The following is a 43,531-nucleotide window of genomic DNA, read 5'->3' on the forward strand; positions in this document are numbered from 1 at the left end:
GGTCCGAAAACCCTTGGAACAGAGCTCGTTCCATAACTACATTTACTTCTCAACGCTTTCGCATTCAGAGATAACGCATTTCGGAACCAGATCCGGTTTCGGATCGGCGCCGCCTGCGCATCCCTTCCTTATTCCGTCTTCACTTGTCAAAGAGCGTGGAGACTTTCGCCTCCGTCAGACCCCGCCGCGTCACCGCCGCTAAAGCCCGTCCCCGTCAGGGGAGGCCGGCTTATATCTCGGTGCCGACCACACCGTCAACCCCTTTTTTTTCGAACCACCAGAACTTTCCGTCCCAGCAATTCCGCGGAGTTCGTTGAACTCTCCGCGTTTCCCAATCGAACCATCCGGTTCTTTCGGGGAGGCAGGCTTTTACCTTTCGGCGGCCGGCCAGTCAATCTCTTTTTTTCGAAGTAACCGGAAAGTTTTTCCTGTCACCACTGCGAAGTTGACCAACTTTTTTCTTCGCATTCCCTTTCCGGACGCACTGTCCGTCGGGGAGGCCGCTTTCTACGCCTCTGCCCCGGGGCCGTCAACAGGGTTTTTCATTTATCCGTCATTTTTCTTTCGCGAGTGCGAAATCAGGCGGATGGCGGCGGATCATCGCGGCCCAGCTTGGCGCGGTATTCGGCCAACGGGCGCCGCCCATACCAATCCAGCGTGCCGGCTTTGTCCATCGCCTCCCACGTCGCGACCGCCTCGGCCCAGCAGGTGCGCGCCTGGGCCTGGTCACCGCCCCGCAGGTGCCCATCGCCCCAGGCGGCACGCAGCCAGGCGACGTCGCGCCGAATGAGGCAATCGTCCGGGTCCAGCGTTCGGGCGCGGCCCAGCAGTTCGCCGGCTTGGTCCAAAAGGCCCTGACCATCCGCCTGGGTCTTGGACAAACCGGCCCGCCGACGCAGCACGCCGGCCAAGCTTCGGACTGTCTGGGCTTGATCGGGGTCGCCGGAAATCTGCTGGTGCAGGATTGTTTCGGCTTGGAGGTAGGCATTCTCAGCGGCGCCCCGGTCCTGCAGACCTTCACCGACTCTAATCCAGGCAATCGCTAGATCTCGCCGGTAACCGGAAACGTCGGGATAGGCCTGGGCCAGCGCCTCCATGCCGGCCCGACTTTGGTCCCAGGCCTCGGCCGCCCCGGCGCGGTCGCCCACCGCCGCCAATGCGTCACCGCGCCAACCACTGGCGTCCGCCTTGCTCTGATCGTCCTTGGCTACGCTGTGGGCGCGGGCGGCCGCATCCAGCGCCTCGGCTGGCCGATGCTGCTCCAACCGCAACCGGGCCCGCAGCATCCAGCCGAGGGAGTCATCGGGACGACGGCGGGTCAGGGTGATCAGCGCCTGCTCGGCTTCGGCATGGCGGTGGGTATCAAGCGCCCGTACCGCCAGGGAGATCAACTCGACAGTGGAATGCGTGGTCATGGATGCCGGAGAGGGCGAGGCCAGGGCCTGGTCGGCCCGGTTCGCCTCGTCCGGGGTCAGTTGCGCGGTGCCCTGGGCCAGGGCGCGGACGCGCTCGGAATGGTCTTCCGCGTCGTGGCGGGCCTTCTCGGCGGCGGCATTATGCTCTTCCGCCTCGCAACGCGCCTGGGTGATCCGCGCCAGTTCGGCCATGGCGGCCTCCAGCTCCTGCCGGGCCTGATCAAGGGCGGCGGTGGCCTGGGCGCGAATCGTCTCCATCTCCTCCTTGGCCTGCTGGCGGGCCTCGCGCTTGGCCTTGCTGTAGGTGAACAGGCCGCCCAGACCGCCGGCCAGCGGCAGCAGGGTCGCCAACAGCAGCAACAGATCCCTCACCCCCTGCACCTGGGCGGTCAGGACCTTTTCCACCCCCTCGGCCTCGTCCTTGGCCGCCTTGGCGGCCTGTTCGCGTTGCTGGTCCAGCTGCTTTTCCAGGCGGGGAATCAGCGCCTCGACCACGCCCAGGCGGGCGGCGGGGTCATCCTTGGGCGCGGACAGGGCCGGGCCGGATAGAACCAACGACAACGCGAGAATAAGAAGAACGGCACGCATGAGGACATCCCGGCGGAAACGAAGGTCCGCCAGGATACACCATCACACAATCAACACAGTCTTAAATGGTGAGCCCCGCCTACTCCGCCGCCGGCTTCTCCACCTTGTAAAGCTCGGCGCCCTCTTTCAGGAACTTCTCGCTCATCTCGGCCATGCCCTGCTCGGCCGCCATGTCGCGGACCTCTTGGCTGATCTTGTAGGCGCAGAATTTCGGGCCGCACATCGAGCAGAAATGGGCCAGCTTGGCCCCTTCCGCCGGCAGGGTCTGGTCGTGGAAGTCCATGGCCTTTTCCGGGTCCAGGGACAGATTGAACTGATCCTTCCAGCGGAACTCGAAGCGGGCGCGGGACAGCGCGTCGTCGCGCAGGCGGGCGGCCGGCACGCCCTTGGCCAGGTCGGCGGCGTGGGCGGCCAGCTTGTAGGTCACCACCCCTTCGCGCACGTCCTGGCGGTCGGGCAGGCCCAGATGTTCCTTCGGCGTCACGTAGCACAGCATCGCCGTGCCGAACCAGCCGATCATCGCCGCCCCGATTGCCGAGGTGATGTGGTCGTAGCCGGGCGCGATATCGGTGACCAGCGGCCCCAGGGTGTAGAACGGCGCCTCGCCGCACAGCTTCAGCTGCTTTTCCACATTGGCCTTGATCTTGTGCATCGGCACATGGCCGGGGCCTTCGATGATGACCTGGCAATCATACTTCCAGGCGCGGTGGGTCAGCTCGCCCAGGGTCTCCAGCTCGGCGAACTGGGCGGAATCGTTGGCGTCGGCGATCGAGCCCGGCCGCAAGCCGTCGCCCAGGCTGAAGGCGACGTCATAGGCGCGCAGGATTTCGCAGATATCGTCGAAATGGGTGTAGAGGAAGTTTTCCTTGTGATGGGCCAGGCACCATTTGGCCATGATCGAGCCGCCGCGCGACACGATGCCGGTGACCCGCTTGGCGGTCAGCGGAATGGTGGCCAGCCGCACCCCGGCATGGATGGTGAAATAATCGACGCCCTGCTCGCATTGTTCGATCAGCGTGTCCTTGAACACCTCCCAGGTCAGGTCCTCGGCCTTGCCGTCGACCTTTTCCAGCGCCTGGTAGATCGGCACGGTGCCGATGGGAACCGGCGAGTTGCGCAAGATCCATTCGCGGGTGGCGTGGATATGGCGGCCGGTCGACAGGTCCATCACGGTGTCGGCGCCCCAGCGGATCGCCCACACCATCTTTTCCACCTCTTCCGTCACCGACGACGCCACGGCCGAATTGCCGATATTGGCGTTGATCTTGGTCAGGAAGTTGCGGCCGATGATCATCGGCTCGGCTTCCGGGTGGTTGACGTTGGCCGGAATGATGGCGCGGCCGCGCGCCACCTCGGACCGCACGAATTCCGGCGTCACCTGATCGGGGATGTCGGCGCCGAAATCCTCGCCATCGCGGAGCGATGTTTCGCCCGCGTCGCGGGCGGCGGCGTCGCGCATCTCGGCCAGGCGCATGTTCTCGCGGATCGCCACATATTCCATTTCCGGCGTGATGATGCCGCGCCGGGCATAGGCCAGCTGGGAAACGGCGGCACCCGCCTTGGCGCGCAGGGGCTTCAGGCCCTGGCGGTCGAACACCGGCACGCCGATCACCTCGCCCGGCTTCAGTCCGTCATCTTCCGGGCGATGGGCGCGGCCGGGATATTCCTCGACGTCGCCCCGTTCCAGCACCCACGAGCGGCGCAGCTGGGTCAGGCCCTTGGTGATGTCGATCTTGACCGCCGGATCGGTGAACGGACCCGAGGTGTCGTAGATGCGCACCGGCGGTTCATTGGCCGACGCTTCCAGGTCCACCTCGCGCATCGCCACCCGGATGTCGGGGCGACTGCCCACCACATGCACCTTGCGCGAACCGGGCAGGCAGCCGGTGGTGACCTTCAGTTCGTCGGGACGGTCGGACATGAAAAACGCTCCGCGTGGGGCGGGCGGGCCGGCTGGCAGGGATGGTCGGGATGGCCGCTCCGATCCCTCCGCCGGCATGACCCGGATCAGGTTCAAGGGTCGCCGGCACATCTTCCGGCCTCTCAGCCCCCGTGGCGGGGCTCCCCTTCGGTTTCTGGGGATGACCATGAAACCAAGCGGGCGCCTAAGTCAACCCCACAGAAAAGGGGGCTTTGACACATTAAGAGTCGATTCATCACACAGAGAGCATTGTCCAAACCAGGTGATCACCTGATAGTGTGAGCATCGACGCCCTGTCCCCGAGTTCCTGACCTTGGCCGAAATCGACCACAACCAAGCGGTACGCGAGATCACCCAGACCCTTCGGGGTCCGGTGGCGGCGGTATTTCGCAAGCTGGTCCCGGCCTTCCAGGACATCAAGGCCGAGGATTTCTACGACCAGGTCATCGCCAATGCCGAGCTGTTGCACGGCTGCCTGCTGATCTTCAGGAAGCGCCGCGACGCCTTTGCCGCCTTGCTGGTCGATGCCGACGGCCGCACCGTCAACGATGATTTCGTTCGGCTGCGCTGCGGCCGCACCGTGCACGACATCACCGCGATGATCGTGCGCACCCATGCCAAGCAGCATTTCCGGAAGACCCTGGGCGGCGATCCCAACGATCCCAAATCCAAATCCGGCAAGCTTTATTCGGCGATGAACGAATATCTGATCCACGAGTGGCAGGTGCCGCTGACCACCGCCTACGCCAAATTGTCGGCGGAGACGGTGGCGACGCTGGGTCCGGCCTTGATGGATCTGAAGACGGTGGCGGCGGTCGAGGCGGTGGCGACGGCGGTGGCCGGCGCGGTCGCCACCGCGCCCAGCGCCGGCAAGGTGCCGGTGACCCAGGTCACCAGCCAGGCCGCCGCCAACGACAGCGGCCCGAAGAAGGCGGCCGAGCCGGTCATGGTGGAAATCGACCAGCGTGAAGCCGATTTCTGGTGGGAGACGCTGAACGATCCCAACGTCCGCTCGGCCCTGGGCCGCATGACCGAAACCGAGATGCGCGAACTGACCGCCGCCTTCTGCGCGGTCGGCGACACCACCCGGTCGGAATTGCTGAAGCCTCTGGGCTTCTCGCTCTATCAGGCGGCGGTGGTGTTCACCACGCTTTACCGCGCCCAAGGCCGCGCCGCCTTCGGCATGATGTTCGGCAAGCCGGGCAACCCGGCGGCGGTGAAGGATTTCACCAAGCGCCTGCAGGTCAAGAATGTCGGCTCGCGGACCGACATGAAGACCCTGGTCACCGTCACCGAGGGCGCCCTGCAAGGGGCCGGTCGAACCGCGCGGACCGGCACCCGCTAATCCCCCCGCTTTTGATTTTGCTTTTACCCCCACGCCGATTGTGCTAACTCTGGACCTGTTAATGCAAGTCACTCGCATTTGCGCCAACCAGAGGAACCTGCCCCGATGCGTCTGCCCAGCCGTCTGTTCGGTCTTGCCGCTGCCCTGACTGTCGCCGCCCCCGCTTTGGTTCAGGCGGCCGAGGTCAACGTCTATTCCGCCCGCAAGGACCACCTGATCAAGCCGCTGCTGGACCAGTTCACCAAGGAAAGCGGCATCAAGGTCAACCTGCTGTCGGCCGGCGAGGACCAGTTGATCGAGCGCATGAAGGCCGAGGGACCGTCCAGCCCGGCCGACATCTTGCTGACCACCGACGTCGCCCGCCTGCACAAGGCCCGGGTCGATGGGCTGCTGCAGCCGGTGGCCTCGACGGCGCTGACCAAGGCGGTGCCGTCGCGGTTCAGGGACCCGCAGGGCTATTGGTTCGGCCTGTCGGCGCGCGCCCGCGTGCTGTTCTACGCCAAGGACCGGGTCAAGCCGGCCGATCTGTCGACCTACGAGGATCTGGCCGATCCGAAATGGAAGGGCCGCATCTGCGTGCGCTCGTCGTCGTCGGTCTATAACCAGTCGCTGCTGGCCGGAATGATCGCCGTCGATGGTGCCGACAAGGCCGAGGCCTGGGCCAAGGGCATCGTCGCCAACATGGCCAGGAAGCCGCAGGGCGGCGACCGCGACCAGATCGCCGCAATCGCCGCCGGCCAGTGCGACGTCGCCATCGCCAACACCTACTACTTCGCCGGCATGTTGACGTCCGACAAGGCCGACGAGAAGGCCGCCGCCGACAAGGTCGGTCTGTTCTGGCCGAACCAGCAGGGCCGCGGCGCCCATGTCAACATCTCGGGGGCCGGCATCACCGCTTCGGCCAAGCACAAGGTCGAGGCGGTCAAGCTGCTGGAGTTCCTGGCCAGCCCGGCGGCCCAGAAGATCTATGCCGAAACCAACCATGAATTCCCGGTGGCCGACGGCATCCAACCGTCGGCGCTGGTGGCGGGTTGGGGAAGCTTCAAACCCGAGACGATTCCGGTCGCCATGCTGGGCGAGAACAATCCGGTGGCGGTCAAGCTGTTCGACCGCGCCGGCTGGAGGTGAGATGGTCATCTGGAAGAACATGATGACGCGGGCGCTGGCCCGCGCCATGGCCGAGCGGGCGGCCGAGGCGCCGCCCGAGAAAGAGCCGGACGAAGCCTATCCCAAGAACCTGTCCAACACCCGGCCGATACCGTCCAAATAAGAGCCGCCGAACAGGCGGACATGGACCAGCAGGGGATAAAGCAGGTAGAGCTCGCGCCGTTCCTCCCAAAAGCCGGGCGCGATCGGCCGGATTTCGCCATAGCGGCGAAAGAAGGACTCGTCGAAGGTGCCGAACATGGTGCCGAAGGCCAACTCGATCTCGGGATGGCCGTAATAGATGGCCGGATCGATGAAGGCGGCGATCCGACCGTCCTTGACCAGGATGTTTCCGCTCCAGCAATCGCCATGCAGCAGGGCCGGCTGTGCCGGTTCCTCGACCCAACTGGGCAGGCGCGCGGCCAGGATCTCGATCCGGTGCATGGTTTCGGCCGGCAATCGACCTGAATCCAGCGCCATGCGAGCCATCGCCAGCAGGCGGTGATCGCGAAAGAAATCAAGCCAGCGATGGGTGGCCGTGTTGACCTGCGGCAAGCCGCCGATGACGGTGTCGCGTTCAAGCCCGAAGGAATGCCACGACGTCCCGTGCAGGTCGGCCAGCAATTCGGCGGCATGCATCTGGGCCGCGCCGGTCAGCGCATCGCCGCACGCCACATGCTCCATCAGCAGCAAGTCGTCGTCGGCATGGATGATGGTGGGCAAAGGCAGCCGCGACTTGCACGCCAGTTGGCGGACCATCCAGCCCTCGGGCTCCAGCCCCGGCCCCAGCTTGGCCACCACCCGGCCGTTGCCGGCCAATTGGATCAGCAGCACCCGGCCGACCGAGCCGCCCGACAACGGGGCCATGGCATCGACCTTGCGGCCGGTGAAGCGTTCGACCAGAGCCGGAACCCGGTCCTGCACCTAAAGCCGCTCCCGCAGATGGACCAGCACGCCGCGCGCACCGGCCTCGATCATGTCCAGCACCCGCTCGAACCCGTCGGCACCGCCATAATAGGGGTCGGGGACATCCTTGATTCCCCAGTCGGGGGCGAAATCCATGAACAGGGCCAGGCGCTCCTCGCGCCCCTTGGGGCACAGGCGGGCCAGGATGTCGTGGTGGCCCCGATCCATCGCCAGCACCAGATCGAATTCGTCGAAATCCGCCGCGGCGACCTTGCGGGCCCGCAAATCGGCCATGGCGACACCGCGCCGCGCCGCGGCAGCCGTCGAGCGCTGGTCGGGCGGCTCGCCGACATGGTAGCCGTGGGTGCCGGCGGAGTCCCACCCTATACGATCAGCCAGACCTTCCGCCGCCACCAGGGCGCGGAACACCCCCTCGGCGGTGGGCGAGCGGCAGATGTTTCCGGTGCAGACGAACAAGACCTTGATCATCGATCCCGGATACCCCTTTCGCCGCCGTCCCGCAAGGGGGGATGCGGTCGCCACTTGACCTAAGTCATTTCTTTTACCTTGGAATGACCCCAAGAAGGTCGGGGATATTGGCCGAGGAGTAGGGGCGGTCATGAACTTTACCAAACTGGCGAATTCCATACCTATTGGTAGGCGGCTCTCGATCGGCTTCCTGTCGCTGTGCGGCTTGATCCTGATCCTGGCCGGCACGGTTGCCCTGTCGTCGGGCCGGATCGTCGAGGTCAACCGCCGGATCGTCGATCTGCGGATGCCGGTGGCGGAAATCAGCGCCAGCATTCAGACCCAGCTGCAATCCTCGCTGGCGTCGTTGCGCGGCTTCCTGCTGACCGGCAAGGACGGCTTCAAGGTCGATCGCGCCGAGGCCTGGACCATCATCAACGGGCAGATCCCCGAGATGGACACGCTGGCGGCCCAGTTCACCAATCCCAAGAATATCGAGCTTTGGCGCGAGCTGAAGATCCTGCTGCCGGAAATCAATTCCTTCCAGGCCGAAGCCGAAAAGGCCGGAGCCGGCGAGGCCGGGTCGGCCATCCTGGTGCGCGATCTGCTGCCCCGGGTCACCCGCGCCATCACCATCCTGGCCGGCGAGCGCGGCGCCGACGGCAAGCGTCACGGCGGCATGGTCGATAGCCAGAAGGGCCTGCTGGCCACCGATACCGACGCCGTCGAAAGCCAACTGAATCAATTGCAACTGATGTCGTGGGGCGCCCTGGTGGTCGGCCTGGCGCTGGGCGCGCTGATCAGCTGGGGCACCACCCGCTCGATCGTGCCGCCATTGGCCGGCATCACCGGTGCCATGCGCGGACTGGCCGGCGGCGATTCCAGCGTCCATGTCCCCGGCGCCGACCGCGGCGACGAGATCGGCGAGATGGCGCACGCCCTCGAGATCTTCCGCCAAGGGCTGGCCCGCCAGCAAGAGTTGGAGGCGCGCGAGCGGGAAGCCGCCGAAGCCCGTCAGCGTCGTGCGGAACTGATCACCCGCCTGACTTCGGACTTCGATTCCGGGGCGACCGAGGTGGTCAAGCATGTCGCCGCCGCCTCGACCCAGTTGGAAGCCACCGCGGCGGCGATGTCGGGCGCGGCCGCGCAAACGGCCCAGCAGGCCACCGCCGCCTCGCACGCCTCGGACGAAGCCTCGGCCAACGTGCAGGCCGTCGCCTCGGCCGCCGAGGAACTGGCCGCCTCGATCGGCGAGATCAGCCGCCGGGTCGCCGAATCCTCGGCCATCGCCGACGGCGCCGTCGGCGAGGCCAACCGCGCGGCGTCCGACGTCGACGGCCTGGCCGAAGCGGTCCGCCATATCGGCGAGGTGGTCAGCCTGATCACTGCCATCGCCAGCCAGACCAACCTTTTGGCCTTGAACGCCACCATCGAAGCGGCGCGTGCCGGCGAGGCCGGCAAGGGCTTCGCGGTGGTCGCCAACGAGGTCAAGGGGCTGGCCAACCAGACCGCCAAGGCCACCGACGAAATCGGCGCCCAGATCGCCCTGGTCCAGGAAAAGACCGCCAAGGTGGTTGCCGCCATCCAATCCATCGTCAGCGTCATCCAGCATGTCGGCGAGAACGCCTCGTCGATCGCCGTCGCCGTCGAGGAGCAATCGGCTGCCACCACCGAGATCGCCCGCTCGGTCGATCAGGCCTCGAGCGGGAGCGCTGAGGTCCGCCACAACATCGCCGGCGTCCAGACGGCGGCCGGTGAAACCGGGGCGGCGGCCAAGCAGGTGCTGGCGGCGTCGGGGTCCTTGTCGCAACAGGCCCGCGATCTCAAGGTGATCATCGACGAATTCCTGGAGGGCGTGCGGATGGCATGACATCATCGGGCGATTGATCGCCGCGGAGGATTCATGCCCCACTTGCCCCGTCAGGGCCGGATCGTCGTGTTGACCGGCGCCGGCATCTCGAAGGAATCCGGCCTGGATACCTTTCGCTGCGAAGGCGGTTTGTGGTCGAAGGTCCGCCTCGAGGACGTCGCCACGCCCGAGGCGTTCGCGGCCAACCCGGCATTGGTCCAGGAATTCTATAACGCCCGGCGGCGCGGCCTGCAGGACCCGGCCATCGCCCCCAACCCGGCCCACATCGCCCTGGCCCGGCTGGAAGCGGCTTGGCCCGGCCAGGTCCTGGTGGTCACCCAGAACATCGACGACCTGCACGAGCGGGCCGGCAGCCGCAACCTGATCCACATGCATGGCGAGTTGCTGAAGGTCCGCTGCCAGGTCTGCGACGATCCGTTCGAATGGCGGGGCGACCTGACCCACGACGAACGCTGCCCCGATTGCCGCCGCCCCGGCCGCCTGCGCCCCCATGTGGTGTGGTTCGGCGAGATGCCGTTGGCGATGGATCGCATCGAGAGGGCGCTGATGGAATGCGACCTGTTCGTCTCGATCGGGACCTCGGGCAACGTCTATCCGGCGGCCGGCTTCGTGCTGGGCGTGCGCCGCGCCGGCCGCGCCCACACAGTGGAACTGAACCTCGAGCCCAGCGAGGGCGCCAGCCTGTTCGCCGAGACGGTGCTGGGACCGGCGTCCCAGGTGGTCCCGGCCTTCGTCGAGCGCCTGCTTGGGGCTGCTTGACTCTTCTGGCGGTTCCAGGCCATATGCGCACCGTCTATAGGGGGAATCACCCAGATGAGCGCACCCGACGGGGCCGAACACGGCCAATCGCGCAATGTCTTCGCCCTGATGTTCGGCGCCATCGGCGTCGTCTTCGGCGACATCGGCACCAGCCCGCTTTACGCCATGAAGGAAACCTTCGCCGGCCCGCATCAGTTGGCGCTGGACCGCCTGCATGTGTTCGGCGTGCTGTCCCTGGTGTTCTGGGCGGTGACCATCGTGGTCTCCATCAAATACGTCGTCTTCATCATGCGCGCCGACAACAAGGGCGAGGGCGGGTCGCTGGCCCTGCTGGCCCTGGTCGGACGGGTCGCGCAAGGACGGCCCGGCCTGTCGGCCCTGGTCGCCGCACTGGGCATTTTCGCCGCCGCCTTGTTCTATGGCGATTCGATGATCACCCCGGCCATCTCGATCCTGTCGGCGGTGGAAGGCCTGCAGGTGGTGGCCCCGGCGCTGGACCACTATGTCGTGCCGCTGACCATCGGCATCCTGGTGGTCTTGTTCGCCATCCAGAAGCACGGCACCGACGCGGTCGGCAAGGCGTTCGGGCCGATCATGACAGTGTGGTTCACCGTGCTGGCGGTCATGGGCGTGCGCAATATCGGCCTGGCTCCCGAGGTGCTGAAGGCGCTGTCGCCGCATTGGGCCATCTTGTTCCTTTATAACGACGGCTGGATCGGGTTCCTGGCGCTGGGCTCGGTGGTGCTGGCGGTGACCGGCGCCGAGGCGCTTTACGCCGACATGGGCCATTTCGGCCGCGTGCCGATCCGCCTGGCCTGGTACTTCCTGGTGCTGCCGGCCTTGCTGCTCAATTATTTCGGCCAGGGCGCGCTGCTGTTGACCAATCCCGCCGCCCTGGAGAACCCGTTCTTCAAGATGGCCCCGGCCTGGGCCGGCGTGCCGCTGCTGCTGCTGGCGACCTGCGCCACCGTCATCGCCTCGCAGGCGGTGATCTCGGGCGCCTTCTCGGTGACCCGCCAGGCCATCCAGCTGGGCTATCTGCCGCGCATGACCATCGTCCACACCTCGGAACAGGAAATCGGCCAGATCTACGTGCCGGTGCTGAACTGGACGCTGATGATCTTCGTGATGGCCCTGGTGCTGGGCTTTCGCACCTCGTCCAACCTGGCGTCGGCCTATGGCGTGGCGGTGACCGGCACCATGGTCATCGACGCCACCCTGATCGGCATGGTCATGCTGCTGCTGTGGGGGTGGAAGAAGAATTGGGTGTTCGGCCTGGTCGGGCTGTTCCTGGTGATGGATCTGGCCTTCTTCCTGGCCAATTCCACCAAGATTCCCCATGGCGGCTGGTTCCCGCTGGCCATCGGCCTGGTGGTGTTCGTGTTCCTGACCACCTGGAAGCGTGGCCGCCAATTGCTGATGGCCAAGCTGGCCAACGACGCCATGCCGGTCGATGCCTTCCTGGCCTCGCTGTCATCGCGGGTCGCCCGCGTCTCGGGCACCGCCATCTTCCTGACCGGCACCCGCGAGGGCATTCCGCTGGCCCTGCTGCACAATTTGAAGCACAACAAGGTGGTGCACGAGCGGGTGGTGATCCTGACGGTGATCATGGCCGAGACGCCCTTCGTGTCGGCGGAGAAGCGCATCGAGCATGAAGTGCTGGCGCCCGGCTTCCAGCGCCTGACCTTGCGCTTCGGCTTCATGGAGGATCCCAACATCCCCAAGACCATGGCCCACGCCAAGACCGAGCAGTTGGGTTTCTTCTACGAGCCGATGTCCATCAGCTATTTCCTGTCGCGCGAGACCATCATCGCCTCGCAGAATCCCGGCATGGACCCGTGGCGCGAACAATTGTTCGCCTGGATGGCCCGGTCGGCCACCAATGCCATGGACTTCTTCCAACTGCCCAGCAACCGCGTCGTCGAGCTGGGCAGCCAGGTGGAGATCTAGAGCGGCGCGCCTATAAACTGGTTCATTCCTTGTGCCGTTAAGCCCGGCAACGACGATCAAGAAAAGCTGATCCGGATTTCAGGCTCGGCGCTATAAGGCTCGTATGAGCCCGGCGGCGCGGCCGTCGCCCCGCCCCCGACCCATGAATGCCGTCACCGGCCAGAACGGCCCTAGATGATCTTGCCTTCGCCGCCATCATCGACGATACCCGCCACGCCGGCCAGCCAATGGCGCAATGCCCGGCGGCTCATCAGCTTTTCCTGGGCCGGCCCCGGCAGATCGGTCAGGGCCAGCACACCCTTGCGCATCAGCACCTCGATCAGATCCTCGACCACGCGGATGAAGGCCAGATCGGCGTTGATGAACGGCGTCTCGCCGGCCCCTTCGATGGCCAGGTCGCAGGTGCGCTCGACGAAGGCGACGATTTCCGGGTCGTCGGCGGCCAGTTCCTCGGCGCTGTCGTCCAGCGGGAATTCGGCGATGGCGATCAGACGGCCGTCGGTATCGCGGGTGACGAAGGGCATGGGGACGGCTCCAGTATCCGATCTCTCCAGCCTAAACCGACAAAGCCCCCTCGGGAAGACCCGAGGGGGCTTTGCACAACGATTTGACCAACCGGAACCTAGTGCAGCTTGCGCGGCAGTTCCTGGATGGCGCCGTCCACCAGGGCAGCGGCCTGGTCGGCGGTGATGCTTTCTGCCAGAACCTGACGGGCGGCGGCGATGGCGACATCGACGGCCAGATTCTTGACTTCCTTGACCGCCTGGGCTTCGGCCTGGGCGATACGGTCCATGGCCTGCTGCTCGCGGCGCTTCAAAGAGGCGTCGAGATCCTTGGCTGACTGCGCGGCCAGGCGCTCGGCCTCGGCCTTGGCATGGGCGATGATCTCTTCCGCTTCCTTCATGGCGTCGCGCTGCTTGCGCTGATAGCGGGCCAGGGTCTCCTGGGCCTCTTCACGCAGGCGGGCGGCTTCGTCGATGCGGGCCTTGATCTTGGCCGACCGGGCGTCGAGCCCGGCGCCCAGGGCGCGCACCACCGGCTTCAAAGCCAGGGCGACGACCATGATGAAGGCGATTCCGACCCAGAAGGCGGCATCGGTGTAGAACGGACCGGCGGCGTGATGGGCGTCGGCTGCGTAGGCGACCGAAATCATTGTCCGTTCTCCTTCAGCGCGGCGGCGATGGCCGATTCCAGCTTGCCCTGGTCGGGGCTGGTGCCGACCAGACGGGCGATGGCTGCGCCGGCGACGTCAAGGGCGACGTCTCGCACATTGGCGAGGGCCTGTTCCTTGGCGGCGGCGATGCGGACCTCACCGGCCTTGATCTGCTCGGCCAGCTTGGCGCTGAGCTCACGGGTGCGCTCGTCGGCTTGCTTGGCCAGGCGTTCGCTGGCTTCCTTGATGACGGAGTGCGCGTGCGCACGCGATTCGGCCAAAGCCTTTTCATACGCGGCGATCGCGGCCTCGGCTTCGGCCTTCAACTGCATGGCCTTGTCGAGGTTGTCGTCGATCTTGCGCTGACGCTCGTCGAGGACGGCGCCGATCTTCGGCAGGGCCACCTTGGACATCAGGATGTACAGGGTGATGAAAGTGACGGCCAGCCAGAAAAGCTGGGGCGCGAAGAACGCCGGATCGAACTGGGGCATCCCGATGCTCCTAAGGGGGTATTGAACCGGGATATCGGAGCGGGAGGCGGGCCGCGCCACCGGTCACCCGGCGGCGCGGCTCTCACACCGTTCCGAAGGAGGAACCTTCGCCTGAAACCTTAGGCGAAGAGGATCATCAGCGCGACGACCAGAGCGAACAGCGCGATAGCTTCGGTCACCGCGAAGCCGATCCAGCCGTACAGCTCGACGTTCGCCTTGGCGGCCGGGTTACGGCCGACGGTGGCGATCAGGTTGGCCCAAATGTTACCCACGCCGATACCCGAACCGATCATGCCGATGGCGGCCAGACCAGCACCGATCAACTTAGCAGCACTCGCTTCCATAATTTTGCTCCTTCGAGGACTGGAAACCGAAAACAGACGAAAAAGTCAGAACCCTGAAGCCACCCATCAATGCATGTGGATGGCGTCGTGCAGGTAGATGCACGACAGGATGGTGAAGACATAGGCCTGCAGCAGGGCGATACCGAACTCGAGAACGGTGATGGCGCCCAGGAAGGCGAAGGGCACGACGCCCGGAATGACGTAGAACGCGCCCAGGCTGACCACGAAGCCGCCCAGCACCTTCAAGATGATGTGGCCGACGGTCATGTTGGCGAAAAGACGAACCGCCAGGCTGAACGGGCGCGAGAAGTACGAGATCACCTCGATCGGCACCAGGATGATCGCGGTGGCGATCGGGGCACCCTCGGGGAAGAACATGCGCAGGAAATGGGTGCCGTGGCGGGCGAAACCGATGATGGTGACGCCGGTGAACACCACGATGGCCATGCCGAACGTCACGATGACGTGGCTGGTATAGGTGAAGGCGCCCGGGATCATGCCCAGCAGGTTACCGAACAGCACGAACATGAACAGGGTGAAGATGAAGGGGAAATACTTGCGCCCTTCCTGCCCCACATTGTCCTTCAGCATGCCGGCGATGAATTCATAGAACACCTCGGCCAGCGCTTGCCAGCGCCCGGGGACCAAGGCGCGCGAGCGCACCGAGAGCGTCAGGAAGGCGGTGATCAGCACCACCGAAATGACCATCATCACCGCGGAATTGGTGAACGACACGTCGACGCCCGCCACTTCGAGCGGAATGATGGGCTTGATCTTGAACTGCTCGATCGGGTTCGCCACGAGAGTCTCCTACCTGTCCTTCGTTCGCTTGGCCTGCCGTCTCTGAGCCATCCCCAGTCCGACCGTCGCATCCAACCCCTTGGCGGCGCGATAGGCGTTCATCACGCCGGCGCCCCCGCCGAGAAGCAGGAACAACACCATCAACAACGGCTTGGTGCCGAAGAAGTGGTCCAGGCCCCAGCCTATGCCCACCCCGACGGCAACGCCCGCCACGAACTCGATCGAGATGCGCATCCCCAAAGCGATCCCCGAAGACGACGTCCGCCGCCCCGGTTTCACCTCTGTCTCAGCCATCTCCCGCTCGCGCGCCGCGCGGATGCGGGTATCGAGATCGTCCAGCCCTGAAGGTCCTTCGTGCTCACTCATCGAGATCGAGCCCTTGCGAACATCCTGGTCCGGTCGCATCGGTGCCAAAAGCGCGGGCAACATAAGGGGTGCGTCAGCGCGTGTCAAGGCCGGAAACCAGTAATTTCAACATGTTGATTTTAAACAAAATTTCAAGACAGATCCGGCCGTTTTTCGCAGTGCGATATCGCAGTGCGACGAATCCGACCCCCGCCCGAAGGGGTGGCGACACCTCCCACCTTAAGGTGGTGTGGCTTGATCGGTCAGTTCGGCGGCCTGGGAAAGGTCGACCGAGACCAGTTGCGACACCCCACGCTCGGCCATGGTGACGCCGTACAGGCGGTGAACGCGGGCCATGGTCATGCGGTGGTGGGTGACGATCAGGAATCGGGTACGGGTGGTCTGGGCGATATTTTCGACCAGACTGCAGAAGCGGTCGACATTGGCGTCGTCCAGGGGGGCATCGACCTCGTCCAGCACGCAGATGGGGGCGGGGTTGATCATGAATACCGCGAAGATCAGGGCCAGCGCGGTCAGGGCCTGCTCGCCGCCCGACAGCAAGGACAGCACCTGCAGCCGCTTGCCCGGCGGCGAGGCCATGATTTCCAGGCCGGCTTCCAGCGGATCGTCGGATTCGGTCAAGGCCAGATGGGCGCGCCCGCCGCCGAACAATTGCACGAACAGGTCGCGGAACTGGCGATCGACCTGCTCGAACGAGGCCAGCAGGCGCTCGCGGCCCTCGCGGTTCAATTCGCCGATGGCGCCGCGCAACTTGGCGATGGCGGCGACCAGATCGTCCTTTTCGGCGCGCATGCCGGTGATGCGCTCGTCCAGTTCGGTCACTTCCTGCTCGGCCCGTAGATTGACCGGCCCCATGGCGTCGCGTTCGCGGGACAGGCGATCCAGCCGGCGGCTTAAGTCCTCGCGGTCGGGGCGTTCGTCCTCGACCAGGCCGGCGACCTCGCGCAATTGTTCTGGGGTCAGGTCCAGCCGCTCGGCGATGCGACCAGCGACGGCGCGGCAATTCTGATCGGCGGCCGAGACGGCGGCCTCGCGGCGGATGCGGTCCTCGCGGGCCTGGGCCAGAGCCGCCTCGGTGGCGCGCATGGCGCGGTCGGTCTCGGCCTGGGCGGCTTCGGCGGCGGCCAGGGCGTCGGCCGAGCGCTTGCGCGCCGCCTCGGCCTGTTCCAGCTTGTCCAGCAACTCGGCGCGGCGCCGCGCGAAGGTGTCGGGGGCCTGGGCCAGGCGCTCGATCTCGGCCATCACCGTCTCGCGCCGTTCCTCGAGTTCCTGGACATGGGTGCGAGCGGTCTCGGCCCGCTTCTTCCACGAGTCCCGGTCGGCGGCCAGTTGGTCCAGCCGGCGGGCGCGGTCGGCGCCGTCGCGCAGCACGCGGTCCAGCTCCGAGCGCGCCTCGACCAGGCCCGATCGCTTTTCCGCCAGTTCGGCCCGCAAGCCGTTGACCCGGTCCTTGCCGTCATCGGCCTGGGGGAAGGCCTCGACTTCAAGCCGGGCCTCCATCAGGTCGCCCTCGGCATCCTCGAGATCGGCGCGGGCGGCGGTTGATTGCTCGGTCAGGGCCGCCATGCGCGATTCGAAAGCGGCGAAGCGCTGGGCCAGCTTGGCGTGATCGTCGCGGGCCTTGGCGGTTTCGGCCTCGGCCCGGCGCACCGCGTCCTTGGCGGCGCGTTCGGCCTCGGTCGCCTCGTCCATCGCCGCCTGGGCGGCCTCGACCCGGCCTTGCGCCTGCTCGGCGCCCAGTTCGGCATCCTCGAAGGCGGCATCCAGCTCGCGCAGACGGTTGCGCTGAGCCAGGCGCACCGCCATCGGGTTGGGCGCGCCGGCCAGGGCGGTGAGACCGTCCCAGCGCACCAGATCGCCGGCCCGCGTCACCAGACGCTGGCCGCAGGCGAGCGCTGGACGCAGGCGGATGGCGGCGGCAAGGTCGGCGACCACACCGACTTGCGCCAGCGAGCGGGCCAGGGCCGGCGGCGCCGATACCAGCCGGGCCAACGGCTCGGCGCCGTCGGGCAGCGACGGGGCCGGATCGAGCGGGGCCAGTTCGACCCAATGGACCGGAGCGTCGCAATCCAGCGAGGCCGACAGATCGTCGCCCAGGGCGGCGGCCAGGGCCGGCTCGGCCCCCGGCGAGGCCGACACCCGATCCAGCACCGGCGGATGATCGCTGGCCTTGGCCCCGTTCAGCACCTGATTGAGGGCGTCGATCTCGGCCTTGATGCGGGTGCGGGCCGCCTGGGCCGCCTGGAAGGCGTCGCGCGCCGATTCGCGGGCGGCGGTGGCCTGGACCCGTTTCCGGTCCCAATCCTCGGCCGCCTCACGGCTTTCTTCCAGATATTCCTGGGCCGCTTCCAAATCCATTTCGGCCGCGGTCAGGTCGGCCCGGTCCAGTCCCTCGCCCTGCAATTGCTCGGCCTGGGTCTGCAATTGCACCACCCGTTCCTTCAGGCGGTCGCGGCGGGTTTCGGATTCTTGCAGGCGGCGCAGGGCGGCGGCACGTTCGGCGTCGGCGGCGGCCACCTCTTCCATCGCCTGGCCCAGATCCTTTTCCAGGGCCACCACCAATCCGGCGGCGGCCTCGACCGCCTGCTCGGCCGCCTGGCGACGCTCGCCCTCGTCCAGGGCGGCGGCGCGGACCTCGTCTTCCTCGGCGGCCAGGCGGGCGATGGCCTGATCGGCGTCGGCGGCGCGGGCATGTTCCTTTTGCAGATCCGACTGCGACTGGGCCAGACGCGCTTCCAGGCCGCGGCGGGTCTCGGCCAGCCGACCTTCCTCGCCCTCCAATTGCTCGCGCTCGACCAGCAGGCGCTGCCACAGGGCCTGGACCTCGCCGTCATGGCGGCGCAGTTCGGGCAGGCCGGCGGCGGCCTCGGCCTGGGCGGTGGCGGCCACCGCCGCCAGCTCGGCCGCTTCCTCGACGCGAAGCTCGGCTTCCTTCATGGCGGCGCGGGCGGCATCGATCACCGCCAGCGCCTCCAGCCACGACAGGTAAAGGACCTGGGCCTCGGTGGCGCGGATCTGTTCCGACAAGGTGCGGTAGCGTACCGCCTGGCGGGCCTGCTTCTGCAGCCCCTTCAATTGCTCGTCCAGGGTGGCCAGCACGTCGTCGAGACGAGCCAGGTTGGCTTCGGCGTTCTTCAGGCGCAGTTCGGCTTCGTGCCGGCGCGAATAAAGGCCCGAGATGCCGGCGGCCTCTTCCAGCAGGCTGCGGCGCTCGGCCGGCTTGGCGTTGATCAGGGCGCCGACCCGGCCCTGGCTGACCAGTCCCGACGAGCGCGCCCCGGTCGCCGAATCGGCGAACAGCAACTGGACGTCGCGGGCACGCACGTCGCGGCCGTTGATGCGGTAGCTGGAGCCCTGGCCACGCTCGATGCGGCGCACCACCTCAAGCTCGGCGGTGCCGTATTGCGGCGGCGCGACACCGGCCGAATTGTCCAACCCGACCAGCACTTCGGCCAGATTGCGGGCCGGGCGGCTGGAGGTGCCGCCGAAGATGACGTCGTCCATCTCGCCGCCGCGCATCTGGCGGGCCGAGGTCTCGCCCATCACCCAGCGCAGCGCCTCGATCAGGTTCGACTTGCCGCAGCCGTTGGGGCCGACCACCCCGGTCAGACCGGGCTCGATCAGAAGTTCGGTCGCATCGACGAACGACTTGAACCCGGCCAGCCGCAGCTTGGTGAACTGGATCACCCCCTGGCTCCCCCTTGCCCGGTCAGGACCGCCTTACTTGGCGGCCTTCAGCGCCTTGTCGAAATCGGCATAGTCGCGGGCGCCGACGATCAGCTTGCCGTTGATCAGCAGGGACGGCGTCGATTCGACATCGTACTTCTTGGCGCCGGCCTGGGCGCGGTCCTGAATGTCCTTGGCCAGGTCCTGGCGCTTCAGGCAGGCATCGACGTCGTCGCCGGTCATGCCGGCGAAGCGCACCAGCTTCTTCAAGACGTCCAGCGGGTTCTGGTCCCGCATCCACTTGTCCTGGTTCTTCATGATCAGGTCCAGCACGCCGAAATAGCGATCCGGTCCCGAGCAATGGGCGATCATCGAGGCGCCGACCGACAGGCCGGCCGGGCCGGTGGGAAAGTCGCGATAGATCAGCTTGGCCTTGCCGGTGTCGATCCAGTTGGTCTTGATTTCGGGCAGGGTGGTCTTGTGGAAGTTGGCGCAATGGCCGCAGGTGGTCGAGGCGTACTCGATGATGGTGATGGGCGCATCGGCCTTGCCCAGCACACGGTCGATGGCGAAGCTGTCGGCATCGGCGGCCATGGCCGGAGCGGCGGTGACCACCGCCAGGGCCGGAGCGGCGGCGACCACGACGATCAAGGCGAAAAGGCGGGCAAGGACGGTCACGGCGTCAATCTCCTGGATGGGATCGCCGGATGATAGGTGCAGTGCGGCAGCGACACAAGATCACCCTTTCGCAAGGATGTGGCGCCCCAGCCGTTCCAGCGCCTCTTTCAGGGCGGGATCGGTGACGTCCTTCAGCCGTTCGCTCAAGGCCTGGTTGGCTGGCGGCGGCTGTGGCGCCGCCTTGGCCTTGGCTCGTTCGGGAAGCGGGCCGTGGCGCAGGCGCAGCCGGGTTACCGCCTGCCAGCCGAAATAGCCGTTGACCCGCTCGATGATCAAGGGTTCCAGATGCTGCAATTCGGTGGCAAACGCGCTGGAGGCGACCTTGATCTCAAGGATGCCGCCGGTGCGTTCCTTGGGCGGGAACTTGATGCGCACCGGCAGCGTGTGGGCCGCCACCGCGCTGCCGACGATGGCCGGCCAGTCGACCACCAGCGCGCCGCCGGCAAAGCCGTGGCGGCCGAAGATGGGCTTGGTCACCCGATCGGCGGCAAGGGCTACGGACACCATGCCCTGGATGCGGCGGTCTTCGTCCCGGGGGGGCTTGCTGGTCATGGACGAAACCTTAGCGCAAGCCCTATGCTGCCGCCATGCCTGATACCCTGCCCGACCGCCTGCTTGTCTGGTACGACCGCGACGCCCGCACGCTGCCGTGGCGCGGCCTGACCGATCCTTATGCCGTCTGGCTGTCGGAAGTGATGCTGCAACAGACCACGGTAGCCGCCGTCATCCCCTATTTCGCCCGCTTCCTGGCCCGCTGGCCGACGGTCCAATCCCTGGCCGCCGCGCCAGCGGATGCCGTCATGGCCGAATGGGCCGGGCTTGGCTATTACGCCCGGGCCCGCAACCTGCACGCCTGCGCCAAGCTGGTCACCCAGTGGCGGGGCGGCCGCTTCCCCGAGGACGAGGCCGGCCTGCGCCAGTTGCCGGGCGTGGGCGATTATACCGCCGCCGCCATCGCCGCCATCGCCTTCGGACAAAAGGCGGTGGTGGTCGATGGCAATGTCGAGCGGGTGATGGCCCGGCTGCACGCGGTCCAAGAGCCGCTGCCCAAGGCCAAGCCCCGACTCAAACAGCTGGCCGCCGCCCTGACGCCGGATCTGCGCGCCGGCGATTACGCCCAGGCGGTGATGGATCTGGGGGCGACCATCTGCACGCCCAGGAAACCCGCCTGCGGCATCTGCCCGTGGCAATCGGCATGCGAGAGCCGCCGGCTGGGCATCGCCGAACGATTGCCGGCCAAGCTGGAAAAGCCGGCGCGCCCCATCCGTTTCGGCACCGCCTTCTGGCTGACCGATGCCAAGGGAAGGGTCCTGCTGCGCCGCCGGCCACCGCAGGGATTGCTGGGCGGCATGATGGAAATCCCCTCGACCGAATGGTCAGAGACCCAGCCCGCCGATCCGACCTCCCAGGCCCCGGTCGCCGCCGACTGGCGGGCCCTGCCGGGCGAGGTGCGCCACATCTTCACCCATTTTCAACTGAACCTGCGGATAATGGCCGCCAAGGCCGGCCCTGGAGGGCGGCCATCTGGCCTGTGGGTCGAGCTTGACCGTTTGGGCGAGCACGCTTTGCCGACGGTGATGCGCAAGCTGGTCCGCCATGCGCTGGCCAAGGCGTATTGATGGAGAATCCGATGCGTTTCGCCCTTGCCGCCCTGATCGTTGCCGGGCTTGCCACGCCGGCCCTGGCCCAGCAATACCCGCCGCCGGGCGAGCGGTTGCTGATGAACCCGCCGGCCGGCTGGGCCGCGGTGCCGGTCCAGAAGGGCGAGAAGATGTCGATCACCCGGCTTTTCCCGCCGGGCGAGGACGACAAGAACTGGAACGAGCTGATCACCGTCCAGGTTTATACCGCGCACGATCAAAGCCCGCGCACCTTCATCGACAGCGTCATCCAGTACAGCCGCGACAATTGCGAGGCGGCCGGGGCCAGCGCGGTGACCGAAGTGCCGACCAACGGCTATCCGATGGCGGTGGTGTCGGTGACCTGCACCAAGGGGCGCAAGTCGGGCATGGGCGGCTTCGTGCTGGTCCAGGCCATCCGCGGCCGCGAGGCGCTTTACGTGGTCCAGCGTCAATGGCGCGGTCACCCGTTCGCCAAGGACCAGACGCCGCCCTTCCCCGACGGCTTGCTGCGCCGCTGGAGCGAGTTCTCGCATCAGGTCAGCCTGTGCGACACCCGCGACAACCGCTATCCCTGTCCGAAGTGAAGACGCCTAATCGGCCTTATCGGGGCTGTATTCGCTGACCACCCAAATCCCGTCGGCACCCTTGCAGGCGGTGACGTCGCGGGTGGTCCAGCCGGTGCGTTCCTGCTTCAGGCCACGACACGGCCGGCCGGCGCGGTCGGCATATTGGGTGGCGGCGGGGATCACCGAACCATAGGTCCGATCCGATACCTTCCAGGTCACCGGCTTGCCCTGCTCGGCGGCGGCGACGGTGGCCAGGGCGTGCTGGTCATCCGATCGGAAGTTGAAATGGGCCGGAGAATCGCCCGACATCTCGGCGTTGGGCCACGGGCGGTCGGCGCAGGCGGCCAGGGCCAGCATGGCGGTGGCAACGGCGATCGAACGGATCATGATGTCGGTCCTTTCCCTGGGACCTTGCCTTCTGCAAGGTCCGTCTGGCCAGGACTCTTACCAAATGGTTAAGACCTTGGGAAGGATGGAATCGCAGGGGCTATTGGCTGAAGCCCGCCGGGGCGGGCGCCTGGGCCGTTGAGGCCCCGCAGAGTGGGCGGAACGCGCATAACGGAGCGTAGCCAAGCGACCGGAGGGAGCGCCCGGCGCTGAGGGGCACGAACAAAATCCGTTCAGCGCCCGGCGATGGTCAACCCGTCGATCCGCACCGTCGGACAATCGACGCCATAGCGGAACACCAGATCGTTGGCCGGAGTCAGATTGAGGAACATGTCTTTCAGATTGCCGGCGACGGTGATCTCCGAGACCGGGAAGGCGATTTCACCGCCATCGATCCAGAAACCGGCGGCCCCGCGCGAATAATCGCCGGTCACCCCGTTGACGCCTTGGCCGAACAATTCGGTGACGTAAAAGCCCGACGGGATGTCGCCGACCATCTCGGCCACCGTCAGGGCGCCGGCTTCCATATAAACGTTGCTCGAGGACGGGCTGGGCGGCGAGGCGGTGCCGCGGCTGGCATGGCCGGTGGTCCTCAGGCCCAACTGACGGGCCGAGCGGCAATCCATCAACCAGGTGGTCAGCACGCCGTCCTCGATCAGGTCCAGGCGGCGGGTCGCCACGCCTTCGCCGTCGCACGGGCGCGAGCGCGGGCCGCGCAGGCGGTGCGGATCATCGACGATGCGGATGCCCGGGGCAAAAATGCGGCTTCCCATCTTGTCCTTCAGGAACGAGGTGCCGCGCGCCACGCCAGCCCCGTTGATGGCCCCCAACAGCGATCCGACCAGGCCGCGGCTGACCCGGGGGTCGAACACCACCGGGACCTGACAGGTCTTCATCTTGCGTGCGCCAAGCCGGCGCACCGCGCGCTTGCCGGCCTCGTGGCCGACATCCTCGGGCGCGCGCAGATCGGCCATGTGGACCGCCGAGGTGTAATCGTAATCGCGTTCCATGCCGGCCTCGCCGCCGCCGGCCAGCACGGCGGCCGACAACGAACCCGAGGTCACCGCATAGGAATGGGCGAAACCGTTCGAGCCGACGAAGGCCACCTCGGACCGGCCCCAGCCGGCGTCGGCCCCTTCGGAATTGGTGATTCCGGGCACGGCGCGCGCGGCGTCCTCGGCCCGGTGCACCATGTCCAGCAATTGCTCGGCGCTGGGTTCGAAGGCGTCGCAGGTGTCGAGATCGGGAAACACCGTGGCCAGTTCGGACGGATCGGCCAGGCCGGCATAGGGGTCTTCCGGCACGATGCGGGCCATCGATACCGCGCGCTCGACCAGTTCGGCCAGCGCCTGGGGCGAACGGTCGGACGACGACACCATGGCCTGGCGCTTGCCGATCAGCACCCGAAGGCCGAGATCGCCCGATTCCGAGCGCTCCAGCCGTTCCATCTTACCCAGCCGCACCCCCACCGACAGGCTGACCGAATCGATCTGCACGGCGTCGGCGGCGTCGGCGCCGGCCTTCCTGGCCTGGGCGACCAGATCCTGCAGCAGGGCGACCGTCTGGGAAGGGGACATGGGGTTCCTCCGATGCGCTTGGACGAAAAGGCTACCCCGGATCGCGCGCCCTGTCAGGACCTATTCATCATCCTCGCCGGCACTGGCCCATTCCTGCAGGCGGGCCAGGTGGTTGGTGTCGCTGAAGCGCGGCGCCCGGTCGGGGTGGGGCCGGGCCTCGTAAGGCGTCGCCGGGTCGTCGAAGGCGGCGACCAGGGCGGCCAGGCCGTCCAGGGCCTGGTCGGCCAGGCTGGCGGGATCGTCGCCGGCCTTCTTTTCCTCGCCGCCGGGGCTGCCGCCCTTCAGGCGCCAGAACAGCATCTGCCCGACCGGGGCCGGAGCCACCCCGTCGAAGCCGCCGAAGCGGGCGATGGCCGCCTCCAGCGACAATTGCGGGGCATAGCCGGCGGCGACCTCTTTCGCCGAGGGCGGCTGGCCGGTCTTGTAATCGATCACCGCCAGGGTGCCGTCCTTCAGGCGATCGATGCGGTCGGCGCGGGCATGCAGCAGGAAGGGGCCGCCCGGGGCCACGATCTCGATGCCGCCCTTGACCTCCGAGAAGGTGGCGGCGATGTCCGCCCGCCGGGCTTGCTCGTGCTCGACCAGCCAGGCGGCGATGGCGGTGAAGCGCGGCCACCAGAACGCCCACAGGCCGGGCCGGGCCAGGGCGGCGGCGAAGATGTCGGCGCCGATGGCTTCCAGCCGGGCCAGGGAATCCAAGGGCAGCGGCCCGCTCGGATGGGCCTTCAGGAAGGTCTCGATCGCCTTGTGGACCAGCGATCCGTAATCGGCCGCGCCGGGATCGGCATCGATGGGGTCCAGCTTGCGCAGGCCCAACACATGCTTGGCGTACAGCGCGTAGGGATCGCGCATCCAGGTCTCGATCTCGGTGACCGACAGCTTGCGCGGCCGGGCCGCCACCGGCGGCCGGGGCGCCGGTCGCTCGACCGGGGCTCGCGCCCGCGGGTGGTCCAGCCCGTCGTGCCAGGCCAGCCAGCCGGCGCTTTCGGCATCGAAGGACAGGCCGGCCGCCTGGGCCACCGCATCCAGCCGCATCAGCCAGCGCGACGGCACCGTCGGCGCCCCTTCGACCCGCACCGAGCGGGTCAGCACCACCCGGGCCGCCCCGAAACCCTGGGCGAAATCGTGGGCGGCCTGGCCGATGCGCCGCTCGGGCGCCGGCAGGCCGAATTTGGCCCGCATCGGCCGGCTCATCCACGGGTCGGCATCGGCGATGGCCGGCCAGGTGCCCTCGTTCAGACCGGCCAGGATCATCAGATCGGCCTGCTGCAGGCGGGCTTCCATCGGCCCCAGGATGGATAGGCGCGGATGGCGGCCCCAGCGCGGCCGCACCACCTGGCCCGTCAGCAACTGGTCGAACAGGGCCGGATAGCTGGCCGGGGCAATGGCCGGAAACACCGTTCCCACCGCCGCCGCCGCCTCGGCCAACTGGCCGGCGAAACGCCCCAGCGCCTCGCCCGCCTCGCCCCGCCACAGCCGCTCGGGACCGGCCAGCGCCTCGGCCGCTTCCATATGGGCGGCCAGCAACTCGCCCAGACTGGCCTGATCGCGGCCCATCACCGCCAGGAACGGCGCCAGCGCAGCCTGGAGCCCATCCAGCCAGCGCACCAGGGCGGCATCCCCGCCCACCGCCAGGCGCAGGCCGGCGATGCCGGCGGCCGGACGCGGCCCGCGCAGACATAACCGGTCCAGACGGCGCACCTGATGACGAAAATCCGGCCCGGCCGCCAGCGGATGCTTCAGGCAGGCCAGCACCGCGTGGGGGGCGAAATGGTCGGCCACCATCTCGGCCAGCAGCCGCAGGAAGGCGCCGGGCTCGGTCAGGGCCAGCGGCCGGCCGGCGGAATCGTCGATCAGGATGCCCCAGCGTTCCAGCTCGGCCGCGACCCGGCGGGCCAGATCGCGGTCGGGAGTGACCAGGGCGGCGGTGCGGCCGTCTTGCTCCAGGGTCTCGCGCAGCATCAAGGCGATGGCGCCGGCTTCCTCACGCGGGGAGGGCGCGTCCAGCCGGCTGATTCCGGCCAGGGTGGCGGCGGGAAATTCCGGCAGGTCCTTCCACGCCTCGCAGGTGGCGGCCGGGCGCAGCGCCTGCGACAAAAGCGCCAGGCGGGCGGCGCGCGGATCGGGGGTGGCGGTCAGCTCGCCCACCTGCTTGCGGGTCAGGCCCAGCACCTTCAACAGCCGGGCCAGCATGAATTGCGGATGGGTCTCGTCCAGCGCCGCCCACGATTCCTCGTCCAGGCCCTTATCCAGGCCGGGCAGCACCACCATGCCCTGGGGCAATCCAGCGATGGTCGCCAACAGATCCAGGGTAGCCGGGCGCGAACCGGTCGAGCCGGCGGCGATCACCGGATGATCGGGCGGGTTGGCCCGCCAATGGGCGGCCTGGGCATCCAGCACCCGGTTGACCCGGGTCTGATGGTCCAGCCGGCCGCCCAGCAGGGCCGGCCAATGTTCGGTGACGATCTTCAGGAAATCCAGCGTCACCTGCCAATGGGCCGCCAACTCGTCGGGGACCAGTTGGCCCAGCCGGTCGAAGCCGACCCGCTCGATGGCGGCGCCGTCCAGCAGCTTGCCCAACTCGGCGGCCAGGCGGGCGGCCTGATCGGGCGATGGCGGCCGCCCGCCCCGGGCCGCCCCCGCCCCCAGCACCAGCCGGGTCAGGATCAGCAGCCGCTCGGTCGGCGGCACCGGTTCGGGCAGGTCGGGATCGCCTTCGCCCAGCAGGGTCAGGATGTCCTCGTCGGCCTCGTCCGGCTCGATGGGCTTCAGGCGCGGCAGCAGCAAGGGCCGCCCGCCCGAGGCCCGCAGGAAGGCCTGTTCCAGGGTGCGGCAGGCGCGACGGTTGGGCAGCAGCACCACCATCTCGGCCAGCTTCAGCGGATCATGCTCGGCCCGCGCCAGCAGATGGCCGGCCAGCACGTCGGCGAAGGCCAGTCCGGCGGGGATGGTGAAGACCTTGCGCGCCGGACCGCCTGACGTCATTCGGGCTCCTGCTCGATCAGGGCCGCCTCGACCTCGGGCAGCGCCTTTGGCGTGCCGACATGGTACCAGCGTCCGTCATGGACCAGGCCGAACAGGCGGCCGTCTTCCAGGGCGCGGTCATACAGCACGTTCAACGAGAATTTGCCCGACGGACAGCCATCGAACAAGCGCGGATGCAGGATCTGCACCCCCGAGAACAGGGTCGGCGCCACTTCCTGGCCGCGTCGCCGCCGCGGCACCCCATTGGCATCGACGAAGAAGTCGCCGGCCCCGTCATAGCCGACGGCGCGCGCGGTCGGCACCAGCAGCAGCAGGGCATCCATGCGGGCATCGTCCCACGCCTGGGCCAGCCGGGTCAGGGCCGGCACGGCGCCGTCGGTCCAGATGATGTCGGAATTGACCACATAGAACGGCCCGTCGCCCAACAGCGGCAAGGCCCTGGCGACGCCGCCGCCGGTTTCCAGCAGTTCGGTCTCGGGGCTCAAGGTGATGTCCGGGCGGCCGGCCAGATGGGCCTGGATGCAGTGGGGCAGCCAATGGGTGTTGACCACCAGATGGCCGATTCCGGCCGCCCCCAGATGGTCCAGCGCGCGGTCCAGCATGGTCCGCCCGGCCACCGCGACCAGGGGCTTCGGGATCGTCAGCGTGATCGGGCGCATGCGCAGGCCCAGGCCGGCGGCCAGGACCATGCCGTGGGTCGGACGGACGCTCATGGGTTCGGCACGCCCCTCGCCTCGGCCGGGATATGGCGGTCCAACCAACCCTTCATCCGCGCCAGGGCCGGATGGGCGCAGGCCCGATCCAGCAGCCGCCAGACGCGGGGAATATGGACCAGATAGCCGGGCTTGCCGTCGCGCTTGCACAAGCGGGTGAAGATGCCGATCACCTTGGCGTGGCGCTGCGCCGCCAGCACCGCCCACGAGGCGGCGAAGGCGTCGCGGTCGAGGGCGGGGAAGCGGGCCAGATAACGCTCGGTCATGGCGGCGACCAACTGGGGCGACAGATCGCGCCGGGCGTCTTCCAGCAGGCTCATCAGGTCATAGGTGACCGGGCCGGTCACCGCATCCTGGAAATCCAGCAGGCCGCAGGCGGCCAGTCCCTCGCGCGGCAGCTTCATCAGATTATCGACGTGGAAGTCGCGCAGGACCAGGGTGTCGGGCACCGCTTGCGCCAGCGGGATCAGTTCGCGCCACAGCGACAGGTATTCCGCCCGGACCGCCGGGGCGGTGGCGGCGCCCAGCACCGCCGGCATGGTCCAGTCGGTGAGCAGGGCCGCCTCGGTCAGCAGCTTGTCGTCGTCATAGGGGGCCAGGCCCAGCGGGATGGCCTGTTCGCCCTGGCCGTGCAGGTCGGCCAGCAGATCGACCGCCAGGGCGTACAAAGCCTGCTCGTCGCCGCCATTTTCCAGCAGGCGGGTATAGGTGTCGTCGCCCAGATCCTCGAGCAGCAGCAGTCCGTTATCCAGATCGACCGCCAGAAGGCGCGGGCTGGAATAGCCCAGCCGTTCCAGATGCATGGCGATGCGCACGAACGGGCGGACGTCTTCCTTGGGCGGCGGGGCGTCCATCAGCACGGCGCGCCGCTCGCCATCCAACAGGCGGTCGTAATGGCGGAAGCTGGCGTCGCCGGCCAGCCGGCCGCGTTCGGCAGCCCCCCAGCCGGCCCGCTTCAGGAAGGCGGCGATCAGGGCGTCACGGTCTGTCATGGATCAAGGTCTCCCAAGCGGTCGTCCCATTGATGGACGGGGGTCAGGGTGGCGCGCCGGCTGCCCTCGGCTGCGCCGGATTCCAAGGTCACCTCGAGCCGGCGGCGCGGCACCAAAGACCCCAGGCGATCGGGCCATTCGATCAGGCAGATGCCGTCGATGAAGGCGTCCTCGATGCCCAGTTCCCAGGCATCCTCGGGCTTTTCCAGCCGGTAAAGGTCGAAATGCCAGATCTCGCCCACGTCGGACTCATAGGTCTGGACCAGGGTGAAGGTCGGGCTGGGGACTTCCTCGAAGGGGTCGGTCAGGGCGCGAATGAAGGCCCGCGCCAGGGTGCTCTTGCCGGTGCCCAGGGTGCCGGCCAGCAACAGCACGTCGCCGGGACGGGCCAGCCGGGCCAGGGCGGCGCCCAACCGGACGGTGTCGGCCTCGCGGGCCAGTTCGAACACCCGGCTCATGGATTTCGTGCCCTGGGATGGGCATCGCGATAGGCCCGGGTCAGCCGCTCGGCATCGACCTTGGTGTAACGCTGGGTGGTCGACAAAGTGGCGTGGCCCAGCAATTCCTGGATGGTGCGCAGATCGCCGCCGCCGGCCAGCAGATGGGTGGCGAAGGAATGCCGAAGCGCGTGGGGGGTGGCGCTGTCGGGCAGGCCCAGAAGCGGGCGCATCTTGCGCATCTGCCGCTGCACCACGCCGGGATTCAGCCCCTTGCCGCGGGCGCCGACGAACAGCGGATCGTCGGCACCGATGGCGAACGGGCATTGGCCGACATAATCGTCGATGGCCTGGCGCACCAGCGGCAGCACCGGCACCAGACGCTGCTTGCGGCCCTTGCCGGTGATGACCATGGCATCGGCTTTCGGCCGGTCGCGCCCGGTCATCGCCAGCGCCTCGCCCAGGCGCAGGCCGCAGCCATAGAGAAGCGTGAAAAGCGCGACGTCGCGGGCGGCCAGCCATGGCTCGTCCTGCAAAAGCGCGGCTTGGTCCAGTGTTTCCAGCGCCGCGTCGGCCGACAGCGCCTTGGGCACCGATTTGGGCGGCCGGGGCGCCTTGACCGCACCGATCGCCGGATTATGACCGTAATCATGGTGATCGAGGAATTGGAAGAAGCCGCGCAGCGTGCTCATCTGCCGGGCCATCGACGAACGCGACAGGCCGTCATGCTGTCGCGCCGCCAGGAAGGCACGGAAATCGGCCGGGCTTAACGCCATCAAGGCGGCCAGATCGGCCTCGCCGCCCAGATGGCCGATCAGGAAGGTGAAGAAGGCGGCAAGGTCGCGGCCATAGCCATCGATGGTGTGCGGGCTTGCCCGCTTCTCACCCGACAGCCAGCCCTGCCAGTGGCCGACCGCCTTGGCCAGGTCTGACGCAGCGGCGAAGTGGATGGGGGCCTTGGTCATCGCATTACAGCGCCCTGATCCGGTGGCGCCACCGGGAATCGGCGACGCGATCGTGGAACCGCCGGTCGGCGGTGACCATCGGGCAATCCAGCTGCTCGGCCAGGGCCAGATAGAAGCAGTCATAGGCCGGGTGGCCCAGAGCACAGGCCATGTGCAGGGCCGGGCCGGACAATTCGTCGTGGCCATAGACACGGTCCAGCATCGAGCGACACCCCTGCCAGGCCGCCTGGGCGGCGGACTCACCCAGCCGGTTGGCGGCGACATGGTGCCACAACACGTTGGTCAGTTCGGCGCCGATCAGATCGGGGGCCATCAGCGGCGCAGAGCCGACCAACTGGATCGCTGCCGCCGAATCGGCTTCCTCGATGACCCATTTGATGGCGACGCTGGCGTCGATGACCAATCCGCTCATCGCCTGTCGCGATCCTCGCGGATCAGGTCGGCGCTGTCGGGCGCGCCCTCGGGCAACCTGATTCGCACGCGGTCAAGCAAGGCCAGCTTCTGCACGGGCGACAACGGCGCCTGAGCCGCCAGCGCCTCGCGCAGTTCGGCTTCCAGCGAACGGTTGTTCAGCCCCGCCTTGGTGCGGAACTGGTTGATCACCACGTCGTCTAGATTACGAATCAGGACCGATCCCATGGCCCATGCCTCCTGCGATGCTATCAAAGATGATAGCATCAACCCTGCCAGGCGTCCATCAGCCGACGAAACGGCGGACCGACAGGGCGGCGACCTGGGCCAGGAAGGCGATCAGTTCGGTTCCCTGGCCGGAATGGAAGGTGCGGCCGTGGCGCGAGCCCAGGGCCAGCAGGCCGGCCGGGCAGCGCCCTCCGGCATCCAGGCGGACCAGTGCCGACGACGACACCAGATCGGCCCCTTCGCCGAACACCAAGGGATCGCCCGGCATCTGCTCGGCCAGCGCGCAGGCGCGGTCGGGACCGCCCAGCACCCGATCGACATGGCCGGGCGGCAGGCGCAAGATGGCGGCGGCGGCCAGTTCAGGCAGGGCTTCGCCGCTTTCCTCGAAGGCCAGGGTGGCGACATCGACGTCAAGCATCGGCGCCAGATCGTCGGCGACGGCGCCGGCCAGTTCGGCCATGCTGTCGGCCGACAACAGCGCCAGCACCGCCTGATGGGTGCGGTTCTGGGTGCTCATGTTCGAGCGGCTGGTATGGATCAGATGTTCGGCGGCGCCGCGCACGCGATCGACCTCTTCCTGCAGACGGTCGATCATGAAGGTCTGCAGATCGACCACCGCCTCGGAGCCGGGCCAGCGCGACGGCGGCGCCAGGAAGGCGGCCAGTTCGGTGTGACGCAGCAGGAAGTCGGGGTGGCGGCGCAGATACTCGGCCACCTGCTGGTCGGACAGCGGCGGAGCGGCGTCGGCTTTATCGTCGTGCTTGCGCACCATGCAGGGCAGGTCCCATAACAGAAGCGAGCCAGACAATAGACCATGCTTTCCGCCGCCGCCAACCCCGCCCGACACTTTTATTGCAATTCCCGTGTGGCGGTGCTGCTGCCGCTGCCGCTGGCCGGCGCCTATGACTATCGCGTCGGCGCCGATCCGGTGGCCGAGGGCGACGTCGTCGAGGTGCCGCTGGCCGGCCGCACCAGCCTGGGGGTGGTGTGGGGACCGGGGACCTCGGCCACCGATCAGGCCAAGCTCAGGACCATCCTGCGTCGTCTGCCGGCCAAACCTTTGCCCGAGGCGCTCTGCCGTTTTGTCGATTGGGTCGCCGCCTATACCCTGGCCCCGCCGGGCGCGGTGCTGAAGATGGCGATCAGCGTTCCGGCGGCGCTGGAGCCGGCGTCTCCGATCTGGGCGGTGCGCGCGCTGGCCGTTCCCGACGGACTGAAACTCACCGAGGCGCGGCGCCGGGTCCTGGCCGCCGCCGCCGCCCACCCGCCCCTGACCATGGCCGACCTGGCCCGCGAGGCCGGGACCGGCGACAGCGTCGTCAAGGGCCTGGTCGAGGCCGGCGCCTTGGAAAAGGTGGCGCTGGCGCCGCCTGCCCCCTTCGCGCCCCCCCAGGCCCATCGCGACGGCCCGGCCCTGTCCGAGAGCCAGGCCCAGGCGGCTGCGTCGCTGGCGGAAATCGCCGGCTTCCATGTCTGGCTGCTGGACGGCGTCACCGGATCGGGCAAGACCGAGGTTTATTTCGAGGCGGTGGCCGCCGCCTTGAAGCGCGGCCGCCAGGTCCTGGTGCTGCTGCCCGAGATCGCGCTGTCGGCGCAATGGCTGGGGCGTTTCCGCTCGCGCTTCGGCGTCGAGCCGGCGGTGTGGCATTCCGAACTGTCCGACGCCAAGCGCCGCGCCACCTGGCGGGCGGTGGCCGACGGCACCGCTTCCGTGGTGGTCGGCGCCCGCTCGGCGTTGTTCCTGCCCTTCCCCGATCTGGGCCTGATCGTCGTCGACGAAGAACATGACGGCGCCTTCAAGCAGGAAGACGGCGTCTGCTATCATGCCCGCGACATGGCGGTGGTCCGCGCCCGCATCGGCGCGTGCCCGGTGATCCTGGCCTCGGCGACGCCGTCCTTGGAGACCCTGGCCAACGTCCAGGCCGGGCGCTACCTGCGCCTGCACCTGCCCGACCGCCATGCCGGCGCGGTGCTGCCCGACATCGGCGTGATCGATCTGCGCCGCACCCCGCCGCCGCGCGGCTTCTGGCTGGCGCCGCCCCTGGTCGCGGCCATCGAGCGCACCCTGGCCGAGGGCGAGCAGGCCATGCTGTTCCTCAATCGTCGGGGCTATGCGCCGCTGACGCTGTGCCGCAAATGCGGCCACCGCCTGCAATGTCCGCACTGCACCGCCTGGCTGGTCGAACATCGCCAGGCCGGCCGCCTGATCTGCCACCATTGCGGCCACGCCACCCGCCTGCCCCCGGTTTGCCCGGAATGCGAGGCCGAAGACAGCTTCGCCGCCTGCGGCCCCGGCATCGAGCGCATCGCCGAGGAAGCCACCCACCGCTTTCCCGGCGCCCGGGTGGCGATGATGGCGTCGGACACCGTCGCCGGCCCCCACGCGGCGGCCGAGTTCGTCCGCCAGGTCGCCGACCACGAGATCGACCTGCTGGTCGGCACCCAGATCGTCGCCAAGGGCTATCACTTCCCGATGCTGACCCTGGTCGGCGTGGTCGATGCCGATCTGGGGCTGGAAGGCGGCGACCTGCGGGCCGGCGAGCGCACCTTTCAATTGCTGTCGCAGGTGGCCGGCCGCGCCGGCCGCGCCGAACGACCCGGCCGGGTGCTGCTGCAGACCTTCCAGCCCGACCATCCGGTGATGCGGGCCCTGGTGGCCGGCGACCGCGATTCCTTCATCGCGGCGGAAGCCGAATGCCGCCGCGATGCCGGCATGCCGCCCTTCGCCCGCCTGGCCGCGCTGGTCGTGTCCGGCCCCGATGCCGGCGCCGTCGATGATTATGCCCGCCGCCTGGCCCGCGCCGCCCCCCACACCGAGGGGCTGGAGGTGATCGGCCCGGCGCCTGCGCCGATGGCGATCCTGCGCGGCCGCCACCGCCGCCGCTTCCTGATCAAGGCGGCCCGCACCGTCGCCCTGCAGGCAGCCTTGAAGGAGTGGCTGGCCGCCTGCCCGGCGAAGCAGCCCCTGCGGGTGCAGGTGGACATCGATCCGTACTCTTTCGTTTAGGGTAGTGGGCCGGGTGGAAAGGCCACCGCCCGACCGGGTGGGGCGACTTTCTGACCGCGCTTGCGGAAAAGGCGCTTGAGTCGTCTTGCAACGCAGCAACCGATGTGCTAGTTAACCGTCGCGCTTGCGGGTGGGTCAGCCCTCGCCCGAGGCGCAATATTTTTATACTTCAATGCTTTGTAGGCTGCCGGCGAATTCGTTTTCGACCTGATCCGAAGGACTTGCCCAGGTGCCATCCGAAACCATTGGCGTGATCGCCGAACGCTACGCTACCGCGCTCTTCGAGCTGGCCGAAAGCCAGAATGCTCTCGATTTGGTGGCGAGCGACCTCAAGAGTCTGAAGGCCATGATCCGCGACAGCGCGGACTTCAATCGCCTTCTCGACAGTCCCGTGTTGACCCGCGCCGAGCAGGGCAAGGCCGTTGCGGCCCTGGCCGCCGCCGCCAAGTTCAATACGCTCACCGCGAATTTCCTTGGCCTGGCCGCCACCAACCGCCGCCTGTCCTCCCTGCCCGGCATCATCGAGTGCTTCCTTGGCCTGCTGGCCGCGAAGCGTGGTGAGATTGCCGCCAAGGTGTTGTCGGCGGTCGAGTTGACCAAGGGTCAGATCGCCGCCCTGGAGGCCTCGCTGAAGACGGCTTTCGGTGGAAATGTTGCCGTTGACGTCACCGTCGACCCCAGCCTGCTGGGTGGCCTGATGGTGAATGTCGGCTCTCGTATGGTTGACAGCTCGTTGAAGACGAAGCTGCAGCACCTCAAGCTTGCCATGAAAGGGGTTGGATAATGGAAATCCGCGCGGCTGAGATCTCCGCGATCCTCAAGCAACAGATCGCCAATTTCGGAACCGAGGCGGAAGTCGCCGAGGTCGGACAGGTGTTGTCTGTCGGTGACGGTATCGCCCGCGTCCACGGCCTCGACAAGGTCCAGGCCGGCGAGATGGTCGAATTCCCCGGCGGCATCAAGGGTATGGCGCTGAACCTCGAATCCGACAATGTCGGCGTCGTGATCTTCGGTGACGACCGCAACATCAAGGAAGGTGACGTCGTCAAGCGCACCGGCGCCATCGTCGACGTCCCCGTCGGCAAGGGCCTGCTGGGCCGCGTCGTCGACGCCCTGGGCAATCCCATCGACGGCAAGGGTCCGATCGCTTCGGACCTGCGTTCGCGCGTCGACGTCAAGGCGCCGGGCATCATTCCGCGCAAGTCGGTGCACGAGCCGATGAGCACCGGCATCAAGGCCGTCGACGCCCTGATCCCCGTCGGCCGCGGCCAGCGCGAGCTGGTCATCGGTGACCGTCAGACCGGCAAGACCGCCATCCTGATCGACACCATCATCAATCAGAAGCGCTGGCACGACGCCTCGGACGAGAAGGCCAAGCTGTTCTGCATCTACGTCGCCGTCGGCCAGAAGCGCTCGACCGTCGCGCAGATCGTCAAGACGCTGACCGACTACGGCGCGATGGATTACACCATCGTCGTGGCGGCCACCGCCTCGGAACCCGCCCCGCTGCAGTTCATCGCCCCCTATGCCGGTTGCGCCATGGGCGAGTACTTCCGCGACAACGGCATGCACGCTTTGATCATCTATGACGATCTGTCCAAGCAGGCCGTCGCCTACCGTCAGATGTCGCTGCTGCTGCGCCGTCCGCCGGGCCGCGAAGCCTATCCGGGCGACGTGTTCTATCTCCACTCGCGCCTGCTCGAGCGCGCCGCCAAGATGGGCGACGCCGCCGGGGCTGGCAGCTTGACCGCTCTGCCGGTCATCGAGACCCAGGCCAACGACGTGTCGGCCTACATCCCGACCAACGTGATCTCGATCACCGACGGCCAGATCTTCCTGGAAACCGACCTGTTCTATAAGGGCATCCGCCCCGCCGTGAACGTCGGTCTGTCGGTGTCGCGCGTCGGCTCGGCCGCCCAGATCAAGGCGATGAAGCAGGTGTCCGGCTCGATCAAGCTGGAACTGGCTCAGTATCGTGAAATGGCTGCCTTCGCCCAGTTCGCCTCGGATCTCGATCCGGCGACCCAGAAGCTGCTCAATCGCGGTGCGCGTCTGACCGAACTGCTGAAGCAGCCGCAATACTCGCCGATGCCGACCGAGGAAGAAGTGATCGCCATCTATGCCGGCGTGAAGGGCTACCTCGACAAGCTGGACCTGCGCGATGTCGGCCGCTTCGAAACGGCCATGCTGTCGGAGATGAGGGCCAAGCACGCCGACATCCTGACCGCCATCGCCACCGAAAAGCAGATTTCCGCGCAAACCGAAGAGAAGCTGAAGGCGTTCTTCGACGCTTTCTCCAAGACCTTCGCGTAATCGGAAGGGGTCTGAAACCCGATGCCGAGCCTTAAGGACCTACGGCTGAGGATCGTCTCCGTCAAATCGACGAGGAAGATCACGTCAGCCATGAAGATGGTCGCCGCTTCCAAGCTCCGCCGCGCCCAGACGGCGGCGGAGTCGGCGCGACCCTTCGCCGAGCGCATGGAGCGCATGCTGGGCACTCTGGCCGGCTCGCTTGCCGGCCAGTCGGGTGCTCCCCGCATGCTGGCCGGAACCGGCAAGGACGATGTCCAGCTGATCGTCATGGTGACCGCTGACCGCGGCCTGTGCGGCGGCTTCAATTCGTCCATCGTGCGTAACGTCAAGCAGCTTGCCGGTCAGCTTCTCAAGGAAGGCAAGACCGTCAAGATCCTTCCGGTGGGCCGCAAGGGCCGCGAACAGATTCGCCGTGATTTCGGCCCGCATCTGATCGAGGGCTTCGAAGGCCTGGGCCGCAAGGGCATTTCCTTCGCCGAAGCCGATCAGGTGGCGACCCGTATCACCCAGTTGTTCGACGAGAACGAGTTCGACGTCTGCACCGTGGTATACAACCGCTTCCAGTCGGCCATCGCCCAGGTGGTGACCCGCCAGCAGTTGATCCCCTTCCCGGTGCCCGCCGAAGGCCCGGTCAAGGCTGACGCCGCGGCCAAGGCTCTCTACGAGTTCGAACCGAGCGAGGAAGACATCCTGAATTCCCTGCTGCCGCGCAATCTGGCGGTGCAGATCTTCCGGTCGATCCTGGAAAGCCAGGCGTCGGAACAGGGTGCCCGTATGACCGCCATGGACAATGCCACCCGCAACGCGGGCGACATGATCAACGGCCTGACCATCAAGTACAACCGGTCGCGTCAGGCTCAGATCACCAAGGAACTGATCGAAATCATCTCCGGCGCTGAGGCGCTGTAAGGAAGACTAGGAGCTCACAATGGCAAACAAGAACGTCGGCAAGATCACCCAGGTTATGGGCGCCGTCGTGGACGTGCGCTTCGAGGGCCCGCTGCCGGCCATCCTGAACGCGCTCCACACCCAGAACCAGGGCCACACCCTGGTTCTCGAAGTGGCTCAGCATCTGGGCGAAAACACCGTCCGCACCATCGCCATGGACTCGTCCGAAGGCCTGGTGCGCGGCGCCGAAGTGGTCGACACCGGTTCGTCGATCCAGATGCCGGTCGGGCCGGAATGCCTGGGCCGCATCCTCAACGTCATCGGCGAGCCGATCGACGAGCGCGGCCCGGTCGGTCACAAGACCACCCGCCCGATCCACGCCGATGCCCCGGAATTCGTCGATCAGGCCACCGAGACCGAGATCCTGGTCACCGGCATCAAGGTCATCGACCTGCTGGCGCCTTACGTGAAGGGCGGTAAGATCGGCCTGTTCGGCGGCGCCGGCGTGGGCAAGACCGTGTTGATCATGGAACTGATCAACAACGTCGCCAAGGCCCACGGTGGTTACTCGGTGTTCGCCGGCGTCGGCGAGCGTACCCGCGAAGGCAACGACCTCTATCACGAAATGATGGAATCGGGCGTCATCAAGACCGACGGCCCGGGCTCGAAGGTGGCCCTGGTGTACGGTCAGATGAACGAGCCGCCGGGCGCCCGCGCCCGTGTCGCCCTGTCGGGTCTGACCGTCGCCGAATATTTCCGCGACGAAGAAGGCCAGGACGTGCTGTTCTTCGTGGACAACATCTTCCGCTTCACCCAGGCCGGTTCGGAAGTGTCGGCTCTGCTGGGCCGCATCCCGTCGGCGGTGGGCTATCAGCCCACTCTCGCCACCGACATGGGCACCTTGCAGGAGCGCATCACCTCGACCAAGAAGGGCTCGATCACCTCGGTCCAGGCGATTTACGTGCCGGCCGACGACTTGACCGACCCCGCGCCGGCCACCTCGTTCGCCCACTTGGACGCCACCACCGTTCTGTCGCGTCAGATCGCCGAGCTGGGCATCTATCCGGCGGTGGATCCGCTGGACTCGACCAGCCGTGCGCTGGACGCCCGCGTCGTCGGTCAGGAACATTACGGCGTCGCCCGTGAAGTGCAGCGCATCCTGCAGACCTACAAGTCGCTGCAGGACATCATCGCGATCCTGGGCATGGACGAGCTGTCGGAAGAAGACAAGCTGGTCGTCGCCCGCGCTCGTAAGATCCAGCGCTTCCTGTCGCAGCCCTTCCACGTCGCCGAAGTCTTCACCGGTTCGCCGGGCAAGCTGGTGTCGCTGGAAGACACCATCAAGGGCTTCAAGGCCATCGTCGCCGGCGAATACGATCACCTGCCGGAAGTCGCCTTCTACATGGTCGGCGGCATCGACGAAGTGGTCGAGAAGGCCAAGAAGCTGGCTGCCGAAGCCGCGTAAGGACCTTTGGGGCAAGGTGCTTGGCACCTTGCCCCGCCATCCTTTGAGGACATTGGCTCATGGCCGACAAGATCAAGTTCGAACTGGTGTCGCCCGCCAAGCTGCTGATCAGCTCGCCGGTGGACATGGTGATTGTTCCCGGCACCGAAGGTGACTTCGGCGCCCTGGCCCAGCATGCGCCGATGATCACCACCGTCCGTCCCGGCGTCATCGACGTCCATGACGGCGGCAAGGTGTCCAATCGCATTTTCGTGGCCGGCGGCTTCGCCGAGGTCAACGAAGAGCGCATCACCGTCCTGGCCGAAGAGGCTTTGCCGGTGGCCGACATCACCCACGACATGTATTCGGCCCGTCTGCAGGCCGCCAAGGAGGCCTTGGCCGACGCCAAGACCGACGGCACCCGCATCGCCGCCGAGCAGCTGCTGGCGATCGCCCAGGCCATGCAGGCCGCGGCGCCCCGCCACTAGGATTAGGCGCACGAATCGTCGGGGGCCGGCCCAATGGTGCCGGCCCTTCGTCGTTTCATTCTGCTTGATTGCCGCCGCGCCGCGGGCAAGATATCGGCGCACGGATTTCATAAGGGACCACACCATGCCGCATTGGACGCCTGACGACATCAACTGGGCCGCCTTCGACGCTTCGAAGCTTGACCCGGACACGTTGATGGTGGTCAAGGCGGCGGCGATGGTGGAACGCAATGCCGGCGATTACACCGCCTATCTGTCGACGGTGTTCAAGGGCGACGAGGAATTCCTGTCCATCGCCGCCGAATGGCAGGTCGAGGAAGTACAGCACGGCGACATGCTGGGCCGCTATGCCGAGTTGGCCGACCCGAATTTCAATTTCGCCGCCCGCTTCAAGAAGTTCACCGACATCTATCAGGTGCCCCAGGACGTCGCCGCTTCGGTGCGCGGCTCGCGGACCGGCGAATTGCTGGCCCGCTGCATCGTCGAGACCGGTACCTCCTCCTTCTATTCGGCGCTTCGCGACGCCACCGACGAGCCGGTGTTGAAGCAATTGTGCCACCGCATCGCCGGTGACGAATTCCGTCATTACAAGACCTTCTACGTCTTCATGAAGCGCTATATCGAGCGCGAAGGAATCGGCATCTTCCGCCGCGCCATGGTCGCCGCCGGCCGCATCAAGGAAACCGACGATGACGAGCTGGCCAGCGCCTGGCACGCCGCCAACGACCCCGAGGGCACGGCCTATGACCTGGCCCGCTGCAATCGCGAATATGCCGGCCGCGCCTATGCCGTCTACCGGCAAAAGCACGCCGAGCGCGCCGTCAACATGGTCCTGAAGGTGGTCGGCTTCGATCCGCAGGGCTGGCTGGGGGCCCGGGCCAAGGCCTTCGCCGTCAAGAAGATGCAGTCGCGCGTGGCCCAGATGAAGCCGGCCGCCTGATCTTGGCCAGAAAGCGCAAGGGCCAGCCGGTCCACGGCTGGATCGCCATCGACAAGCCGGAAGGAATCGGCTCGACCAAGGTGGTGTCCGACGTGCGCCGTCTGTTCGACGCCGCCAAGGCCGGCCATGGCGGCACGCTGGACCCGCTGGCCTCGGGCATCCTGCCGATCGCCTTGGGCGAGGCCACCAAGACGGTGGCCTATGTGATGGACGGGGCCAAGACCTACCGGTTCACCATTCAGTTCGGCGAGGCGCGCTCGACCGACGACCGTGAAGGCGAGGTCACCGCCACCTCGGACCTCCGCCCCGACGACGGGGCCATCCGCGCCGTGCTGCCCCGCTTCATCGGCGAGGTTTCCCAGGTGCCGCCGGCCTTTTCCGCCCTGAAGATCGACGGCGAGCGGGCCTATGACCTGGCACGCGCCGGCGAAGCGGTCGAACTGGCGGCCCGCACCGTGCGCATCGACCGCCTCGAGCTGATCGAACGCACCGGCCCCGACCTCGCCACCTTCGAGGTCGCCTGCGGCAAGGGCACCTATGTCCGCTCACTGGCCCGCGACATCGCATCGGCCCTGGGCACGGTCGGCCATGTCGCCCGGCTGCGCCGCACCGCCTGCGGCCCGTTCAATGAAACCAACGCGATTCCTCTGGACAAGGCCCGTTCGCTCGGGCATGGTCCCGCCCTTCGGGCTTCGCTGCTTCCGATTCTGACCGCGCTGGACGACATCCCGGCCCTGGCCTTGACGGAAGATGAAGCCCGGCGCCTCGGCAGCGGTCAGGTTTTCAGCCTGCGCGAAACGCCCAGTGCATTCGGTCCGACCCAGGTGGTCAAGGCCTTGTGCGACGGACGGCTGGTGGCGTTGGCCCAAGTCGAGGGCGGCTTCGTCCGCTCGCTGCGCGGGCTCAATCTCGAAACCTCTTCATCAGGAGAAGACGATGTCGATCACTGCCGAGCGTAAGACCGAGCTGGTCAAGGAATATGCCACCCACGAAGGCGACACCGGTTCTCCGGAAGTCCAGGTGGCCATCCTGTCGGAGCGTATCCGCAACCTGACCGAGCACCTGAAGGACCACAAGAAGGATTTCCACTCGCGTCGTGGCCTGCTGATCATGGTTGGTCAGCGCCGTCGCATGCTGGACTATTTGAAGGGCATCAATGTCGGCCGCTACGAGCAGCTGATCGCCCGCCTGGGTCTGCGCAAGTAAGGAACCAAGCCCCCGGCCAGTCCGGGGGCTTGTTTTTTGGCCGCACTCGTGCGGTTATCTTTTCGCCCGCGCGGGGAATGGTCCCTTCGCGGGCGGTCGCCATTGGGCGAGTTTCCGCCATGGGGCGGACAGTACGGTGCAGGGCCGCAATCCGGCGGCCTTCGCGTTTGGGATAAGGATTGAAACGAATGTCCATGTTCAACATCACCCGCAAGGAAATCATGTGGGGCGGTCGCAAGCTGGTTCTGGAGACCGGCAAGATCGCCCGCCAGGCCGATGGCGCGGTTCTCGCCACCTATGGTGACACGGTCGTCCTGTGCACCGCGGTCGCTGCCAAGGCCCCCCGCCCGGGTGTGGATTTCTTCCCGCTGACCTGTAACTACCAGGAAAAGGCCTTCGCGGCCGGCAAGATCCCCGGCGGCTTCTTCAAGCGCGAGGGACGCCCCAGCGAAAAGGAAACCCTGGTTTCGCGTCTGATCGACCGTCCGATCCGCCCGCTGTTCGTCGATGGTTTCCGTAACGAGACCCAGATCGTCTGCACCGTGCTGTCGCACGACATGGAAAACGACCCCGACATCGTCGCCATGGTGGGCGCCTCGGCGGCGCTGACCATTTCGGGCGTGCCGTTCATGGGTCCGCTGGGCGCCGCCCGCGTCGGCTGGATCGACGGCCAGTACGTGCTGAACCCGACCATGGACCAGATCAAGGCCTCGCAGTTGGACCTGGTTGTCGCCGGCACCGTCGAAGGCGTGCTGATGGTCGAGTCCGAGGCTCAGGAGCTGTCGGAAGAAATCATGCTGGGCGCCGTGACCTTCGGTCACAAGTCGTTCCAGCCGGTGATCCAGGCGATCATCGAGATGGCCGAAGCCTGCGCCAACGAGCCGTGGGACATCGCGCCCCCGCCGCCGGCCATCGAGACCGTCAACGCCAAGCTGGCTGCCGCCGGCATCCCGGCCGAGATGGCCGAGGCCTACAAGATCGTCAAGAAGCAGGACCGCTATGCCGCCGTCGGCGCCGTCAAGGCCAAGGCCATGGCCCTGATCACCGACGAGGCCGAGCTGGCCGTCGCTCCGGGCGTGCTGAAGCACATGGAATCCGACGTGGTGCGCGGCAACATCTTGAAGACCGGCATCCGCATCGACGGCCGCGACACCAAGACCGTGCGTCCGATCGTGGCGGAAGTGGGCGTTCTGCCCCGCGCCCACGGTTCGGCCCTGTTCACCCGTGGCGAGACCCAGGCCCTGGTGGTCGCCACCTTGGGCACCGGTCAGGACGAGCAGATCATCGACGCTCTGGCGGGCGAGTACCGCGAGAACTTCATGCTGCACTACAACTTCCCCCCCTACTCGGTGGGTGAGACCGGCCGCATGGGCAGCCCGGGCCGTCGCGAGATCGGCCACGGCAAGCTGGCCTGGCGCGCCATCCACCCCTGCCTGCCGACCAAGGAGGCCTTCCCCTACACCCTGCGTTCGGTGTCCGAGATCACCGAGTCGAACGGCTCGTCCTCGATGGCCACCGTCTGCGGCACCTCGCTGGCGCTGATGGATGCCGGCGTGCCGATGGCGCGCCCGGTGGCCGGTATCGCCATGGGCCTGATCAAGGAAGGGTCCGACTTCGCCGTGCTGTCCGACATCCTGGGCGACGAAGATCACCTGGGCGACATGGACTTCAAGGTGGCCGGCACCTCGGACGGCGTCACCGCCTTGCAAATGGACATCAAGATCACCTCGATCACCGAGGAGATCATGAAGATCGCCCTGGGCCAGGCCAAGGACGGCCGCCTGCATATCCTGGGCGAGATGTCCAAGGGTCTGGACAGCGCCCGGACCGAAGTGTCGGGCAACGCTCCGCGCATCGTCACCTTCAACATCCCGAAGGAGAAGATCCGCGAAGTCATCGGCACCGGCGGCAAGGTCATCCGCGAGATCTGCGAGAACACCGGCGCCAAGATCGACATCGACGATGACGGCACCATCAAGGTGGCCTCGACCGATTCCGACGCTGGCCAGCGCGCCATCGACTGGATCCGCGGCATCGTCGCCGAGCCCGAAATCGGCGTGATCTACACCGGCAAGGTCGTCAAGGTCGTCGATTTCGGCGCCTTCGTGAACTTCCTGGGCAGCCGCGACGGACTGGTCCACATCTCGGAACTGAGCCGCGAGCGGGTCGCCAAGACCGCCGACATCCTGAATGTCGGCGACGCGGTCAAGGTCAAGGTCATCGGCTTCGACGACCGCGGCAAGGTCAAGCTGTCGATGAAGTGCGTCGACCAGGCCACCGGTGAGGACATCACCGCCCAGGTCGAGGCCGAAAAGGCCGAACGCAAGGAACAGTACGAGAAGAAGAAGCGCTCGCGCGACGATCATTCCGAGGACTGATCGCCAACAGGGCCAATTCAGGACGCGGGCTGCCGAAAGGCAGCCCGCTTTCTTTTGTTGGGTTGGCTTATATCTGCGCGTCGGTAATCTGGTTCATTCCATCTGCCGTCACCCCCG

At 67.1% G+C, this 43,531-nt stretch carries 41 protein-coding genes and 1 riboswitch; of the genes, 18 read left to right on the forward strand and 23 right to left on the reverse strand.

What is annotated here, in order from left to right; all coding sequences use genetic code 11:
* Positions 1 to 578: 578 nt before the first annotated feature.
* Entirely contained in the window at positions 579 to 2,003 is a 1,425-nt protein-coding gene (locus MTBLM5_RS08960; protein ID WP_173975761.1) for a hypothetical protein, read from the reverse strand.
* 79 nt (positions 2,004 to 2,082) lie between these two features.
* Complete coding sequence (gene thiC, locus MTBLM5_RS08965; protein ID WP_173975762.1) at positions 2,083 to 3,924, reverse strand: phosphomethylpyrimidine synthase ThiC; 1,842 nt, start codon at positions 3,922 to 3,924, stop codon at positions 2,083 to 2,085.
* 46 nt (positions 3,925 to 3,970) lie between these two features.
* A riboswitch (TPP riboswitch) is annotated at positions 3,971 to 4,081 on the reverse strand.
* A 156-nt stretch (positions 4,082 to 4,237) separates the two neighbouring features.
* On the opposite strand from thiC, the gene MTBLM5_RS08970 reads away from it, so the two are divergent.
* From MTBLM5_RS08970 to MTBLM5_RS08980, 3 genes are all read left to right on the forward strand, one after another.
* Positions 4,238 to 5,269, forward strand: a complete 1,032-nt coding sequence (locus MTBLM5_RS08970) for a hypothetical protein (RefSeq protein ID WP_173975763.1) — start codon at positions 4,238 to 4,240, stop codon at positions 5,267 to 5,269.
* A 105-nt stretch (positions 5,270 to 5,374) separates the two neighbouring features.
* On the forward strand, positions 5,375 to 6,397 hold the full coding sequence (locus MTBLM5_RS08975) for a Fe(3+) ABC transporter substrate-binding protein (protein WP_173975764.1): 1,023 nt from the start codon (positions 5,375 to 5,377) through the stop codon (positions 6,395 to 6,397).
* Between the two features lies 1 nt (position 6,398).
* Complete coding sequence (locus tag MTBLM5_RS08980) at positions 6,399 to 6,539, forward strand: hypothetical protein (protein ID WP_173975765.1); 141 nt, start codon at positions 6,399 to 6,401, stop codon at positions 6,537 to 6,539.
* On the opposite strand, the gene MTBLM5_RS08985 is transcribed toward MTBLM5_RS08980, so the two are convergent.
* Complete coding sequence (locus MTBLM5_RS08985) at positions 6,494 to 7,339, reverse strand: fructosamine kinase family protein (RefSeq protein ID WP_173975766.1); 846 nt, start codon at positions 7,337 to 7,339, stop codon at positions 6,494 to 6,496. The genes MTBLM5_RS08980 and MTBLM5_RS08985 overlap by 46 nt on opposite strands.
* Entirely contained in the window at positions 7,340 to 7,810 is a 471-nt protein-coding gene (locus MTBLM5_RS08990; RefSeq protein WP_173975767.1) for a low molecular weight protein-tyrosine-phosphatase, read from the reverse strand.
* Positions 7,811 to 7,940: 130 nt separating this feature from the next.
* On the opposite strand from MTBLM5_RS08990, the gene MTBLM5_RS08995 reads away from it, so the two are divergent.
* From MTBLM5_RS08995 to MTBLM5_RS09005, 3 genes are read left to right on the forward strand one after another with little or no spacing between them, the layout of a single operon-like run.
* Positions 7,941 to 9,659, forward strand: a complete 1,719-nt coding sequence (locus MTBLM5_RS08995) for a methyl-accepting chemotaxis protein (RefSeq protein ID WP_254430967.1) — start codon at positions 7,941 to 7,943, stop codon at positions 9,657 to 9,659.
* 33 nt (positions 9,660 to 9,692) lie between these two features.
* Positions 9,693 to 10,418 (forward strand): Sir2 family NAD+-dependent deacetylase, encoded by a 726-nt coding sequence (cobB, locus tag MTBLM5_RS09000; protein WP_173975768.1) that lies wholly within the window; start codon positions 9,693 to 9,695, stop codon positions 10,416 to 10,418.
* A gap of 54 nt (positions 10,419 to 10,472) precedes the next feature.
* Positions 10,473 to 12,368 carry a potassium transporter Kup gene (locus MTBLM5_RS09005; RefSeq protein WP_173975769.1) on the forward strand — a complete coding sequence of 632 codons (1,896 nt, stop codon included), beginning with the start codon at positions 10,473 to 10,475 and terminating at the stop codon, positions 12,366 to 12,368.
* Between the two features lie 170 nt (positions 12,369 to 12,538).
* Here MTBLM5_RS09005 and MTBLM5_RS09010 read toward each other — a convergent pair whose 3' ends face one another.
* From MTBLM5_RS09010 to MTBLM5_RS09050, 9 genes are all read right to left on the reverse strand, one after another.
* Positions 12,539 to 12,892, reverse strand: coding sequence for a hypothetical protein (locus tag MTBLM5_RS09010; protein ID WP_173975770.1), 354 nt, complete (start codon positions 12,890 to 12,892; stop codon positions 12,539 to 12,541).
* Between the two features lie 98 nt (positions 12,893 to 12,990).
* A complete protein-coding gene (locus MTBLM5_RS09015; protein ID WP_173975771.1) occupies positions 12,991 to 13,521 on the reverse strand; it encodes a F0F1 ATP synthase subunit B in 531 nt (176 codons plus the stop codon).
* Entirely contained in the window at positions 13,518 to 14,012 is a 495-nt protein-coding gene (locus MTBLM5_RS09020; RefSeq protein WP_068497768.1) for a F0F1 ATP synthase subunit B', read from the reverse strand. Before MTBLM5_RS09020 ends, MTBLM5_RS09015 begins: the two co-directional genes overlap by 4 nt.
* 119 nt (positions 14,013 to 14,131) lie before the next feature.
* Complete coding sequence (locus tag MTBLM5_RS09025; protein WP_068497766.1) at positions 14,132 to 14,356, reverse strand: ATP synthase subunit C family protein; 225 nt, start codon at positions 14,354 to 14,356, stop codon at positions 14,132 to 14,134.
* 66 nt (positions 14,357 to 14,422) lie between these two features.
* The gene (locus tag MTBLM5_RS09030; RefSeq protein WP_173975772.1) at positions 14,423 to 15,157 is read right to left on the reverse strand and encodes a F0F1 ATP synthase subunit A; all 735 of its coding nucleotides are present in this window, start codon (positions 15,155 to 15,157) and stop codon (positions 14,423 to 14,425) included.
* A 9-nt stretch (positions 15,158 to 15,166) separates the two neighbouring features.
* A complete protein-coding gene (locus tag MTBLM5_RS09035; protein WP_173975773.1) occupies positions 15,167 to 15,523 on the reverse strand; it encodes an AtpZ/AtpI family protein in 357 nt (118 codons plus the stop codon).
* Positions 15,524 to 15,742: 219 nt separating this feature from the next.
* Positions 15,743 to 19,210: a chromosome segregation protein SMC gene (gene smc, locus MTBLM5_RS09040; RefSeq protein ID WP_173975774.1), complete on the reverse strand. Its 3,468-nt coding sequence runs from the start codon at positions 19,208 to 19,210 to the stop codon at positions 15,743 to 15,745.
* A 33-nt stretch (positions 19,211 to 19,243) separates the two neighbouring features.
* Positions 19,244 to 19,867, reverse strand: a complete 624-nt coding sequence (locus MTBLM5_RS09045) for a DsbA family protein (RefSeq protein WP_254430968.1) — start codon at positions 19,865 to 19,867, stop codon at positions 19,244 to 19,246.
* A 60-nt stretch (positions 19,868 to 19,927) separates the two neighbouring features.
* Complete coding sequence (locus tag MTBLM5_RS09050) at positions 19,928 to 20,419, reverse strand: DUF721 domain-containing protein (RefSeq protein ID WP_173975775.1); 492 nt, start codon at positions 20,417 to 20,419, stop codon at positions 19,928 to 19,930.
* Between the two features lie 35 nt (positions 20,420 to 20,454).
* Between MTBLM5_RS09050 and mutY the strand changes: the two genes are divergently transcribed.
* Complete coding sequence (gene mutY / locus MTBLM5_RS09055; RefSeq protein ID WP_173975776.1) at positions 20,455 to 21,486, forward strand: A/G-specific adenine glycosylase; 1,032 nt, start codon at positions 20,455 to 20,457, stop codon at positions 21,484 to 21,486.
* An 11-nt stretch (positions 21,487 to 21,497) separates the two neighbouring features.
* On the forward strand, positions 21,498 to 22,073 hold the full coding sequence (locus tag MTBLM5_RS09060; RefSeq protein WP_173975777.1) for a hypothetical protein: 576 nt from the start codon (positions 21,498 to 21,500) through the stop codon (positions 22,071 to 22,073).
* 6 nt (positions 22,074 to 22,079) lie between these two features.
* On the opposite strand, the gene MTBLM5_RS09065 is transcribed toward MTBLM5_RS09060, so the two are convergent.
* The 10 genes from MTBLM5_RS09065 to MTBLM5_RS09110 form a co-directional block, all read right to left on the reverse strand.
* Positions 22,080 to 22,442, reverse strand: coding sequence for a hypothetical protein (locus MTBLM5_RS09065; protein WP_173975778.1), 363 nt, complete (start codon positions 22,440 to 22,442; stop codon positions 22,080 to 22,082).
* A gap of 233 nt (positions 22,443 to 22,675) precedes the next feature.
* Entirely contained in the window at positions 22,676 to 24,019 is a 1,344-nt protein-coding gene (locus MTBLM5_RS09070) for a TldD/PmbA family protein (RefSeq protein ID WP_173975779.1), read from the reverse strand.
* 60 nt (positions 24,020 to 24,079) lie between these two features.
* Positions 24,080 to 27,004, reverse strand: a complete 2,925-nt coding sequence (gene addB, locus MTBLM5_RS09075; protein ID WP_173975780.1) for a double-strand break repair protein AddB — start codon at positions 27,002 to 27,004, stop codon at positions 24,080 to 24,082.
* Complete coding sequence (locus MTBLM5_RS09080) at positions 27,001 to 27,717, reverse strand: nucleotidyltransferase family protein (protein WP_173975781.1); 717 nt, start codon at positions 27,715 to 27,717, stop codon at positions 27,001 to 27,003. The genes addB and MTBLM5_RS09080 overlap by 4 nt, the downstream gene beginning before the upstream one ends.
* Entirely contained in the window at positions 27,714 to 28,709 is a 996-nt protein-coding gene (locus MTBLM5_RS09085) for an aminoglycoside phosphotransferase family protein (RefSeq protein ID WP_173975782.1), read from the reverse strand. The genes MTBLM5_RS09080 and MTBLM5_RS09085 overlap by 4 nt, the downstream gene beginning before the upstream one ends.
* Complete coding sequence (tsaE, locus tag MTBLM5_RS09090; RefSeq protein ID WP_173975783.1) at positions 28,706 to 29,167, reverse strand: tRNA (adenosine(37)-N6)-threonylcarbamoyltransferase complex ATPase subunit type 1 TsaE; 462 nt, start codon at positions 29,165 to 29,167, stop codon at positions 28,706 to 28,708. Before tsaE ends, MTBLM5_RS09085 begins: the two co-directional genes overlap by 4 nt.
* Complete coding sequence (locus tag MTBLM5_RS09095) at positions 29,164 to 30,111, reverse strand: tyrosine recombinase XerC (protein ID WP_173975784.1); 948 nt, start codon at positions 30,109 to 30,111, stop codon at positions 29,164 to 29,166. The genes tsaE and MTBLM5_RS09095 overlap by 4 nt, the downstream gene beginning before the upstream one ends.
* A 4-nt stretch (positions 30,112 to 30,115) precedes the next feature.
* Entirely contained in the window at positions 30,116 to 30,523 is a 408-nt protein-coding gene (locus MTBLM5_RS09100; RefSeq protein WP_173975785.1) for a type II toxin-antitoxin system VapC family toxin, read from the reverse strand.
* Positions 30,520 to 30,750 (reverse strand): hypothetical protein, encoded by a 231-nt coding sequence (locus MTBLM5_RS09105; protein WP_173975786.1) that lies wholly within the window; start codon positions 30,748 to 30,750, stop codon positions 30,520 to 30,522. The genes MTBLM5_RS09100 and MTBLM5_RS09105 overlap by 4 nt, the downstream gene beginning before the upstream one ends.
* Before the next feature lie 58 nt (positions 30,751 to 30,808).
* Entirely contained in the window at positions 30,809 to 31,522 is a 714-nt protein-coding gene (locus MTBLM5_RS09110) for a DUF484 family protein (RefSeq protein WP_173975787.1), read from the reverse strand.
* A gap of 42 nt (positions 31,523 to 31,564) precedes the next feature.
* On the opposite strand from MTBLM5_RS09110, the gene MTBLM5_RS09115 reads away from it, so the two are divergent.
* The 10 genes from MTBLM5_RS09115 to pnp all read left to right on the forward strand — a co-directional run bounded on the left by MTBLM5_RS09115 (position 31,565) and on the right by pnp (position 43,414).
* Positions 31,565 to 33,757, forward strand: coding sequence for a primosomal protein N' (locus tag MTBLM5_RS09115; protein ID WP_173975788.1), 2,193 nt, complete (start codon positions 31,565 to 31,567; stop codon positions 33,755 to 33,757).
* Between the two features lie 229 nt (positions 33,758 to 33,986).
* Positions 33,987 to 34,541, forward strand: coding sequence for a F0F1 ATP synthase subunit delta (locus MTBLM5_RS09120; RefSeq protein WP_173975789.1), 555 nt, complete (start codon positions 33,987 to 33,989; stop codon positions 34,539 to 34,541).
* On the forward strand, positions 34,541 to 36,070 hold the full coding sequence (atpA, locus tag MTBLM5_RS09125; protein WP_173975790.1) for a F0F1 ATP synthase subunit alpha: 1,530 nt from the start codon (positions 34,541 to 34,543) through the stop codon (positions 36,068 to 36,070). The genes MTBLM5_RS09120 and atpA overlap by 1 nt, the downstream gene beginning before the upstream one ends.
* Before the next feature lie 21 nt (positions 36,071 to 36,091).
* A complete protein-coding gene (locus tag MTBLM5_RS09130) occupies positions 36,092 to 36,979 on the forward strand; it encodes a F0F1 ATP synthase subunit gamma (RefSeq protein ID WP_068498691.1) in 888 nt (295 codons plus the stop codon).
* 19 nt (positions 36,980 to 36,998) lie between these two features.
* Positions 36,999 to 38,423 (forward strand): F0F1 ATP synthase subunit beta, encoded by a 1,425-nt coding sequence (gene atpD, locus MTBLM5_RS09135; RefSeq protein WP_173975791.1) that lies wholly within the window; start codon positions 36,999 to 37,001, stop codon positions 38,421 to 38,423.
* A 59-nt stretch (positions 38,424 to 38,482) separates the two neighbouring features.
* Positions 38,483 to 38,890 carry a F0F1 ATP synthase subunit epsilon gene (locus MTBLM5_RS09140; protein WP_173975792.1) on the forward strand — a complete coding sequence of 136 codons (408 nt, stop codon included), beginning with the start codon at positions 38,483 to 38,485 and terminating at the stop codon, positions 38,888 to 38,890.
* 64 nt (positions 38,891 to 38,954) lie between these two features.
* Positions 38,955 to 39,830 (forward strand): acyl-ACP desaturase, encoded by an 876-nt coding sequence (locus tag MTBLM5_RS09145; RefSeq protein WP_371814006.1) that lies wholly within the window; start codon positions 38,955 to 38,957, stop codon positions 39,828 to 39,830.
* Positions 39,831 to 39,832: 2 nt separating this feature from the next.
* Positions 39,833 to 40,789, forward strand: a complete 957-nt coding sequence (gene truB, locus MTBLM5_RS09150; protein ID WP_173975794.1) for a tRNA pseudouridine(55) synthase TruB — start codon at positions 39,833 to 39,835, stop codon at positions 40,787 to 40,789.
* Complete coding sequence (gene rpsO / locus MTBLM5_RS09155) at positions 40,767 to 41,036, forward strand: 30S ribosomal protein S15 (protein WP_068498682.1); 270 nt, start codon at positions 40,767 to 40,769, stop codon at positions 41,034 to 41,036. The genes truB and rpsO overlap by 23 nt, the downstream gene beginning before the upstream one ends.
* A gap of 188 nt (positions 41,037 to 41,224) precedes the next feature.
* Positions 41,225 to 43,414 (forward strand): polyribonucleotide nucleotidyltransferase, encoded by a 2,190-nt coding sequence (pnp, locus tag MTBLM5_RS09160; protein ID WP_173975795.1) that lies wholly within the window; start codon positions 41,225 to 41,227, stop codon positions 43,412 to 43,414.
* Positions 43,415 to 43,531: the final 117 nt, after the last annotated feature.

Source organism: Magnetospirillum sp. LM-5 (assembly GCF_902729445.1).
In the GTDB taxonomy this organism is placed as follows: Bacteria; Pseudomonadota; Alphaproteobacteria; order Rhodospirillales; family Magnetospirillaceae; genus Magnetospirillum.

Bases quoted from the DNA above. Each gene is read 5' to 3' on its own strand.
- MTBLM5_RS08960 (WP_173975761.1), bottom strand. From the start codon at position 2,003: ATGCGTGCCGTTCTTCTTATTCTCGCGTTGTCGTTGGTTCTATCCGGC.
- thiC (WP_173975762.1), bottom strand. From the start codon at position 3,924: ATGTCCGACCGTCCCGACGAACTGAAGGTCACCACCGGCTGCCTGCCC.
- MTBLM5_RS08975 (WP_173975764.1), top strand. From the start codon at position 5,375: ATGCGTCTGCCCAGCCGTCTGTTCGGTCTTGCCGCTGCCCTGACTGTC.
- MTBLM5_RS08980 (WP_173975765.1), top strand. From the start codon at position 6,399: ATGGTCATCTGGAAGAACATGATGACGCGGGCGCTGGCCCGCGCCATG.
- MTBLM5_RS08990 (WP_173975767.1), bottom strand. From the start codon at position 7,810: ATGATCAAGGTCTTGTTCGTCTGCACCGGAAACATCTGCCGCTCGCCC.
- MTBLM5_RS08995 (WP_254430967.1), top strand. From the start codon at position 7,941: ATGAACTTTACCAAACTGGCGAATTCCATACCTATTGGTAGGCGGCTC.
- cobB (WP_173975768.1), top strand. From the start codon at position 9,693: ATGCCCCACTTGCCCCGTCAGGGCCGGATCGTCGTGTTGACCGGCGCC.
- MTBLM5_RS09005 (WP_173975769.1), top strand. From the start codon at position 10,473: ATGAGCGCACCCGACGGGGCCGAACACGGCCAATCGCGCAATGTCTTC.
- MTBLM5_RS09010 (WP_173975770.1), bottom strand. From the start codon at position 12,892: ATGCCCTTCGTCACCCGCGATACCGACGGCCGTCTGATCGCCATCGCC.
- MTBLM5_RS09015 (WP_173975771.1), bottom strand. From the start codon at position 13,521: ATGATTTCGGTCGCCTACGCAGCCGACGCCCATCACGCCGCCGGTCCG.
- MTBLM5_RS09020 (WP_068497768.1), bottom strand. From the start codon at position 14,012: ATGCCCCAGTTCGATCCGGCGTTCTTCGCGCCCCAGCTTTTCTGGCTG.
- MTBLM5_RS09025 (WP_068497766.1), bottom strand. From the start codon at position 14,356: ATGGAAGCGAGTGCTGCTAAGTTGATCGGTGCTGGTCTGGCCGCCATC.
- MTBLM5_RS09035 (WP_173975773.1), bottom strand. From the start codon at position 15,523: ATGAGTGAGCACGAAGGACCTTCAGGGCTGGACGATCTCGATACCCGC.
- MTBLM5_RS09050 (WP_173975775.1), bottom strand. From the start codon at position 20,419: ATGACCAGCAAGCCCCCCCGGGACGAAGACCGCCGCATCCAGGGCATG.
- mutY (WP_173975776.1), top strand. From the start codon at position 20,455: ATGCCTGATACCCTGCCCGACCGCCTGCTTGTCTGGTACGACCGCGAC.
- MTBLM5_RS09060 (WP_173975777.1), top strand. From the start codon at position 21,498: ATGCGTTTCGCCCTTGCCGCCCTGATCGTTGCCGGGCTTGCCACGCCG.
- MTBLM5_RS09065 (WP_173975778.1), bottom strand. From the start codon at position 22,442: ATGATCCGTTCGATCGCCGTTGCCACCGCCATGCTGGCCCTGGCCGCC.
- MTBLM5_RS09070 (WP_173975779.1), bottom strand. From the start codon at position 24,019: ATGTCCCCTTCCCAGACGGTCGCCCTGCTGCAGGATCTGGTCGCCCAG.
- addB (WP_173975780.1), bottom strand. From the start codon at position 27,004: ATGACGTCAGGCGGTCCGGCGCGCAAGGTCTTCACCATCCCCGCCGGA.
- MTBLM5_RS09080 (WP_173975781.1), bottom strand. From the start codon at position 27,717: ATGAGCGTCCGTCCGACCCACGGCATGGTCCTGGCCGCCGGCCTGGGC.
- MTBLM5_RS09085 (WP_173975782.1), bottom strand. From the start codon at position 28,709: ATGACAGACCGTGACGCCCTGATCGCCGCCTTCCTGAAGCGGGCCGGC.
- tsaE (WP_173975783.1), bottom strand. From the start codon at position 29,167: ATGAGCCGGGTGTTCGAACTGGCCCGCGAGGCCGACACCGTCCGGTTG.
- MTBLM5_RS09095 (WP_173975784.1), bottom strand. From the start codon at position 30,111: ATGACCAAGGCCCCCATCCACTTCGCCGCTGCGTCAGACCTGGCCAAG.
- MTBLM5_RS09100 (WP_173975785.1), bottom strand. From the start codon at position 30,523: ATGAGCGGATTGGTCATCGACGCCAGCGTCGCCATCAAATGGGTCATC.
- MTBLM5_RS09105 (WP_173975786.1), bottom strand. From the start codon at position 30,750: ATGGGATCGGTCCTGATTCGTAATCTAGACGACGTGGTGATCAACCAG.
- MTBLM5_RS09110 (WP_173975787.1), bottom strand. From the start codon at position 31,522: ATGGTGCGCAAGCACGACGATAAAGCCGACGCCGCTCCGCCGCTGTCC.
- MTBLM5_RS09115 (WP_173975788.1), top strand. From the start codon at position 31,565: ATGCTTTCCGCCGCCGCCAACCCCGCCCGACACTTTTATTGCAATTCC.
- atpA (WP_173975790.1), top strand. From the start codon at position 34,541: ATGGAAATCCGCGCGGCTGAGATCTCCGCGATCCTCAAGCAACAGATC.
- MTBLM5_RS09130 (WP_068498691.1), top strand. From the start codon at position 36,092: ATGCCGAGCCTTAAGGACCTACGGCTGAGGATCGTCTCCGTCAAATCG.
- atpD (WP_173975791.1), top strand. From the start codon at position 36,999: ATGGCAAACAAGAACGTCGGCAAGATCACCCAGGTTATGGGCGCCGTC.
- MTBLM5_RS09140 (WP_173975792.1), top strand. From the start codon at position 38,483: ATGGCCGACAAGATCAAGTTCGAACTGGTGTCGCCCGCCAAGCTGCTG.
- rpsO (WP_068498682.1), top strand. From the start codon at position 40,767: ATGTCGATCACTGCCGAGCGTAAGACCGAGCTGGTCAAGGAATATGCC.
- pnp (WP_173975795.1), top strand. From the start codon at position 41,225: ATGTCCATGTTCAACATCACCCGCAAGGAAATCATGTGGGGCGGTCGC.